40 protein-coding genes and 1 pseudogene (2 of these 41 only partly in view) are annotated in these 57671 nt (G+C 70.0%); 13 read left to right on the top strand and 28 right to left on the bottom strand.

Annotated features, from left to right (window positions below):
• Window positions 1–1888: the 3' portion of a TonB-dependent siderophore receptor gene (locus ACHWVH_RS00720; RefSeq protein WP_394686464.1), read on the top strand. The gene continues 290 nt to the left of window position 1, outside the view; 1888 of the gene's 2178 nt are visible here — the last part of the coding sequence; the start codon falls outside the window, past its left edge; its stop codon occupies window positions 1886–1888.
• 494 nt (window positions 1889–2382) lie between these two features.
• Here ACHWVH_RS00720 and recO read toward each other — a convergent pair.
• The 9 genes and pseudogenes from recO to rpoE all read right to left on the bottom strand — a co-directional run.
• Window positions 2383–3099: pseudogene (recO, locus tag ACHWVH_RS00725) on the bottom strand (DNA repair protein RecO); the annotation flags it as partial.
• 230 nt (window positions 3100–3329) lie between these two features.
• Window positions 3330–4235 carry a GTPase Era gene (era, locus tag ACHWVH_RS00730; protein WP_010340598.1) on the bottom strand — a complete coding sequence of 302 codons (906 nt, stop codon included), beginning with the start codon at window positions 4233–4235 and terminating at the stop codon, window positions 3330–3332.
• A complete protein-coding gene (rnc, locus tag ACHWVH_RS00735; protein ID WP_026143959.1) occupies window positions 4232–4912 on the bottom strand; it encodes a ribonuclease III in 681 nt (226 codons plus the stop codon). Before rnc ends, era begins: the two co-directional genes overlap by 4 nt.
• Window positions 4902–5279, bottom strand: a complete 378-nt coding sequence (locus ACHWVH_RS00740) for a DUF4845 domain-containing protein (protein WP_010340596.1) — start codon at window positions 5277–5279, stop codon at window positions 4902–4904. Before ACHWVH_RS00740 ends, rnc begins: the two co-directional genes overlap by 11 nt.
• 20 nt (window positions 5280–5299) lie before the next feature.
• Window positions 5300–6100: a signal peptidase I gene (gene lepB / locus ACHWVH_RS00745; RefSeq protein WP_010340595.1), complete on the bottom strand. Its 801-nt coding sequence runs from the start codon at window positions 6098–6100 to the stop codon at window positions 5300–5302.
• Between the two features lie 101 nt (window positions 6101–6201).
• Window positions 6202–7992: a translation elongation factor 4 gene (gene lepA / locus ACHWVH_RS00750; protein ID WP_295927273.1), complete on the bottom strand. Its 1791-nt coding sequence runs from the start codon at window positions 7990–7992 to the stop codon at window positions 6202–6204.
• 174 nt (window positions 7993–8166) lie between these two features.
• Window positions 8167–9711: a DegQ family serine endoprotease gene (locus tag ACHWVH_RS00755; RefSeq protein ID WP_267121188.1), complete on the bottom strand. Its 1545-nt coding sequence runs from the start codon at window positions 9709–9711 to the stop codon at window positions 8167–8169.
• 99 nt (window positions 9712–9810) lie between these two features.
• The gene (locus ACHWVH_RS00760) at window positions 9811–10776 is read right to left on the bottom strand and encodes a sigma-E factor negative regulatory protein (RefSeq protein ID WP_394686465.1); all 966 of its coding nucleotides are present in this window, start codon (window positions 10774–10776) and stop codon (window positions 9811–9813) included.
• A complete protein-coding gene (rpoE, locus tag ACHWVH_RS00765; protein WP_010340494.1) occupies window positions 10773–11393 on the bottom strand; it encodes an RNA polymerase sigma factor RpoE in 621 nt (206 codons plus the stop codon). The genes ACHWVH_RS00760 and rpoE overlap by 4 nt, the downstream gene beginning before the upstream one ends.
• A gap of 239 nt (window positions 11394–11632) precedes the next feature.
• On the opposite strand from rpoE, the gene ACHWVH_RS00770 reads away from it, so the two are divergent.
• Complete coding sequence (locus ACHWVH_RS00770; protein WP_295927022.1) at window positions 11633–13696, top strand: 3-hydroxyacyl-CoA dehydrogenase NAD-binding domain-containing protein; 2064 nt, start codon at window positions 11633–11635, stop codon at window positions 13694–13696.
• 398 nt (window positions 13697–14094) lie between these two features.
• On the opposite strand, the gene ACHWVH_RS00775 is transcribed toward ACHWVH_RS00770, so the two are convergent.
• The 3 genes from ACHWVH_RS00775 to ACHWVH_RS00785 form a co-directional block, all read right to left on the bottom strand.
• Window positions 14095–15102 (bottom strand): cation diffusion facilitator family transporter, encoded by a 1008-nt coding sequence (locus ACHWVH_RS00775; RefSeq protein WP_284467606.1) that lies wholly within the window; start codon window positions 15100–15102, stop codon window positions 14095–14097.
• A 283-nt stretch (window positions 15103–15385) separates the two neighbouring features.
• A complete protein-coding gene (locus tag ACHWVH_RS00780) occupies window positions 15386–15997 on the bottom strand; it encodes a DUF4142 domain-containing protein (RefSeq protein ID WP_394686525.1) in 612 nt (203 codons plus the stop codon).
• Between the two features lie 156 nt (window positions 15998–16153).
• Entirely contained in the window at window positions 16154–17161 is a 1008-nt protein-coding gene (locus tag ACHWVH_RS00785; RefSeq protein ID WP_267084548.1) for a YeiH family protein, read from the bottom strand.
• Window positions 17162–17263: 102 nt separating this feature from the next.
• On the opposite strand from ACHWVH_RS00785, the gene ACHWVH_RS00790 reads away from it, so the two are divergent.
• The 4 genes from ACHWVH_RS00790 to galA all read left to right on the top strand — a co-directional run bounded on the left by ACHWVH_RS00790 (window position 17264) and on the right by galA (window position 24932).
• Window positions 17264–18157 (top strand): LysR family transcriptional regulator, encoded by an 894-nt coding sequence (locus tag ACHWVH_RS00790; RefSeq protein ID WP_295927028.1) that lies wholly within the window; start codon window positions 17264–17266, stop codon window positions 18155–18157.
• 325 nt (window positions 18158–18482) lie between these two features.
• On the top strand, window positions 18483–21185 hold the full coding sequence (locus ACHWVH_RS00795) for a TonB-dependent receptor (RefSeq protein ID WP_295927033.1): 2703 nt from the start codon (window positions 18483–18485) through the stop codon (window positions 21183–21185).
• A gap of 16 nt (window positions 21186–21201) precedes the next feature.
• Entirely contained in the window at window positions 21202–22377 is a 1176-nt protein-coding gene (locus tag ACHWVH_RS00800; RefSeq protein ID WP_295927034.1) for an arabinogalactan endo-1,4-beta-galactosidase, read from the top strand.
• Window positions 22374–24932 (top strand): beta-galactosidase GalA, encoded by a 2559-nt coding sequence (gene galA / locus ACHWVH_RS00805; RefSeq protein WP_394686466.1) that lies wholly within the window; start codon window positions 22374–22376, stop codon window positions 24930–24932. Before ACHWVH_RS00800 ends, galA begins: the two co-directional genes overlap by 4 nt.
• Window positions 24933–25194: 262 nt before the next feature.
• Here the strand turns inward: galA and ACHWVH_RS00810 are convergent, their stop codons facing one another.
• Window positions 25195–27123: an alpha-L-fucosidase gene (locus ACHWVH_RS00810; RefSeq protein ID WP_394686467.1), complete on the bottom strand. Its 1929-nt coding sequence runs from the start codon at window positions 27121–27123 to the stop codon at window positions 25195–25197.
• A 445-nt stretch (window positions 27124–27568) separates the two neighbouring features.
• On the opposite strand from ACHWVH_RS00810, the gene mutS reads away from it, so the two are divergent.
• The gene (gene mutS / locus ACHWVH_RS00815; protein WP_394686468.1) at window positions 27569–30181 is read left to right on the top strand and encodes a DNA mismatch repair protein MutS; all 2613 of its coding nucleotides are present in this window, start codon (window positions 27569–27571) and stop codon (window positions 30179–30181) included.
• A 397-nt stretch (window positions 30182–30578) separates the two neighbouring features.
• Here the strand turns inward: mutS and ACHWVH_RS00820 are convergent, their stop codons facing one another.
• Together ACHWVH_RS00820 and ACHWVH_RS00825 are read right to left on the bottom strand one after the other, a co-directional pair.
• A complete protein-coding gene (locus ACHWVH_RS00820; RefSeq protein ID WP_295843015.1) occupies window positions 30579–31238 on the bottom strand; it encodes a glutathione S-transferase family protein in 660 nt (219 codons plus the stop codon).
• A gap of 57 nt (window positions 31239–31295) precedes the next feature.
• Complete coding sequence (locus ACHWVH_RS00825) at window positions 31296–31991, bottom strand: YafY family protein (RefSeq protein ID WP_267102839.1); 696 nt, start codon at window positions 31989–31991, stop codon at window positions 31296–31298.
• A gap of 350 nt (window positions 31992–32341) precedes the next feature.
• Between ACHWVH_RS00825 and ACHWVH_RS00830 the strand changes: the two genes are divergently transcribed.
• Together ACHWVH_RS00830 and katG are read left to right on the top strand one after the other, a co-directional pair.
• The gene (locus ACHWVH_RS00830; protein ID WP_394686469.1) at window positions 32342–35650 is read left to right on the top strand and encodes an AAA family ATPase; all 3309 of its coding nucleotides are present in this window, start codon (window positions 32342–32344) and stop codon (window positions 35648–35650) included.
• A gap of 242 nt (window positions 35651–35892) precedes the next feature.
• Entirely contained in the window at window positions 35893–38142 is a 2250-nt protein-coding gene (gene katG / locus ACHWVH_RS00835; RefSeq protein ID WP_394686470.1) for a catalase/peroxidase HPI, read from the top strand.
• 416 nt (window positions 38143–38558) lie between these two features.
• On the opposite strand, the gene ACHWVH_RS00840 is transcribed toward katG, so the two are convergent.
• Entirely contained in the window at window positions 38559–38966 is a 408-nt protein-coding gene (locus ACHWVH_RS00840; protein ID WP_043092749.1) for an RNA-binding S4 domain-containing protein, read from the bottom strand.
• A gap of 480 nt (window positions 38967–39446) precedes the next feature.
• Here ACHWVH_RS00840 and ACHWVH_RS00845 point away from each other — a divergent pair, with 480 nt between their 5' ends.
• A complete protein-coding gene (locus ACHWVH_RS00845) occupies window positions 39447–40907 on the top strand; it encodes an MATE family efflux transporter (RefSeq protein ID WP_267087026.1) in 1461 nt (486 codons plus the stop codon).
• A 300-nt stretch (window positions 40908–41207) separates the two neighbouring features.
• Here the strand turns inward: ACHWVH_RS00845 and rplS are convergent, their stop codons facing one another.
• From rplS to ffh, 8 genes are all read right to left on the bottom strand, one after another.
• Complete coding sequence (rplS, locus tag ACHWVH_RS00850; protein WP_010342237.1) at window positions 41208–41624, bottom strand: 50S ribosomal protein L19; 417 nt, start codon at window positions 41622–41624, stop codon at window positions 41208–41210.
• 131 nt (window positions 41625–41755) lie between these two features.
• Window positions 41756–42538 carry a tRNA (guanosine(37)-N1)-methyltransferase TrmD gene (gene trmD, locus ACHWVH_RS00855; protein WP_152180425.1) on the bottom strand — a complete coding sequence of 261 codons (783 nt, stop codon included), beginning with the start codon at window positions 42536–42538 and terminating at the stop codon, window positions 41756–41758.
• Window positions 42539–42618: 80 nt separating this feature from the next.
• Window positions 42619–43131: a ribosome maturation factor RimM gene (gene rimM / locus ACHWVH_RS00860; RefSeq protein ID WP_017907937.1), complete on the bottom strand. Its 513-nt coding sequence runs from the start codon at window positions 43129–43131 to the stop codon at window positions 42619–42621.
• A 44-nt stretch (window positions 43132–43175) separates the two neighbouring features.
• Window positions 43176–43436, bottom strand: coding sequence for a 30S ribosomal protein S16 (gene rpsP, locus ACHWVH_RS00865; RefSeq protein WP_010342240.1), 261 nt, complete (start codon window positions 43434–43436; stop codon window positions 43176–43178).
• Window positions 43437–43610: 174 nt separating this feature from the next.
• Window positions 43611–44411 (bottom strand): aminotransferase class IV, encoded by an 801-nt coding sequence (locus ACHWVH_RS00870; RefSeq protein WP_394686471.1) that lies wholly within the window; start codon window positions 44409–44411, stop codon window positions 43611–43613.
• Window positions 44408–45472, bottom strand: coding sequence for an NAD(P)H-dependent flavin oxidoreductase (locus ACHWVH_RS00875; RefSeq protein WP_394686526.1), 1065 nt, complete (start codon window positions 45470–45472; stop codon window positions 44408–44410). The genes ACHWVH_RS00870 and ACHWVH_RS00875 overlap by 4 nt, the downstream gene beginning before the upstream one ends.
• 79 nt (window positions 45473–45551) lie before the next feature.
• Window positions 45552–46826, bottom strand: a complete 1275-nt coding sequence (locus ACHWVH_RS00880) for a hypothetical protein (RefSeq protein ID WP_295927052.1) — start codon at window positions 46824–46826, stop codon at window positions 45552–45554.
• Between the two features lie 22 nt (window positions 46827–46848).
• A complete protein-coding gene (gene ffh, locus ACHWVH_RS00885; protein ID WP_043092756.1) occupies window positions 46849–48228 on the bottom strand; it encodes a signal recognition particle protein in 1380 nt (459 codons plus the stop codon).
• A gap of 105 nt (window positions 48229–48333) precedes the next feature.
• Between ffh and ACHWVH_RS00890 the strand changes: the two genes are divergently transcribed.
• The gene (locus ACHWVH_RS00890) at window positions 48334–49128 is read left to right on the top strand and encodes an inner membrane protein YpjD (protein WP_017913516.1); all 795 of its coding nucleotides are present in this window, start codon (window positions 48334–48336) and stop codon (window positions 49126–49128) included.
• A gap of 96 nt (window positions 49129–49224) precedes the next feature.
• Here ACHWVH_RS00890 and ACHWVH_RS00895 read toward each other — a convergent pair whose 3' ends face one another.
• Window positions 49225–50289, bottom strand: coding sequence for an aldose epimerase family protein (locus tag ACHWVH_RS00895; protein ID WP_295927056.1), 1065 nt, complete (start codon window positions 50287–50289; stop codon window positions 49225–49227).
• A gap of 381 nt (window positions 50290–50670) precedes the next feature.
• Here ACHWVH_RS00895 and ACHWVH_RS00900 point away from each other — a divergent pair, with 381 nt between their 5' ends.
• Entirely contained in the window at window positions 50671–52260 is a 1590-nt protein-coding gene (locus ACHWVH_RS00900; protein ID WP_394686472.1) for an alpha-N-arabinofuranosidase, read from the top strand.
• Window positions 52261–52400: 140 nt separating this feature from the next.
• Here the strand turns inward: ACHWVH_RS00900 and ACHWVH_RS00905 are convergent, their stop codons facing one another.
• The 3 genes from ACHWVH_RS00905 to ACHWVH_RS00915 form a co-directional block, all read right to left on the bottom strand.
• Window positions 52401–52871: a hypothetical protein gene (locus ACHWVH_RS00905; protein WP_152236242.1), complete on the bottom strand. Its 471-nt coding sequence runs from the start codon at window positions 52869–52871 to the stop codon at window positions 52401–52403.
• Window positions 52872–53000: 129 nt separating this feature from the next.
• Window positions 53001–55064 carry an elongation factor G gene (gene fusA / locus ACHWVH_RS00910; RefSeq protein WP_295919145.1) on the bottom strand — a complete coding sequence of 688 codons (2064 nt, stop codon included), beginning with the start codon at window positions 55062–55064 and terminating at the stop codon, window positions 53001–53003.
• A gap of 455 nt (window positions 55065–55519) precedes the next feature.
• Entirely contained in the window at window positions 55520–56650 is a 1131-nt protein-coding gene (locus tag ACHWVH_RS00915; protein ID WP_394686473.1) for a dipeptidase, read from the bottom strand.
• Window positions 56651–56826: 176 nt separating this feature from the next.
• On the opposite strand from ACHWVH_RS00915, the gene ACHWVH_RS00920 reads away from it, so the two are divergent.
• On the top strand, window positions 56827–57671 hold the 5' portion of the coding sequence (locus tag ACHWVH_RS00920; RefSeq protein WP_152236240.1) for a cation:proton antiporter. It continues 421 nt past the right edge of the window; 845 of the gene's 1266 nt are visible here — the first part of the coding sequence; the start codon lies at window positions 56827–56829; the stop codon falls past the right edge of the window.

Genomic DNA, 57671 nt, shown 5'->3' on the forward strand with positions numbered 1-57671 from the left:
CGCGCGGCGCCAGGCCACCACGCTGGGGCAGATCTTCATCAACGATCCATCGGTGTTCGCGGCCGAGCCGCCGGCCACCACCAATTGGTGGGGCACGCAGATCCGCGGCATCGGCGTGCGCAATTTCTACGTGGACGGCGTGCCCATGCTGATGGAATGGGGCGGCGAGTTCCCGCTGGAAGCGGTGCAATCGGTGCAGGCGCTGAAGGGCCTGGGCGGCTTCATGTACGGCTTCGGCGCACCGGGCGGCATCGTCAGCTACCAGACCAAGCGCCCCACCGACACGCCACTGCTGGCCACCACGGTTGGCTACCGCAACGACAGCGTGTTCTCGGCGCAGGTGGATGCGGGCGGCCGTGCCAACGGCGCCGACTCCTTCGGCTACCGCCTCAACGCCGGCATCGAACGCGGCGACGCGTACAACGGCGCGGGCATCGACCGCAAGACGATCGCTCTTGCGGTCAAGCAACCGATCGTCGAGGGCCTGACCTGGCATGCCGAACTGGTGCACGAGCGCAACACGCTCGAGCACGAGCCGCTGTACTTCTATTGGGATGCCTACCAGGGCAACCGCCTGCCCCGCCCCACCAGCGACTACGACAAGATCCGCGTCGACGGGGCCTACTACGAGACCGCCCTGCTGCACGCGACCACCGGCCTGAACTGGCGCATCGACGAGCGCTGGAGCGCGGCGCTGAGCCTGGGCGGCAGCCGCCGCCGGCACACGTCGCACAAGATGTTCGCCAATCTGCTGAACGAAGCGGGCGACTACGCCGGTTTTGCCTACGACTTCGGTGCGGTGCTGCGCAACAGCGTGGTGCAGATGCTGGTCAACGGCCGCGTCGACACCGGCCCGGTGACGCACGCGTTGGTGTTCGGTGCCTCGGTGCAGCGCAGTTGGGACCAGTGGAGCAAGGCGCTCTACTGGAGCAACGACTTCGACGGCAACCTGTATCGCCCGCAGTCCTTCCGCCCCACCCGCCGACCGGACTACAGCCTGGCGCCGGTCAGCGCGGACCTGCGCCAGAAGGCGGTGTTCGTCAGCGACACCCTGCAGTTCGGCGACCACTGGCGCGCCATCCTCGGCGCGCGCCACGTGGATTACCAGCAACGCGATCTGGATGGCGACGCGTCGGTGGACAGCGGCTACCGCACCTCGGTGACGACCCCGACCGTGGCGCTGATCTACAAGCCCGTCGACGACGTGTCGCTCTACGCCAGCTACGTGGAGGCGCTGGAGCCCGGCAGCCGCGTCGGCACCGATGCGCTGCCCGCCTATGCCAACGCCGGCAGCGTGCTGGCGCCGACGGTGAGCAAGCAGTACGAACTGGGCGCCAAGCTGCAGAGCGGGCGCTTCGCGCTGACCACCGCCGCGTTCCGCATCGAGCGCGGCGCGCAGATCGACGCCTACCGCGACGGCCTGCGCTACCTGACCCAGGACGGCCTGACCCTGTATCGCGGGCTGGAAGTGATCGGCAGCGTTGGCGTGACCGAGGATCTGGAAGTGGGCGTCGGCGGACTGTGGATGGACCCGCGGCTGCAGGATCTGTCGCCGGACAACGCGGCCCTGCGCGGCAATCGCCCGGCCGGCGCTGCACGCCGGCAGCTGCTGGCCAATGCCACCTGGCGCGTGCCGGGCGTGCGCGGCCTGAGCCTGCACGGCAACGTGCGCTACTCCGGCGATGCCTACTACGAGGATCAGAATCGCGTGCTCATCCCCGGGCATACCGTCGCCGCGGCCGGCTTCCAGTACGCCACCACGCTGGGCGGCTACGACGCGTTGCTGACCGGCAACATCAACAACCTGTTCGATCGCAGCTACTGGAACCAGCACACGCTGGGCGAGGCACGCAATGCGGCGCTGAGCCTGCGGATCGATTGGCGCTGATTGCGCCTGCCGCTGCCGCTGCCGCTGCCGTGGCGACGGCGGCGACGGGCGGCGGCGCTGCGCGGCGGCGTGGAGGTCTGTGGTCGTGACGGAAGCGACCGCAGACGCGGCTTGAGCTGCGAAGGCGTTACCGGGAAAACCCGTCGCCGCTGATCCCGCAAAAGCGGACAAGAACCGCTTCTACGGAGCAAGCCGCGTCCGGCTGGGTGTGTGACGAACGCAGGTCACTCGGACGCATGCGTGCCGACAGCGCTCGCGCCGTCGATCCGCCGCGCTCACGACGCCGCGGAAGGCGGCGACCGCGGCGGCGCTTCTGGCACGGACGTCGACGTCGCATCGCGCTGCGCATCCAGCTCGGCGTCCGGCTCCGATGTCGCCGCGGGCGCTGCCGACGCCGGCATTGCGGCGACGCCGGGTGCATCCGATGGCGGCGGATCGTCCTGCGGCGGTTCGGGATCGGCGACAGCCGGCGCGATGCCCGCGGCGCTGGCGCTGCGCTGCCGCGCCAGGTCCTCGACCATTTCCCAGGATTTCAGGCCGCGCCCGCCGAGGTGGTGCAGCAGCACCACGCGCATGCCGCGGCGCAGGCCGGGCAGATCCTCGGCAGCCGGTTCGGTATCGTCGGCCAGCGCCAGCAGGGCGCGCCCGGTGGCCATGCCGCTGCGCTGATCGTGGCCGCGGTCGCTCAGCAGCCGGCGTGGCCCGTGCTCGGCGTCGAGCACGTAGCGCGCGGCCGGGTCGATCGGGTCGCCGTCGCCGTCGTTGCGCAGGTCGAATCCCACTCCCAGCGCCTCCAGCAGGTCGCGCTCGAAGCAGCGCAGCGACCAGGCCAGCGGCGCTTCGGCGGCCAGCCGCGCGCGCACCCGCGCGTACGCCAGATACAGGTCCGGCGCCGGATCGTCGCGCGGCGCCAGACGCAGGGTCAGTTCGTTGATGTAGAAGCCGGCCAGCATCGCCTCGCCGCTCAGCCGCGGCGCCGCATCCATCGCCTCGGCCTCGCGCAGTTGCGCCAGTTCGCCGCGGCGCTGCGCGCTGAAGCGGATCGACTGCAGCGGCTGCAGTGCCGCGCGCAAGGCCTGCTTCTTCGGCCCGTGCACGCCGCGCGCCAGCACGCCGAGCCGGCCGTGATGCACGCTCAGCACCTCCACCAGCAGGCTGGTCTCGCGCCAGGGCCGGGCGTGCAGGACGAAACCGGGTTCGTGCTCGATCAAGGCTGCAGGGGCTGGGAATGGGGAGTGGGGAATAGGGAATGGAACAGCATGCCGTCCCTGGCCGCATCATCGTCCAACGAACGGAAGGAGCCAGCGTCGTGTAGAAGCGGCTTCAGCCGCGGCGGGCGTTACCGGGGGAGCGCACGTGGCTGAAGCCGCCCCTACGCACGCCATGATTGTCCGGGAGGCGCGGAAATCCGATTCCCGATTCCCGATTCACCATTCCCGGCTTATTCCCCGTACCCGAACGCCTTCAGCGCGGCTTCGTCGTCGGACCAGCCCTCGCGCACGCGTACCCAGGTCTCCAGGAACACCTTGGCGCCGAACAGGCGTTCCATCTGCTGGCGGGCCTTGGCGCCGATGTCCTTCAGGCGGGTACCGCCCTTGCCGATCACGATCGCCTTCTGGCCTTCGCGCTCGACCCAGATCACCGCGCCGATGCGCAGCAGCGCGCCGTCCTCGGCGAAGCGTTCGATCTCCACGGTGGTCGCGTACGGCAGTTCCTCGCCGAGCTGGCGCATCAACTGCTCGCGCACCAGTTCGCCGGCCAGGAAGCGTTGGCTGCGGTCGGTGATCTCGTCCTCGCCGAACATCGGCGGCGCTTCCGGCACCAATGCCAGCAGGTCGCGCACCAGCGCCTCCAGGCCCTTGCGCTTGAGCGCGGAGATCGGATGCACCGCGGCGAAGCTGCGGCCCTCGCTGACCTGCTGCAGGAACGGCAGCAGCGCGGTCTTGTCCTTGAGCCGGTCGACCTTGTTGACCACCAACACCACCGGGATGCCGGCGTCGCTGAGCACGTTGAACGCCAGCGTGTCCTCCTCGTCCCAGCGCCCGGCCTCGATGACCAGCAGGCCGGCGTCCACGCCTTCCAGGGAGCCGCGCGCTGCGCGGTTCATCACCCGGTTCATGGCGCGCTTCTGCTCGCGGTGCAGGCCGGGGGTATCGACCAGCAGCAACTGCCCGGCCGGGAAGCTGGCGATGCCCAGCAGCCGGTGCCGGGTGGTCTGCGGCCGATTGGAGACGATACTGACCTTGGCGCCCACCAGGGCGTTGGTCAGGGTGGACTTGCCCACGTTGGGGCGGCCGATCACGGCCACGCTGCCGCTGCGGTAAGGGGGAGTGGCTTGTTCGTTCACTTGCTCGAATCCAGTTGCTCGATGGCGGCGGCGGCGGCCTGCTGCTCGGCCAGGCGCCGCGAGGTGCCCTCGCCCTCGGTCACCAGGGCGGGCTCGGCGAGTACGCAGCGTACCCGGAATAGCTTGGCGTGGTCGTCGCCGGTCTCGCTGATCAGTTCGTAGGCCGGCAAGGTCCGCTGCCGGGCCTGCAGCCATTCCTGCAGGCGGGTCTTGGCGTCCTTCTCCACCTTGCCGACCGGCAACGCCGCCAGCGCGGCCTCGAACCAGGGCAGGATGGTGGCGCGGCAGGTCTCGAAGCCGGCGTCCAGGTAGATCGCCGCGACCACGGCCTCCACCGCATCGGCCAGGATCGAGTCGCGGCGATGGCCGCCGGACTTCATCTCGCCCGGCCCCAGGGTCAGGCGTTCGCCCAATTCCAGTTGCCGGCCGATCGCGGCCAGCGAGGCCTCGCGCACCAGTTCGGCGCGGGCACGGGTCAGCGCGCCTTCGTCGGCCTTGGGCCAGCGCTGGTACAGCGCCTCGGCGATCAGCAGGTTGACGATGCCGTCGCCGAGGAATTCCAGGCGTTCGTTGTGCGGTGCGCCGGCACTGCGATGGGTCAGCGCCTGTGCCAGCAACTGCGGCTCGGCGAAGCGGTGACCGATGCGGTCACCGCGCAGGATGGTCTTACTGGCCACCACGCGTCGTCAGGTCCTGGGTGGCGTCGAACTTGCCGACCACGTCCAGATTGGCGATCAGCGGGCGGCGCACTTCGTAGGCCACGTGCATCTTCACGCCGGTGTCGGTGCGCTCGAAGGTGACGTCGCCCGGCTTCACGTTGTCCGAGTTGTTGATGTCCAGGCGCCGGAACAGCGAGGCCTTGGCCTGCGACGGATCCATCTCGGCACTGCCGGCCTCGGTCGCCAGGCCCTTCATCGCCGAGCGGACGGCGTAGAACTCCATGTACATCGGGAACAGCTTCATGCCGATGTAGACGAAGAATCCGACCACCGCCAGCACGATCACGAACGAGGTCAAGGTCATGCCACTTTGCTTGTGCTTCATCGCGCTTCCCCTCACGCAAGTCACTGAATGGTCGTCCCGATCCGCGACGGATCGAAACTGCCGCTGCAAAACCAGCCTTCGCAATTGAGCCAGATCAGGAACGCCTTGCCGCGCAGGTTCTCCTCGGGCAGGAAATGGGTCTGGGTCCAGAACCGGCTGTCCTCGCTGTTGTCGCGATTATCGCCCATCACGAAGTACTTGCCCGGCGGCACCACCCAGTCGCCCTGGCCGGCCGGATTGTTGCGGTCGATCCACTCCAGCTCGGTGTGGGTGCGGCCCGGCAGGTACTCGGTGAGCAGCGTGGCACCGGTCATTTCCGCGCCCTTGCCCTTGCCGACGTACTCGCCCATGACCTTGTACTTCATCGGCGTGCCGTTGATGTACAGGGTGTCGCCGTGGAAGCCGATGCGGTCGCCCGGCAGGCCGATCACGCGCTTGATCCAGTTCTCGTCCGGCTTGTGCGGCGGCTTGAACACCACCACGTCGCCGCGCTTGGGCTCGCCGACCGGAATGATCTTCTGGTTGGTGATCGGCAGGCGGAAGCCATAGGAGAACTTGTTGACCAGGATGAAATCGCCGACCAGCAGGTTCGGCATCATCGAGCTGGACGGGATCTTGTACGGCTCGGCGATGAAGCTGCGCAGGATCAGCACCACCGCCAGCACCGGAAAAAACGCCCGCGAGTAGTCGACGATCACCGGCTCGCTGTCGAGCAACCCGGCCCGCGCGGCGCGGCGCTTGGCGAAGAACAGCTTGTCCAGCAGGGTGATGATGCCGGTGGCGAAGGTCAGGACCACCAGCGCGATTTCAAACCATTTCATTCTTATTCCTTCGGAATGGGAATCGGGAATGGAGAACGGGGAATCGGGAAGGCAAGAGCATGCGCTCTTTCGATTCCCCATTCCCTATTCACGACTCCCAGCTACTTGTCCATCTGCAGCACGGCCAGGAAGGCTTCCTGCGGGATTTCCACGCGGCCGACCTGCTTCATGCGCTTCTTGCCTTCCTTCTGCTTTTCCAACAGCTTCTTCTTGCGCGAGACGTCGCCACCATAGCACTTGGCCAGCACGTTCTTGCGCATCGCCTTGACCGTGGTGCGGGCGATGATCTGCGAGCCGATCGCGGCCTGGATCGCCACGTCGAACATCTGCCGCGGGATCAGGTCCTTCATCTTCTCGCACAGTTCGCGGCCGCGGCGGTCGGCGTGGCTGCGGTGCGCGATCAGCGACAGCGCATCGACCTTGTCGCCGTTGATCAGCACGTCCACGCGCACGAACGGGCCGGCGTCGAAGCGCACGAAGTGGTAGTCCAGCGAGGCGTAGCCGCGGCTGACCGACTTGAGCTTGTCGAAGAAGTCCAGCACCACCTCGGCCATCGGCAGCTCGTAGCTGATCTGCACCTGGCTGCCCAGGTAGTTGATGCCGATCTGGCTGCCGCGCTTTTCCTCGCACAGCTTGATGATGTTGCCGATGTATTCCTCGGGGGTGAGGATGTTGGCGCGGATGATCGGCTCGCGGATCTCCTCGACCATGTTCAACTGCGGCAGCTTGGCCGGGTTGTCCATGCTGATGATCGAGCCGTCGGTCTTCAGCACCTCGTAGACCACGGTCGGCGCGGTGCTGATCAGGTCGAGGTTGTACTCGCGCTCCAGGCGCTCCTGCACGATCTCCATGTGCAGCATGCCGAGGAAGCCGCAGCGGAAGCCGAAGCCCATCGCCTCGGAGCTCTCCGGCTCGAAACGCAGCGCCGCGTCGTTCAGGCGCAGCTTGTCCAGCGCCTCGCGCAGGTTGGTGTAGTCCTCGGCATCGACCGGGAACAGGCCGGCGAACACGCGCGGCTGCATCTCCTGGAAGCCCGGCAGCGGCTTGCTGGCCGGGTCGCCGGCCAGGGTCAGGGTGTCGCCGACCGGCGCGCCGTGCACGTCCTTGATGCTGGCGGTGACCCAGCCCACCTCGCCCGCGCGCAGCGCCGGCAGCACCTTGCGCTTGGGCGTGAACACGCCGACGTTGTCGACCTGGTGGGTGCGGCCGGTAGACATCACCAGCAGCTTGTCGCCGGCCTTGATCTCGCCCTGCATCACCCGCACCAGCGAGACCACGCCCAGGTAGTTGTCGAACCAGGAGTCGATGATCAGCGCCTGCAGCTTGTCGGTGTCGCGCGGCACCGGCGGCGGGATGCGGTGCACGATCGCCTCCAGCACGTCGCGCACGTTCAGCCCGGTCTTGGCGCTGACAGGCACCGCGTCTGTGGCGTCGATGCCGATCACCGCCTCGATCTCGGCCTTGGCGCGGTCGATGTCGGCGGTGGGCAGGTCGATCTTGTTCAGAACCGGCACCACTTCCAGGCCCTGCTCCACCGCGGTGTAGCAGTTGGCCACCGACTGCGCTTCCACGCCCTGCGCCGCGTCCACCACCAGCAGCGCGCCCTCGCAGGCGGCGAGCGAGCGGCTGACCTCGTAGGAGAAGTCGACGTGGCCGGGAGTGTCGATGAAGTTCAGGTGGTAGACCTGCCCGTCCTGCGCGGTGTACGGCAGCGACACGGACTGGGCCTTGATGGTGATGCCGCGCTCGCGCTCGATCGGGTTGGAGTCGAGCACCTGCGCTTCCATCTCGCGCGCCTGCAGGCCGCCGCAGAGCTGGATGATGCGATCGGCCAGGGTCGATTTGCCGTGGTCGACGTGGGCGATGATGGAGAAGTTGCGGATGTTCCGCATCGAATCAGAGGACATGAGGTGGGCGGCGGCCAGGACCGTCGTCAGGATAACGGGCCATTATCGCATGGCCGGCGGCCGCTGGTGACGGCCGCCGGATTCGCCCCCCGCCCCGGGGCGCCGACCGGTCTGGGTCGATGCCCGGGACGGCGCCCGGCCGCGGCCGGGCACGCGGGATCAGCCGCCGGCGCGCACCGCGACGAAGCTGGTGGTGTCGCGGACGCGGATCAACAGCATCACCACGTCGCCCTTCTTGTAGCCGCTCAACTGCTGGTTCAGCGCCGCCACGCTGCCGACCGGGGCGCGCCCGACCTGCAGGATCACCATGCCCGGCACCAGTTGCGCCTCGCGCGCGGCGCGGCCGGTGACCGCGGTGATGCGCACGCCCTTGCCCGGCTCCAGGCCCAACTGCTGGCGGGTGGCCGCGTCCAGGTCGGCCACGTCGATGCCGAGCAGCGCGTTGGCGCCGGTGGCCGGGGCGGCGTTGTCGCCGAGCGCCGGGCCGGCACTGGCCTGGGCGTCGTCGGCCAGCGCGGTCAGTTGCACGGTCAGCTCGCGCGGCTTGCCGTCGCGCAGGATGCCCAGGCGCACCTTGGCGCCCGGCTGCATCGCGCCGATCATCGGCGGCAGGTCGCTGGAGGCGCCGATCTCGGTGCCGTTGACCGTGCGGATCACGTCGCCCACTTCCAGCCCGGCCTTGGCCGCCGGGCTGCCCTGGACCAGCTGGTTGACCAGCGCGCCACGGGTGTCCGGCAGGCCCAGGCCCTGCGCCTTCAGCGAATCGATGGCGCCGACCATGACCCCGAGCTGGGCACGGGTGACCTTGCCGGTCTTCTTGATCTGCTCGACCGCGCTCATCGCCAGGTCGATCGGGATCGCGAAGCTGATGCCCATGTAGCCGCCGGAGGCGGAGAAGATCTGCGAGTTGATGCCGACCACCTCACCGCGGGTGTTGAGCAGCGGGCCGCCGGAATTGCCCTGGTTGATCGCCACGTCGGTCTGGATGAACGGCACGTAGCGCTGGTCGGCGTAGGGGTTGCTGCGGCCGGTGGCGCTGACGATGCCGGCGGTGACCGAGTGGTCCAGGCCGAACGGCGAACCGATCGCCACCACCCACTGGCCAGGCTTGAGCAGGTTGGAGTCGCCGATGCGCACCGTCGGCAGGTTCTTGCCGTCGATCTTCAGCAACGCCACGTCGTACTGCTGGTCGCTGCCGACCACCTTGGCGGTGAACTCGCGGCGGTCGGTGAGCTTGACCTTGACCTCGCTGGCGCCATCGACCACGTGGTGGTTGGTCAGCACGTAGCCGTCGGGCGAGATGATGAAGCCCGAGCCCATCGAACGGCCGGCGGGCGCGCCATCGTCGTCGTCCGGCGCGCCGCGGCCGCCGCGCGGCTGCCCGGGCATGCCCGGCATGCCGTCCGGACCGAAGAAGCGGCGGAAGAACTCGGGCATCTGGTCGTCGTCGGGCATGCCGCCGCCGGAGCGTGCGGCCGCGGCGCGGCGGCTGATGGTGGTCTCGACATTGACCACGCCCGGGCCGACCTGCTCGACCAGGCGGGTGAAGTCGGGAAGGTTGCCGACCAGCTGCGGCGCCGGCGCGGCCTGCGCGGCCGGCGGCGGGGCGCTGGCGGCGCTGGGACTGGGCTGCTGCGCGCAGGCGGCCAGCGGCACGGTCAGCGCCAGCAGGCCCAACAGATGGTGGCGGATACGGTGAGTCATCGGACGCAAGCCTCCGGTTCGGGAAGGGGAACAACGAGGGGACGAAGCAACGGGGACCACGCGCCGGAATGAGGCACGGACGCCTGCCGGCGCGCGGGGTCAGGGCTGCGGATGCAGCGGCGGGTTGGCCACGGCGTCGGCAGGCAATCGGGGTTCGAACGGATAGAACGCCGCCGGGTCCGCGCCGCTGTGCGGGAAGCTGGCGGTGAATTCGCTCCCGGCATCGGCGGATGGCAGCGTCGAGCGCGGCCACGGCCGGGCCTGCAGCGGCGTCGCCGGATGCCCGAACGGATCGCTGGCGCGTTGCGCGACCATCGTCGGCGGCGCGACCGGCGCAACGAACGGCGTCTGCGCCGGCGCCTTGGCCTGCGGTTTGGTAGGCGCCGCTGCGGCATAGGCGGGCTCGGCCGGGACGCTGCGGGTGCGCGCGGCCTGTGCGCTACGGGTGGCCTCGCGTCGCGCCGCCGCGGCCGCCTCCTGGCGACGATTGGCGGCGATCGCCATTGCCGGCGCGGCAGCGACGGCTGCGGCGAGATCGCCCTGCGGATCGGCCGGTGCCGGCGCGGGTGTCGGGACCTGCGGCGTGGTGGCGGCCGGTGCCGGGCTCGGCGCGGTGGCATCGGCGACCTGCGCCGGCGCCAACGCCTCGGGCGTCTGCGGCAGGCGCTGGGTCACGAACAGCGCGAGCAGCGCGACCGAAGCGGCCAGGGCGGCACTGCCGCCCCAGCGCCAGGTGCGACGCTTGCCGGCGGCGCTGGCTGCATCGGCACGCGCGGCCTGCTGCGCTTCGGCGGCCACCGCCTGGCGCACGCGCGCACTGAAATCGCTGGGCGCCGGCACGCTGACACGGCCGCGCAGGATGTCGCCGCACAGCTGCCAGCGCTCATGGCAGCCGGACAATTCCTCGTCGTGCTGCAGCCGGCGCAGCACGAAGCGTGCTTCGTCGGCCGGCAGTTCGCCGTCGATCAGGGCGGACAGTTGCTGCCGGTAGTGCAGCTCGAACTTGTCCGGCGCGGCGCTGTCGGGCGCCGGCACAGGCTTGGGAAAGGGCGTGCTATCGGTCATACGCGGTGTCGCTCACGGGTGGCGCTGTCGGTATCCAGCAGGGGACGGAGTTCGGCGTCGATGGCCTCGCGGGCGCGGAAGATCCGCGAACGCACGGTGCCGATCGGGCAGCCCATCTTCTGCGCGATGTCCTCGTAGCTCATGCCCTCCACCTCGCGCAGGGTGATGGCGGTGCGCAACTCTTCCGGCAAGGCGTCGACCGCCTTCATCACCGTGCGCTCCAGCTCCTGGCGCATCAACTCGCGTTCGGGCGTGTCGGTGTCGCGCAGGCGGGTGCCGCTGTCGAACTGCTCGGCATCGAGCACATCGACGTCGTCGGTGGGCGGCCTGCGGTTGTGCGCGACCAGGTAGTTCTTGGCGGTGTTCACGGCGATCCGGTGCAACCATGTGGAGAACTGGGCGTCGCCGCGGAAACTCCCGATCGCGCGGTAGGCGCGGATGAAAGTGTCCTGGGCCACGTCCTGACATTCGCTCCAGTCGGCGATGTAGCGCCCGATCAGGCCGACGATCCGATGCTGGTACTTGCGCACCAGCACATCGAACGCCGCGCTTTCGCCGCGCTGCACACGCCGGACCAGTTCAAGGTCCAGCTCCTGGGGTGTTTCGACATCGGCCATAGCGGGCCGCACTCCTGTCAGCCCAACCTACGTCGGACCCTCTGACCGCCAATTCGGAAAAAAGTTCAGCGCCCCTCAGCGGATCGCCGCCCCACGACGTTAACCGGCGTTCCGTTAGGCTGGCGCAAGGCCAGCGGTCGCGGGACGCGCCTCAATTCCCCTGGATTGGGATTTGACGCGACGGAAACAACCTCTGGATGATAACGATCTTCTCCATACACAAGCGGATGGTCCTCCCCATGCTTTCAGGCTTCGACGGGCTCCGATTCAGTCACTGGCAAGCGGACATCCGCGGCGACGGCATCGTCGTGCTCAGCCTCGACCGCCAGGACGCGCCCGTCAACGCGCTGTCGCAGGACGTGCTGCTGGAGCTGGGCAATCTGCTCGAGCGCATTGCCATCGATCCGCCCAAGGGCGTGGTGATCCGCTCGGCCAAGGACAACGGCTTCATCGCCGGCGCCGACCTCAAGGAATTCCAGGAATTCGACCGCCGCGGCACCGTCAACGACGCGATCCGCCGCGGCCAGGCCACCTTCCAGAAACTGGCCGAACTGCCCTGCCCCACGGTCGCGGCGATCCACGGCTTCTGCATGGGCGGCGGCACCGAGATCGCCCTGGCCTGCCGCTACCGCGTCGCCTCCAGCGATGCCTCCACCCGCATCGGCCTGCCCGAAACCAAGCTCGGCATCTTCCCCGGCTGGGGCGGCAGCGCGCGCCTGCCACGGCTGATCGGCGCGCCGGCGGCGATGGACCTCATGCTCACCGGGCGCACCGTGTCGGCCTCGGCGGCGCGGGCGATGGGCCTGGTCGACAAGGTCGCCGCGCCGGCCGTGCTCACCGATACCGCGGTGGCGCTGGCGCTGTCCGGCAGCGCCCGCCCCTTCAAGCAGCGCGCCACCGCCTGGGCCACCAACACCTGGCCGGCGCGCAAGCTGCTGGCGCCGCAGATGCGCAAGCAGGTGGCGCGCAAGGCGCGCAAGGAGCACTACCCGGCGCCGTACGCGCTGATCGGGGTGTGGGAACGCAGCGGCGGCAGCGGCATCCAGGCGCGCCTGGACGCCGAGCGCAAGGCGGTGGTCAAGCTGGCCAGCACCCCGACCGCGCGCAACCTGATCCGCATCTTCTTCCTCACCGAGCGGCTCAAGGCGCTGGGCGGCAAGGAGCACGGCATCCGCCACGTGCACGTGGTCGGTGCCGGGGTGATGGGCGGCGACATCGCCGCCTGGTCGGCCTACAAGGGCTTCGAGGTGACCCTGCAGGACCGCGAGCAGCGCTTCATCGACGGGGCGCTGAGCCGCGCCGGCGAGCTGTTCGCCAAGCGGGTCAAGGACGACAGCAAGCGCCCGGCGGTGGCGGCGCGCCTGAAGGGCGATTTGGCCGGCGAGGGCGTGCCGAGCGCCGACCTGGTGATCGAGGCGATCATCGAGAACCCGCAGGCCAAGCGCGAGCTGTACCAGGCGCTGGAGCCGCGCATGCAGCCGACTGCGCTGCTCAGCACCAACACCTCCTCGATCCCGCTGACCGAACTGCGCGAGCACATCCAGCGCCCGGCGCAGTTCGGCGGCCTGCACTACTTCAACCCGGTGGCGCAGATGCCGCTGGTGGAGATCGTCTGCCACGACGGCCTGGCGCCGGAAAACCAGAAGCGGCTGGCCGCCTTCTGCAAGGCGATCGACAAGCTGCCGGTGCCGGTCGCCGGCACCCCGGGCTTCCTGGTCAACCGCGTGCTGTTCCCGTACATGCTGGAAGCGGCCACCGCCTATGCCGAAGGCATTCCCGGCCCGGCGATCGACAAGACCGCGGTCAAGTTCGGCATGCCGATGGGCCCGATCGAACTGATCGACACCGTGGGCCTGGACGTGGCCGCCGGCGTGGGCGCGGAACTGGCGCCGTTCCTGGGCCTGCCGATTCCGGCGGCGCTGCAGACGGTGGAGCCGGGCAAGCGCGGCAAGAAGGACGGCCAGGGCCTGTACGCCTGGGAGAACGGCCGCGCCAAGAAGCCCGAACTGCCGAAGGACTACCGCACGCCGGACGACCTGGAAGACCGCCTGATCCTGCCGCTGCTCAACGAAGCGGTGGCCTGCCTGCACGAGGGCGTGGTCGCCGACGCCGACCTGCTCGATGCCGGCGTGATCTTCGGTACCGGCTTCGCCCCGTTCCGCGGCGGCCCGATCCAGCACATCCGCGCCGCCGGCGCCGACGTGCTGCTGGCGCGCCTGCGCGCCCTGCACACGCGCTACGGCGAGCGTTTCGCCCCGCGACCGGGTTGGGAGTCGCCGGCGTTGCGCGAACCGGTGGTGTGAGGCGCGCGCACGCCTTCTGTAAGCGTGCGTCAGGGCACCTCCCATAACGACGGGTCGCGCCCCTTTGGTAGCGGCTTCAGCCGCGGCGGGCGTTTCCCGGCAAGACCCGTCGCGGCTGAAGCCGCTCCCACGCGATCTTGCGGCGAATTCGCCGGGCGTACTGTGGGAGGGACTTCAGTCCCGACGCATTACGCCATCGGAAAGCATGGCCGCTTCGCCAGGCGCTGCTGCATGACAGGTGATCCCCACAAAGCAAGCTGCCCGTAGCTTGATTGTGGGGAAAGCAGGTCGCTGCAGGCGCCCTTCAGTCGCACTCGGCATTCCAGGTGCGCGCGGACGACAAATCCCAAACCAGAACAACGCCGCACCTGCACGAACGCCGTTACGCAGCCGTGCTGCTAGTGCGAATGCCCCTGCATGCGGCCGTGCCCATGTGCGGGATGGGCATGATCGTGATCGTGGTCCGCGTGACCATGCCCGTGATGATCGTGACCACCACCCTCGCCCGCCGCCGGCGTGCCGCACGGGGTAGCGCCGCAATGGCCGGCTTCCATCTGCAGGGTGATGTGATCGATGCCGAACTGCGCATGCAGGCCATCGCACAGCGCGGCGCGCACGGCATCGGCGTCATCGCCGTCGGCGACCACCACATGCGCGGTCAGCGCCGGCGTGCTGGAGGCCAGCGCCCACACGTGCAGGTCGTGCACGCTGGCCACGCCGGGCGCGGCCTGCAGATAGCCGCGCACCGCGCCCAGATCCACGCCCTTGGGCACGCCTTCCAGCAGCACGTTGATCGCCTCGCGCAGCAGCACCCAGGTCCGCGGCAACACCCATAGACCGATCAGCACCGCCAGGATCGGGTCGATCAGCTTCCACCCGGTGACGCGGATCGCCAGCGCGCCGACGATCACCGCGACCGAGCCGAGCATGTCGCTCCACACTTCCAGGTAGGCACCCTTCATGTTGAGGCTCTCGCCGCTGCCGGCCTTGAGCAGGCGCATCGAGATCAGGTTGATCAGCAGGCCGAATGCGGCGATGCCGAGCATGCCGACGGTGGCGATCTCCTGCGGCTGGCGGAAGCGCTGCACCGCCTCCCACAGGATGTAGCCGGCCACCACGAACAGCAGCGCGCCGTTGACCAGCGCGCCCAGCGCCTCCAGCCGCGCGTAGCCGTAGCTGCGCTTGGCATCGGGCGGGCGCCGGCTCAGCCGCACCGCGATCAGCGCGATCATCAGCGCCAGCGTGTCGGTGGCCATGTGCGCAGCGTCGGACAGCAGCGCCAGGCTGTTGGTGAGGAAAGCGCCGGCCACTTCCACCACCAGGAACAGCGCGGTGAGACCGAGCGCCCACCACAGGGGCTGCTCGTGGCGGATTTCGGTGGGGGCGTGGCTGTGATCGTGTCCCATGGGGCGACCGGGCGGCGATGCGAAGGAAGATGGCCGCTACCTTAGGCCGCCGCCTGCGCGGAGACTATTACACCGTTCGACAGCGGCACGCGCTCTTGTGCGCTCGCGCAACCGATTGACCGCAAGGGGATACGGCAACCAGGCACACCGGATGCCGGGGTCATGAAGTCTGGTCGCTACCTGCCCTGCCACACGCTCGCCAAGGAAAAGGCTTGAGAAGCTCCCTCGCACGCGACTCATGAAAGCGCGGATCTCGGCATGGCGGCCGAGACCCGCACGACGCTCAACGGGCCGGCGCCGCCGATGGCGCGCCAGCGCTCTGCAACTGCTGCGCCTTGGCCAGGTGCTCGGCCACATGGGTACGCGTGGTACGCAGATGCGCGGCCACGTCCGGGGTCTTCGCGGCGGGGATCAGGGTGCTGTCGAGCATCTGCAGGGCGGCCTGGTGATCCTTGACCATCGCCATGACGTAGGCCTGCTCGAAGCGATCGCCGTCCATGGCCTGCAGCTTGCCGGCCTCCGCCTTGGCCTTCTGTATCTGCTGCTGCGCCGACGCGGCCTTCGCATCAGGACCCCACGGCGCGATCTTGGCGTTGTTGTCCGAGTGCTCCTTGACCATCAGCATGGCGTAGTCGCGCACCGGGCCCTTGACCTGCTTCTGCAAGGCCAGGTTGCCGGCGTTGATCTCGCTGGTGTTGATCGCCGACAGCACGCCGAGCGCCTGCTTTTCGTTGAGCGCGGACGCGCGCGCGCCTTGCGCGCCCTGCATGCCGGTCGACGTCTGCGCGGCAGAGGTCGACGGCGTTTGCTGCTGCATGGCGGCGGGATCGGTACTGCCGGCCTGGCCGGACGTATCGGTCTGCGCATGCGCAAGGCCGACGCCGAGAACCGACATGAGCGCCAGAGAGAACGCGGAACGGGAATGACGCATGACAATCTCCTTTGCATGGCAGGTATCGCCATGCTCCGCGGCCTTTCGTGAGCGCTTGGTTGAACGTGGGTGCAGGCGATGCGAAATGCTGCAGATGCACGTGGACTGCGGCGCCCGCGCCTACGGCAAGCAGCGCAGCAGCAACACGCTGAGGCTGGCCAGTGCCAGCAACGACAGCGTGCCAGCCGCCAGTACGCGGCCGCCGGACGCGAGCACCGTGCGCAGATTCACCGACAGGCCCAACGCGGCCATCGCCACCAGGGTGAACAGCAGCGACAGCGACTGCGCCGCTTCGATCGCCGGCGCCGGCAACACACCCAGCGCGCGCAGCCCCATCATGCCGACGAAGCCGAACACGAACCACGGCACCAGCGCGTGCGCCGGGCGCCGCTGCGTCGGCGATCCACCACGGACCAGCCCCAGCAGCAACATCACTGGCCCGAGCATCAGCACCCGCATCAGCTTGACCAGCGCCCCCACCTGCGCGCTCAGCGCGCCCACTGGCACGGTCGCCGCCAGCACCTGCGGCACCGCGTACACGGTCAGGCCGGCGAGGATGCCGTAGTGGCGCTGGTCCAGGCCCAGCACGGGCACCGCCAGCGGCAACAGCAACACCACCAGCACGCCCAGCGCCGCGGTGAAGGCGATCGCTGCAGCGACATCCTCGGAGTCGGCGTCGATCACCGGCGCTGCCGCCACGATCGCCGAATTGCCGCAGATCGCATTGCCGCACGCGACCAGCGTGGCCAGCCGCGACGGCAGGCCCAGCGCGCGACCGATGCCGTAGCCGATGGCGATCGCCAGCAGCACCACCGCGGCGATGGCGCCCAGCAACAGACCGCCGGCCGCGCCGATGGCGCCGATGCCGACCGAGGCGCCGAGCAGCACGATGGCCAGTTCCAGCGGCAGCTTGGCGGCGAAGGCGATGCCGGCGTGCGTGGACGGCGGCAGGCGCCACGCCGTGCGCAGCAAGGTGCCGAGCACGATCGCGAACACCAGCGCGTCGATCCAGCGCCGGCCCAGCCACTGCAGTTGCGCGCGCTCGGCCAGCCAGGCCAGCGCCGCCACCGCGATGGCCAGGGCCAGGCCGGGCAGCAAGATGGAAGGTCTGTGCGGTTGGGTGCGCATGGCAGCGATCCGGATCAAGTGGCGGCAGATTGCGCCCGCAGACCGTTCCGATCCATCGCATAATTGTGCACACTTCATTCGCTCACTCCGAACGGTTGCCCCATGACCCTGGAACAACTCGCCCTGTTCGTGGCGGTGGCCGAGCGCCAGCACCTGACTCAGGGTGCGCAGGCCGCGCACCGCACGCCCTCGGCCGCCAGTGCCGCGATCAAGGCGTTGGAGCAGCAGTACGGGGTGGCCCTGTTCGACCGGGTCGGTCGCGGCTTGGTGCTGACCGCGGCCGGTGCGGCGTTCTGTGAGGACGCCAAGGCGATCCTGGCGCGCAGCCGTGCGGCCGAACTGGCGCTGAGCGAGTGGCGCGGCGTGCTGCGCGGCACGCTCGATCTGCACGCCAGCCAGACCGTGGCCAGCTACTGGTTGCCGACCCGGCTGATGGCGTTCCATGCGCGCTATCCGCAGATCGAGATCCGCCTGAGCGTGGGCAACACCGACAGCGTGGCGCGCGCGGTGCGCGAGGGACGCGCCGAACTGGGCTTCGTCGAGGGCCGCGTGCAGGCCCCCGAACTGCTGAGTTCGCCGCTGGGCCACGACCGGCTGCGCGTGGTCGCCGCGCCGGACCATCCGTTGGCGGGGCGTCGCCGCGTCGGGCTGGCACGACTGGTCGCCGACAGCACCTGGATCATGCGCGAACCCGGCTCGGGCACGCGCTCGGCGTTCGAGGCGGCGCTGCGCGATGCCGGCATCGGCCCGGAACGCCTGCGCGTGGCCCTGTCCCTGCCCTCCAACGAAGCGGTGCTGTCGGCGGTGCAGGCCGGGCGCAGCCTGGCGGCGATCTCGCAACTGGCCGCGGCGCCGTGGCTGGAGAGCGGCCGCCTGCAGCCCCTCGCCGTGGCCCTGGGCGAACGCACCTTCCATGCCCTGCGCCACCGCGAACGCAGCCTGGGTGCCGCGGCAGCCGCCCTGCTCGGCTTGCAGGCCCCAGCCACCGCGGCCTGAGCCTCGCGTGGGCGACGGTAGACGCGGCGCGCGATATCCATTCCAAAACGAGATAGCCCTCGGCAAATGCTTCATTGGAATGGAATGCCTGTCGCTTCTATCCTCGCTTCCGGTCTCTCGCGCGCCAAGGCAGCGGAAGGGGAATGTCCGCGGCGCCGCCAGCAGACATGCCACGCACGCCCCGCCACGTCGACAGACACGCCATCGAGGACAGCGACCGGGACAGCCTGCAGCCCTGCATGACGCCCTGCCGATGCCTCCAGGACCGGGTTTTCCGGTCCACGCCAATTTGATCGGTCACTTTTTGTCCTGGGAGGGAACAAAAATGCCTTTGGAACAGTCCCGTCGCCCGGTCGGCCGGCGCGCGCACCGCCCTGCCGCCCGCACCCTGCTGGGCGCGGCCATCGTCCTGGCCCTGTCCGGCAGCTTTGCCGCGCAGGCGCAGAGCACCAGCGCCGATCCGGCAGCCACGCCACCCGCCAAGCCCGATGCCACGACCGACGCCAAGACCGGCCAGCAACCGGTCACCCTGGACAACGTGATGGTGGTCGGCCAGCGCGCCAGCCTGGAACAGGCGGTGCAGGCCAAGCAGCTCGACGACCACGTGGTGGAAGTCATCTCCGCCGACAACATGGGGCAGATGCCCAACGTCACCGTGGCCGAGGCGCTGGTGCGCCTGCCCGGCGTCAACGGTACCCGCGACCGCGGCAACGAAAGCCTGGCCACCGTGCGCGGCCTCGGCCCGCGCATGACCATGGGCACGGTCAACGGCCGCGAGATCGCCTCCTCCGAACCCAACCGCGCGGTGCGCTGGGAGGTGTTCCCCACCGAGATCGTCTCCACCGTCAAGGTCTACAAGACTCCATCGGCGGACCTGATCGCCGGCGGCATCGCCGCCACCGTGGACATCTCCACGATCAACCCGCTCGATCACACCGGCCCGACCTTCGTCGCCACCGCCGGCCCGGTCTACTACGACGAGGCCAAGGACGCGCGCGACTACTCGCCGTGGGGCCAGCGCCTGGGCGCGAGCTGGATCCACCGCATCAACGACAACCTGGCGGTCGCGCTCGGCGCCACCTACCAGAAGCAGAAGAACGCCGGCGTCTCGATCGGCAGCTGGGGCTACACCGATGCCAGCAACGCGCGCGATGTGGATGGCGACGGCAAGGTCGACTACACGCCCTGGGGCGCGGCCGACCAACTCAAGCTGACCGAGCAGACCCGCACCGGCGCCATGGGCACCGTGCAGTGGCGCTCGGGCAACCTGGAACTCAAGCTCGACGGTCTGTACTCGCGCATCCGCATCGACGAGGACCAGCGCCAGAACTGGTTCAACAACCTCGGCTACAGCATCTACTCGGCCAGCAATCCGTACACGACCCCGGGCTCGTCCTACACCATCGTCGACGGCGACGTCGTGGCCGGCACCCTGGCCAATTCCAAGCTGCAGGTGGACCACGTCGTGGCCCGCTACGACGAGGTCAAGACGCTGGCGGCCGGCGGCCTCAACGCCAAGTGGCGCGGCGACGTGTGGACGCTGGGCAGCGACCTGTCGTTCTCGCAGGCCAAGCGCGACAACGACTGGCGCGCGGTGCGCTTCGGCAGCAACCCGGACACGGTGTCGTTCGATTTCCGCCACGGCGTCACCCCCACCATCAGCACCAGTTCCGACGCGCCAGAATGGGGCATCAGCGGCCAGACCGAGCCGCAGGCGCTGCGCGACCGCATCGCCGCGCTGGCGCTGAGCGCGAGCCGCGCGATCGAGGATTCGCCGGTCACCGCGCTGGAGTTCGGCGCGCGCGCCTCACGCCGCGAGAAGCAGAACCGCCACTTCACCAGCTTCCAGTCGGGCTACAGCCAGCCGATCTCGGCCTACCAGGACCTGATCTATCCGGCGACGATGCCGGACTTGAACGTGCCGACCCTGACCGGCGGCGACCTGGACGCGATCGCCAAGCTCGGCTTCGGCGGCTTCGATCCGAGCCTGGCCGCCGAACAGCGCCTGGACCACTGGAACGTCGAGGAGAACGTGCGCGAGGCCTTCGCCAAGGCGGTGTTCAGTACGCAGTGGTTCGGCGTCGACGTCACCGGCAACGCCGGCGTGCGCGTGGTCCACACCGACACCGACAGCCACGGCTACGACACCATCGGCGGCGTGGTGCAGCCGAGCAGCGCCGGCAAGACCTACACCGACGTGCTGCCCAGCGCCACGGTCAACTTCCTGATCGACCCCGAGCGCATCCTGCGTCTGTCGGTGGCCAAGGTGATGGCGCGGCCGCCGCTGGACGAACTGCGCACCGGGCGCGCGCTCGACGATCCCAACACCACCGTCGGCCAGCTCACCGGCAGCGGCGGCAACCCGCAGCTCAATCCGTTCCGCGCCACCCAGCTCGACCTGTCCTACGAGTGGTACTTCCACAAGGAAGCGCTGGCGGCGCTGGCGCTGTACCGCAAGTGGGTGGATTCGAGCATCGGCTACAAGACCCAGCACGAGACCATCGACGGCCGCGACTACCTGATCAGCGGCCCGTTCAACGGCGGCGGCGGCTACATCAACGGTGCCGAGCTGACCTTCCAGACCCCGTTCTTCTTCATCCCGCACATGGAGAACTTCGGCATCTACTCGAACTACTCGTACGTGGAATCCAACCTGCACGAGTTCTCGCCGGCGGACAATCCGCTGCCGCTCAGCGGCCTGGCGCGCAACACCGGCACGCTGGACCTCTGGTACAACAACAACAAGTTCGAAGCGCGGATCGGCTACAAGTACCACAGCCCCTACACCGTGGTGTACGGCTGGAACGCGGCGCGGCTGGCGCGACTGGAGAGCGAAGGCACGGTGGACCTGAGCCTGGCGTGGCGCTACAGCGAGCACCTGGGCTTCAAGTTCCAGGTCGGCAACCTGACCAACGAACCGCTGCGCGCCTACAGCGACAACAAGCGCAACCGGCTCGCCAACCAGGACGATGGCGGCTACCAGCTGTTCGGCCGCCGCTTCGCCCTGGAAGCGACCTACACGTTCTGAGCCGGTGGAGACCCGCATGCGATCCAGACGCACCTGGCTGCCGGCGCTCGCGCTGGCTCTCGCCACCGCCCTCGCCGCGCCCATGGCCGGCGCCGGCACGCTGTACCTCGGCGCCGACCTGTCCTACGTCAACGAGATGGAGGATTGCGGCGTGCAGTACCGCGACCACGGCGCGGTGCGCGACCCGTTCGAGCTGTTCCATGCGCACGGCGCCAACCTGGTGCGCGTGCGCCTGTGGAACGATGCGCGCTGGACGCGCTACAGCGATCTGAGCGACGTCAAGAAGACCATCCGCCGCGCGCGCGCGCAGGGCATGCAGGTGCTGCTGGACTTCCACTACTCCGACGACTGGGCCGACGGCGAGAAGCAACTGATCCCCAAGGCCTGGGCCAACATCACCGACCAGGACGAACTGGCGCGCACGCTGTACGGCTTCACCTACGACACGCTCAGCGCGCTGGACCGCGCCGGGCTGATGCCGGAACTGGTGCAGGTCGGCAACGAGAGCAATTCCGACCTGATGGACAGCCAGCCCTGGGACAAGCGCCGGCCGATCGACTGGACCCGCAACGCCAAGCTGTTCAACGCCGGCATCCAGGCAGTGCGCGACGCCGGCGCGCGCTCGACGATCAAGCCCAAGGTGATGCTGCACATCGCCCAACCGGAGAACGTGGAGCCGTGGTTCGCCGACGCCGCCAAGGCCGGCGTGCGCGACTTCGACTTCATCGGCATCAGCTACTACCGCAAGTGGTCGCGCGAGACCATGGACCAGCTCGGCGCCACCATCAAGCGCCTGCGCCAGCGCTATCCGGCCGAGGTGATGGTGGTGGAGACCGCCTATCCGTGGACGCTGGAAAGCGGCGACCCCTCGCCCAACCTGCTCGGCGCCGACTCGCTGATCAAGGGCTACCCGGCCACCCCGCAGGGCCAGCTGAACTACCTGGTCGACCTCACCCAACTGGTGGTCGACAACGGCGGCAGCGGCGTCGTGTACTGGGAGCCGGCCTGGACCAGCAACACCTGCAAGACCCGCTGGGGCGTCGGCTCCTCGTGGGAGAACGCCAGCTTCTTCGATTTCCGCCACGGCAACGAACTGCTGCCCGGCATCGGCTTCATGCAGCACGCCTACCGACCGGCGCCGGCCACGACGACCGGCAAGGGGGCCGCGCCGGCGCAGGACGCGCAGCCATGATCGAACTGAGCCGCCGCGACCTGCTGCGCTCGCTGGTCGCCGGCGGCGTGCAGGTGGCGGTGCCCGGTGCCGCCGCGGCGCTGGCGCCGGCCGCGCTGGCCGCCACGCCCGCCGGCAGCGATGCCATTGCGCCGATCTCGCTGGATCTGGACGACGATGCTCCGCGCCAGCGCCTGCTGTGCGACGGCGGCTGGCGCTTCCATCTCGGCCACGCCGACGACCCGGCGCGCGACTTCAATTTCGGCACCTTCCAGCGCACCTACGCCAAGGCCGGCAAGGACACCGCCGATGCGGCCCTGCTCGGCTTCGACGACAGCGCCTGGGAGCGCATCGACCTGCCGCACGACTGGGCGGTGGCGCTGCCGCCGCGCCAGGATCCGACCTCCACCCTGGTCAACGGCGAAGACCCGGCCGCCGCGCACGGCTACAAGCCGCTGGGCCGCACCGATCCGCAGACCAGCATCGGCTGGTACCGGCGCGTGCTGGAGATTCCGGCGGAAGACCTGGGCAAGCGGATCAGCCTGGAATTCGACGGCGTGTTCCGCGACTGCATCGTGTTCTGCAACGGCCACATCGTCGGCCGCAACGGCAGCGGTTACTGCGGCTTCGAAGTCGATCTCAGCGACGTGCTCGACTACGGCGCCAGGAACATCATCGCCGTGCGCGTGGATGCCACGCTCGGCGAAGGCTGGTTCTACGAGGGCGCCGGCATCTACCGCCACGTCTGGCTGCGCACCACCGACGCGCTGCACGTGCCGATGGACGGCGTGTACGTGCGCAGCGCCTGGGACGGCGGCGCCGCGCAGGCGCTGGTGGAGACCGAACTCGGCAACCACGGCGCGACGCCGCGGCAGTGCAGCGTGGTCTCGGTGATCCGCGCGCCGGACGGGCGCATCGTCGCCCAGGCCAGTTCCGCGCCGATCACGGTCGAGCCCGGCGTGGTGCAGCGCGTGCAGCAGACCCTGGACCTGGGCACGCCCGCGCCGTGGTCGCCGGAGAACCCGCAACGCTACACGCTGTCCACGCGCCTGCTCGGCGACGGCCGTACCTGCGACGCGACCACCACCCACTTCGGCGTGCGCCGCCTGCAGTTCGACCCGCAGCGCGGCCTGCTGCTCAATGGCGCGGCCTACAAGCTGCACGGCACCAACAACCACCAGGACCATGCCGGCGTCGGCACCGCCATTCCCGACCGCCTGCACGAATGGCGCCTGCGCCAGCTCAAGTCGATGGGCTGCAACGCCTACCGCAGCGCACACAACCCGGCCTCGCCGGCGGTGCTGGAGCTGTGCGACCGGCTGGGCCTGCTGCTGATCGACGAGACCCGGCGCATGTCCTCCGACGACGAGGCCATGGCCGAACTCACCTCGATGCTGCGGCGCGGCCGCAACCATCCCTGCGTGATGCTGTGGTCGCTGGGCAACGAGGAGCCGCAGATGGTCACCGCGCGCGGCGCGCGCATCGTCGCGCGCATGCAGCGCCTGGTGCGGCGCCTGGACCCGAGCCGCCCCACCACCTTCGCCATGGACAAGGGCTTCGACGACGGCGTCGGCCAGGTCGTGGACGTGGTCGGCTTCAACTACCGCACCACGCAGATGGACGCCTTCCATGCGCGCCATCCGCAGATCCCGGTCTACGGCAGCGAGACCGGCAGCACCGTCGGCGTGCGCGGCAACTACCGCACCGACGAGCGCGGCCATGCCCGCGCCTACGACCTCGACTACCCCTGGTGGGCCAGCAGCGCCGAAGCCTGGTGGAGCTATGTCGCGCAGCGCCCGTACATCGCCGGCGGCTTCGTCTGGACCGGCTTCGACTACCGCGGCGAGCCGACCCCGTACAACCGCTGGCCGAACGTGGCCTCGCAGTTCGGCATCCTCGACAGCTGCGGCTTCCCCAAGGACAACTACTGGTACTACCGCGCGCAATGGACCGCCGCGCCGGTGCTGCACCTGTTCCCGCACTGGAACTGGGACGGCCTGCTGGACGAGCGCGACAACGGCATGGTCGACGTGTGGTGCCACAGCAACCTGGACTCGGTGGAACTGCTGGTCAATGGCGTCAGCCAGGGCCTGCAGCAGGTGCCGGCCTACGGCCATGTCGAGTGGCGCGTGCGCTACGCACCCGGCCGCATCGAAGCGCGCGGCTACCGCGGCGGCAAACAGGTGCTGACGCAGCTCCGCGAGACCGTGGGCGCCCCGGCCGCGGTGCGCCTGCGCTGCGAACGGGCGAATCTGCTGGCCGACGCCGAGGACGTGGCCGTGGTCGCGGTGGAGATCGTCGACGCCAAGGGCCGCGTCGTGCCCACCGCCAGCGACGCCGTGCGCTTCGCCGTCCGCGGCCCCGGCCGCCTGATCGGCGTGGGCAACGGCGACCCGTCCAGCCACGAACCCGACAAGGCCGACCAGCGCCGCGCCTTCAACGGCCTGTGCATGGCCTTGCTGCAGACCACGCGCGATGCCGGCACGCTGACACTGGAAGCGACCGCGCCCGGATTGGCGCCTGCGCGGCTGGCGCTGAAGAGTGTGCGCACCAAGCCGCGGCCGTTCGTCGCCTGAGGCGGCCGCGCGCTTTCGAGGCGCTGCGCGGCGCCATCGTCATGCGCTCCCGACTCGGTGCTCCTACGCGGCGCTGGCGCGCCAGGTAAGTCCGCCCAAGCCGTGGTCGGCACACGCGCGACGCAGAATGAAGTGAAGCCGCTGACGCGTCATTCCGAAGCCGATCTACGACGCCTCGCCAGCGTCGCCGCAGCCACGACGCTGCATCGTCCCGGCGATGCACGCTCCCCCACCGCGCATCGCGGCGAGGGAGCGCCAGCCCTCACCGCAAGCGCGAGAAGGCACCGATCCCGGCGATCGCCAGCCGCTCGGCGGGCAGCGCCGTTTCGGCGAACGACAGCCGCAGGTAACGGATCTGCCGCACCTCGGGGAAATTCAGCCGCTGGGTCGAGAGCGCGTAGGCGATATTGGACAACTCGCCGCCACCGGCCGGCTGCCAGTGCTGGCCATCCTCGCTGCTTTCGGCGCGATAGCCCTTCGGCGGCGCCGCACCGTTCATCACCGTGCGCGAGGGGGTGAGGCTGAAGCCGGCGACCTGGCGCTGCGCACCGAGGTCGATGGTCACCTGCACGGGATGGTCCGGCGTGGGAGCGGGCACGACCCAGATCGTGCCGGCATCTTCGTCGAGCAACTTCTCCGCTCCCGGCGCACTGGCCGCAACGATGCGCCAACCCGCGGTGGACAGCACGTCCGGCGCGTTCGTCGTGGGCCGCGCGACCGCAACGGGCGCCACCGCGCGAAACAGCGCGAATTCGCTGATCGCCGGACAGACCGGCGCCTCGAGCACACGCAGGCGCACACGGCGCGCGGCAATCGGACGATCGAGCCGCAGGATCCGCTGCGCGCCGATGCATTGCGCTTCGGCCAAGCGCTGCCATTGCCCGTCCACCTCGGCGTCGATCGCGAAGCGGGTGACGCGCACGCCCAGCGGCAGGTATTCGCGCAGCCGGATCAGGTCGAAGCTATGCGCCGCCGACAGTTCCAGCGTCAGCGTCGGCGTGGTGACGTCGTCCGGCGTGGACCAGTAGCTGTCCGGCTGGCGGTCGAGCACACGCTCCGGCTCGAACCCCGGACCGCGCGCCGCGCTGGCGCTGGCCTTGGCGCCCTTGGCCAGATCGATGGCGAAGCTGGCGCGGATCGCGTCGCCGAAGCTCTTCAACACCGCAACGTCGTGGTCGGCGATGCGGCCGCGCCGGTCCGGCGGAAGATTGAGGTTCATGTTGGTGCCGCGCGCGACCGAGGTATCGAAGTAGCGCACCAGATTCTCCGGGCTGCGCACCTTGCCGTCTTCGTCGGCATGGTAGAACCAGCCCGGGCGGATCGAGGTGTTGGTCTCCGCAGGCCACCACAGCGCCCCGCCACGCACGCCAGCATTGCCGTTTTCCTGCGTGTAAGGCGCATTGGGCATGGTCGGCCAGCACGGATCGCCGGCCACGCCCTCCTCGTTGCCGACCCAACGGATATCTGCCCCCAGCGGGTCGAAGGTGCAGGCCATCGGCTGGTGTTGGTGGACCAGCTCGATCATCCGCGGCCAGTTGTAGTAGGCGGGCGCATCGATCTTGCGGGTTTCGCGTGCTCCGCCGTAGTAACCGTCGCCACCGTTGGCGCCGTCGAACCAGAACTCGAACAGGTCGCCATAACCCGTGCACAGCTCGACGATCTGCTTGCGGAAATAGTCGAGATAGCCGGGACGGCCATACTCGGCGTGGTTGCGATCCCAGGGCGAGAGATAGATGCCGAAGGCCAGGCCGGCACGCCGGCACGCCGCGGCCATTTCGCCGACGATGTCGCCCTTGCCGTTCTTGTAGGGCGAATTGCGGATGCAATGCTCGGTCAGGCGCGTCGGCCACAGGCAGAAGCCATCGTGGTGCTTGGCGGTGAAGATGATCCCTTTGAGGTTGCCGGCCTTGGCCGCGGCGACGATCTGATCAGCGGAGAAATCGCTGGGATCGAATCTGCGCGGATCTTCGTCGCCGTAACCCCATTCCTTGTCGGTGAAGGTGTTCATCGCAAAATGCACGAAGGCGTATTGCTCCCACCGGTGCCAGCGCAGCTGCCGCGCGCTTGGCACGGCGCCCCACGGTGCCGGCCCTTTCGGGCGCGGCGCGGCCACGATCCGGGCGGCGGATGCGCTGAAGCCCGCGGCGACGGCCACGACACCCGTGGCAAGAAAGGTACGACGATCGATCATGGACGCCTCCGGCTCTACACAAGCCCGGATCTTAGCTTTTCCAACGGCGAAACAGTCCTGCCCGAAACGACACACGGGCATTCAAAGGACACAACGTCACCGTGTGGCCGATCCTCCGCCGCATGCTCGGAAATTGCACTGCGCGCTGTCGCCAATCCGCTTTTTTACGGACAATGGCAGCTGGCGCCGAGACGACTCGCACGCAGTGGCTGCGGACTCGGCATTGCACATGCTGCGTGCGCACCGGACATTCGCTGTCTCGCGATTGACCTTCCTGCCTTTGTCCGTAGAAACGGTGCGCCCCCGACGTTGCACCGTGGATCGGCAGGTGGCGCATCGAACCACGCACCGGGCTGGCGCCGCGCCACGCTGTCATTTGCTGCCGGCACCCGTCCATACTTGTCCACGGACAGTCACCCCGAAATTCCTTAAGTCACTGAATCAGATGCAGAATCGAGAAAAAACCCAAGCTCCTGGAAGCGCAGCGGAGCACACCCCGCTGATGAAGCAGTTCTTCGCCGCCAAGTCCGAATACCCGGACCTGCTGCTGTTCTTCCGCATGGGCGATTTCTACGAACTGTTCTACGACGACGCGCGCAAGGCCGCGCGGCTGCTGGACATCACCCTGACCCAGCGCGGCAGTTCCGGCGGTGCGCCGATTCCGATGGCCGGGGTGCCGGTGCATGCCTACGAGGGCTATCTGGCACGGCTGGTGGCGCTGGGCGAGTCGGTGGCGATCTGCGAGCAGATCGGCGATCCGGCGCTGGCCAAGGGCCTGGTCGAGCGCAAGGTGGTGCGCATCGTCACTCCCGGCACGGTCACCGACGAGGCCTTGCTGGACGAGCGCCGCGACACCTTGCTGATGGCGATCGCGCGCACCAAACAGGGCTACGGCCTGGCCTGGGCCGACCTGGCCGGCGGCCGTTTCCTGGTCAACGAGGTGGACAACGAGGACGCGCTGGAGGCGGAACTGGCGCGACTGGAGCCGGCCGAACTGCTGGTGCCCGACGAGGACCAGTGGCCGGAGTTCCTGCGCGAGCGCCGCGGCGTGCGCCGCCGGCCGCCGTGGCTGTTCGACGCCGACAGCGGCCGCCGCCAGTTGCTGGCGTTCTTCCAGTTGCACGATCTGAGCGGCTTCGGCATCGACGACAAGCCGCGCGCCACCGCTGCCGCCGGCGCCCTGCTCGGCTACGTGGAGGAAACCCAGAAACAGCGCCTGCCGCACCTGACCGCGATCGCGATGGAGACCGCCGGCGAGGCGATCGCGATGAACGCGGCCACGCGACGTCACCTGGAACTGGACACGCGTGTGGACGGGGACACCCGCAACACCCTGCTCGGCGTGCTCGACAGCACGGTCACGCCGATGGGCGGGCGCCTGCTGCGGCGCTGGCTGCACCGCCCGCTGCGCCTGCGCGAGGTGCTGGTGCAGCGCCACCACGCGGTCGGTACGCTGATCGACCGCGGCGCCGACGCCGACCTGCGCGAGGCGTTCCGCGCACTCGGCGACGTCGAACGCATCCTCACCCGCGTCGCCCTGCGTTCGGCGCGCCCGCGCGACTTCTCCACGCTGCGCGACGGCCTGGGCCTGCTGCCGAAGGTGCGCGCGGTCCTGGCACCGCTGGATTCGCCGCGGCTGGCCGCGCTGGCGGCGGAGCTGGGCCAGCACGACGAGATCGCGCACCTGCTGGCGTCGGCGATCGCCGAGCAGCCGCCGCTCAAGCTCAGCGACGGCGGCGTCATCGCCGCCGACTACGACGCCGAACTGGACGAACTGCGCCGGCTCAGCACCAACGCCGACCAGTTCCTGATCGACCTGGAAGCGCGCGAACGCGCCAACAGCGGCATCGCCACGCTGAAGGTCGGCTACAACCGCGTGCATGGTTACTACATCGAGATCAGCAAGGGCCAGGCCGACAAGGCGCCGGTGCACTACAGCCGGCGCCAGACCCTGACCAACGCCGAACGCTACATCACCGAGGAACTGAAGAACTTCGAGGACAAGGTGCTGTCGGCGCGCGAGCGCGCGTTGTCGCGCGAGAAGCTGCTCTACGAAGGGTTGCTGGACACGCTGGGCGAGCGCCTGGAGCCGCTCAAGCGCGCCGCCGCCGCGCTCAGCGAACTGGACGTGCTGGCCGGCTTCGCCGAACGCGCGCAGGCGCTGGACTGGACCCAGCCGGAACTCGAGACCGGCGCCTGCCTGCGCATCGAACGCGGCCGCCACCCGGTGGTGGAAGCGGTGCGCGAGCAGCCGTTCGAGCCGAACGACCTGGACCTGCACCCCGACCGCCGCATGCTGGTGATCACCGGCCCGAACATGGGCGGTAAATCGACCTACATGCGCCAGAACGCGCTGATCGTGCTGCTCGCGCACATCGGCAGCTACGTGCCGGCGCGGCGCGCGGTGATCGGCCCGATCGACCGCATCCTCACCCGCATCGGCGCCGGCGACGACCTGGCGCGCGGCCAGTCCACCTTCATGGTCGAGATGGCCGAGACCAGCTACATCCTGCACCACGCCACTGCGCAGTCGCTGGTGCTGATGGACGAGATCGGCCGCGGCACCTCCACCTACGACGGCCTGGCCCTGGCCGACGCGGTGGCGCGCCATCTCGCGCACCACAACCGCTGCTACACGCTGTTCGCCACGCACTATTTCGAGCTGACCGCATTGGCCGACGAATCGGTCGAAGGCGGCGCCAGCGGCATCGCCAACGTGCACCTGGACGCGGTCGAGCACGGCGACCGCCTGGTGTTCATGCACGCGGTCAAGGACGGCCCGGCCAACCGCAGCTTCGGCCTGCAGGTGGCGGCGCTGGCCGGCCTGCCCAAGGCCACGGTGGCGCAGGCGCGGCGACGCCTGGCGGAACTGGAGCAACGCGGCGGCGAAAGCCATGCCTCGCAGATGGCGCCGCAGGCGCTGGACGCGCCGCAGCAGTTCGGCCTGTTCGCGGCCACGCCCTCCGCCGCGCAGGAAGCATTGGCTGCGCTGGATCCGGACGAACTCACGCCCAAGCAGGCGCTGGAAGCGCTGTACCGGCTCAAGTCGCTGCTGTAGGCGGCCTGCGATTCAGCCCCTCTCCCACCGGGAGAGGGGTTGGGGTGAGGGTCCGGCGCGAAGCGTCTCGCAGCGCCAGGACACACGAGGCTGCGCCCGCACCCTCATCCGCCCCTTCGGGGCACCTTCTCCCAAAAAGGGGGCCATGGTCCCGGAGGGAGAAGGGAAGCGCCAAAGCCCCTCTCCCATCGGGAGAGGGGTTGGGGTGAGGGTCCGGCGCGAAGCGTCTCGCAGCGCCAGGACGTACGAGGCTGCGCCCGCACCCTCATCCGCCCCTTCGGGGCACCTTCTCCCAAGGGGAGAAGGAAAGCGCTAGAGCCCCTCTCCCGTCGGGAGAGGGGTTGGGGTGAGGGTCCGCCCGCACGGCACACCCAACCGCCAGTCATCCCACATCCCGCTAGGCGCTCGCCGGCACGGCGCTCGGGCGCGGCATGAACGGGTTGGGATGCGCCGCCAGCAACGCATCGTCGATGGCCGCGGCACGCTGCGCCGCCGGGCGCGCCATGTGCCGCTGCACGAAGGCGACAAACGCCGGCCGCGCCTGCAGCACACCGATGCGCGTGTAGAAGCCGAGGAACGCCGCGGCATACAGGTCGGCTGCGCTGAAGCGATCGCCGGCCAGGTGCTCGCGACCGGCGACGCCCTGCTCCAGCATGTCCAGCAGATCCTCGCCATGGCCGTAGCCCGCGCTGTGCGCCGGGGCCAGCGTGCCGTGCTGCCTGGCGGTCAGGAACGCCTCGGCCGGGCCGGCCAGCAGGAACAGCCAGCGGTAGTAATCGCCACGCGCCGGCGATCCAAGCGGCGGCGCCAGTTGCCGCTCCGGCACCAGGTCGGCTAGGTAGGCGCAGATCGCCGCGTTCTCGGTGACGGTGGTGGTGCCGTGGACCAGCGCCGGCACCTTGCCCATCGGGTTGATCGCCAGATACGCCGGCGCCTTCATGCCGGTGCCGTAGTCGAGGATCTGCGCGCGGTACGGCAGGCCGGTTTCTTCGAGCATCCAGCGCGCGATGCGGCCGCGCGACATGGGGTGGGTGTAGAGCACAAGATCGTGGGACATGGTCGGACTCCGTGGTGGACGCCACGCAGTCTGCGCGTGCCCTGCTGACACCTGCTGTCAGGAGCCGACGCCGTGTCCGGTAGCGGCGCGCCAGCGCCGGATCAGCAGATGCCGCCGCGTCGGGTAGCGTTCGCTGTCGTCGCGCAGCGCCAACACCCGGTCGGCACGGAAATGGCGGAAATCGCCGCGCAGTTCGCACCACGCCGCGATCATGCCGAAACCGCCCAGGAAGGCCATCGCGAACGGCCAGATGCGCCGTTGCGAGGCGACGCCGCCGGCATCGGCATAGTCCATGTGCAGCACGTGTTCCAGGCGGATGCCGCGACGCAGCACCGGCAGCCACGGTGCCGCCGGCTGCGCGGGCGGCGCCGCGGGCACCAGCAACCCGCTGGTCTCCAGCGCCAGCCGCAACGGTGCCGGCAGCGACGCCCCGATCCGGGTGATGGCGCGCTGCGCGGCCTGCGCCAGTTCCGGATCGGCCTGGCTCGCCACCCAGCGCGCGCCCAGGGTCAGCGCTTCCAGCTCGTCCTCGCTGAAGTTCAACTCCGGCAGCAGGAAGCCCGGGCGCAGCACGTAGCCCACGCCCGGGTCGCCGAGGATGTCGGCGCCCTGCCCGCGCAGGCTGGCGATGTCGCGGTACAGCGTGCGCAGGCTCACTCCCAGATCGGCGGCGAGCTGTGCCCCGGCCACGGGCCGGCGGCGCCCGCGCAGGGCGTCGAGCAGGCGCAGCAGACGGGTGGCGCGCTGGGTCATCGCGACAGGATAGTGGGCAGGCGCCGCCAACGGGAGGCGCTGGTGCGTCAGGCAGCCCGCCTGGCGCTGCAGTCCGATCGGTGTCGCACTGCGCAGCGACGCTGTCGCCTGGAGGAAACACGGACTTCTATACTCGACGGCGAACGCGCCGCCCCGCTCCGTCGCAAACGGGGCCGCGCGCACCAGCACAGGCCGCACGCGTCCGCGACGGCTACATCCAACGAGGGAACGCATGCAGCCACGCTCGCGAACGTCGTCACGCCCCCCGGTCCGCTGCACCATCGCAGGTGCCATGCGGGCGCCACATCCGCGCAGCGGCCGTCGCGGCATCCGGGACTGAGGCGACGATGATGGAATTTGCCCTTTTCGCCATCGGCGTGGTCGTCGGTGCGGTGCTGTTGCATCTGGCGCGCCCTCTCGGGCGCAGCGCCTCCGCGCAGCGGCCTGCACCGGCGACCGACGCCGGCGACAACCACCACGCCGCGCCCGAGGCAACGCAGGAGACCCCGGCGCAGCATCTGCAGCGGCTGCGCCAGCAGGTGGAAGCACAGGACGAGCAGATCCACAGCCCTGCCGATCTGGCACAGATTCCGCAGTTCCAGCACGGCGTGGCGCTGCTGGCAGGCGCGGAGTTCTCCCATCAGGAACTGGTCGAGGCGCTGGGCAGCCCAGGCTATGTGCTGCCGTGCATGGCAGCGCAGGCCTTGGCGCAACGCCGCCCCCAGGATGCGGACGCGGTCCTGGACGTGCTCCCGCACCTGGGTTCGTATCCGCTGAGCTTCCTGTTCGACTACCTGCAGCGCCTGCCGGATGCCGACCATCTGCACGCGCTGCTGCGCCACGCACGCGACTGGTGGTGGAACGTCGTCCCGTTCCGGCAACGCCTGCGCGCCTATCTGCAGTGGGCCGCAAGCAAGGCCCCGGCGGACCGCCCGGTGGATTTCGACGAACTCGACGATGCAGCGCTGACCGCACTCGGCGACACCCTGGCGCAGTTCAAGGAACCCGTGCTGGAGCCGTTCCTGCAGCGCCTGCAAAACGCACGCAAGCAGCGTCGCGAGCAGCGCGTGCTCGGCGGCTTCGGCCGTGTCGTCGCCGCGGTGCCGGCGCGCCTGCGCCTGCACCACCCGGGGCTGGACGCGGCCTTGCAGCGCGCCTACGAGCACGTGGTGACCACGCCTCCGCAACCGGTCCTGCTGGTCGGCGAGCACGGCGTGGGCAAGAGCGTGCTGATCGACCTGCTCAGCGAACGCCTGCTCGGCGAAGGCTGGCGTGTGTTCGAGGCCTCCGCCGCGGAGATCCTGGCGGGGCAGAGCTACATCGGCGAACTGGAGGGACGCATCCGCGAGATGCTGGCGGTCCTGCACCGCGAGCGCGCCCTGTGGCGCGCGCCGGACTTCTACGACCTGCTGCACAAGGGCGCGCATTCGCGCGATCCGCGCGGCATCCTCGATCTGGTGCTGCCGGCGCTGGAGCGCGGTGAGCTGCGCCTGATCGGCGAGATCACGCCGCGGCAACTGGCGCAGTTGCAGGTGGCGCGGCCGACCACGCGTTCGCGCTTCGAAGTGGTGACGCTGGCACCGGCCGCGTCCACCGCGCTGGCGCAGATCGGCGCACAGTGGGCGCAGGCCCAGGCGCAGGCGCTGCAGACCGAGGTGATCGACGCGCGCGCCCTGGCCGAAGCCGAACGCCTGGCCGCGCAGTACTTCCCCGATCAGCACGAACCCGGCCGCCTGCTGCAGCTGCTCGACGAGACCCTGCAGGCCGCGAAGGACGGCGGCGACGCACGCCTGCCGCTGGACGACGATGCCCTGCTGCAGGCGGTGGCCAGGCGCAGCGGGCTGCCGCTGGAGGTGATCGACGATCGCCAACGGCTGGAACTGGAGACGCTGCGCCGTTTCTTCCGCAAGCGCGTGCTGGGCCAGGACGAGGCGGTGGAGACCCTGCTCGACCGCATCGCCATGCTCAAGGCCGGGCTGATCGACAGCCGCCGCCCGATCGGCGTGTTCCTGTTCGCCGGCCCGACCGGCACCGGCAAGACCGAATTGGCCAAGGCACTGGGCGAACTGCTGTTCGGCACTCCCGAGCGCCTGCTGCGCCTGGACATGAGCGAGTTCCAGGGCGAGGACGCGCTGTACCGGCTCACCGGCGACGACAGCGCCGGGCAGCGCACGCTGATCGCGCGCATCCGCGAGCAGCCGTTCTCGGTGGTGCTGCTGGACGAGTTCGAGAAGGCCCACCCCAAGGTCTGGGACCTGTTCCTGCAGGTGTTCGACGACGCCCGCCTGAGCGACCGCAACGGCAATACCGCCGACTTCCGCCACAGCATCATCATTCTCACCAGCAACGTCGGCGCCACGCTGGCCCGCGGCGCCGGCCCCGGCTTCGCCACCGTCGCCGGCGGCTACTCGCGCAACGCGGTGGAAAAGGCGGTGTACGAGACCTTCCGCCGCGAGTTCGTCAACCGGCTCGACAAAGTGGTGCTGTTCAACCCGCTGGATCGGGCGCTGATGCGCGAGATCCTGCACAAGGAACTGGATCGCACGCTGACCCGGCGCGGTCTGCGCAATCGCGCCTGGGCGGTGGAATGGGAGCCGTCGGCGATCGAGTTCCTGCTCGACCGCGGCTTCACTCCGGACCTGGGCGCGCGGCCGCTGCGCCGCGCGATCGAACAGCATCTGCTCGCGCCCCTGGCACGCAGCATCGTCGAGCAACGCGCCCCCGAAGGCGACCAGTTCCTGTTCGTGCGCGGCGCCGGCGACCGCCTCGACGTGCGCTTCATCGCAGCGGACGCGCCGCCGACGCCGGAGCCCCTGCCCGCGGCGGTCGACCCCGCCACGCCCACGGATCTGCGCGACCTGGTGTACGCGCCCAATGCAGACAGCGCGGTCCTGCCGCGCCTGGATGCGGCCTTGCATCGCCTGCAGGAATCGCACGCCGCGCCGGCCTGGCGGCAGGCGCGCGAGGCGGACTTCGCCGCCATGGGCGAGCGCGATTTCTGGTCGCAATCCGGCCGCTTCCAGGTGCTGGACCGGATCGAGCGCCGCGACCGCATCGAAAGCGCGCTGGCCACCGCCGTGCGCCTGCGCGCGCGGCTGGACGGCGGCGCCCAGCGCGACGGCGAGTTCGTGGCGCGCCTGACCCAGTTGCTGTGGCTGCTGCACCTGGCCAGCACCGCGCTGCAGGAGCAACGCCCGCAGGATGCGCTGCTGGACCTGCGCATCGGCGCCAGCGAGCTGCACCGGCATCCGGCCGAAGCACGGCAGTGGTGGCAACGTCTGCTGCAGATGTATCTGGCCTGGGCCGAGCAGCGCAACATGCGGGTGGACGTGCTGGCACAGGATCCGCAGCAAGGCCGCGCCTGGCTGGCCATCGCCGGTTTCGGGGCACTGGCGTTGCTGGACGCGGAAGCCGGCCTGCACGTGCAGGAGCAGGAGGTCGACGAACCGACCCTGCGCCGGCTCGCGGTGCAGGTGCGGGTCGCTCCCGACCTGCCCGGGCAGGCACGGCGCGCGCCCATCGGCGAGGACGAACTGCGGGTGTGCCGACGCTATCGGATCGCGCCTTCGCCGCTGGTGCGCGACAGCGTCCGCGGCTGGCGCAGCGGACGCCTGGAACGCGTGCTGGGCGGCGATTTCGACGTGATGCCGGTCGACTGAATCCTGTCACCGACGCACGCGGCATGCGGCCACTGCAGGAGCGCTGGGCAGGCGAGCGATGCGCGGCCACACCGCACACCGCCATCGATGCGATAGCTGCACGCTATCGATTGATTAGAAGAATTCGAATTCTCTAAATCGCGGCTTCCGCCTATCGTGTCTCCAGTTTCACCGTGTCGCCGCCGTATGATCGCGGCGCCGAGCCACCCCATCTCGTCCACCAAGAGCCAAGGCAGCCTCCCATGACCAGCGAATCGAAATGCCCGTTCCACCAGGCTGCCAGCGGCAGCGGCACCAGCAATCGCGACTGGTGGCCCAAGCAGTTGCGCGTGGACCTGCTCAACCAGCATTCGGCCCGTTCCAACCCGCTGGACCCGCAGTTCGATTACGCCACGGCGTTCAAGCAGCTCGATCTGGAAGCGCTCAAGCGCGACCTGCACGCACTGATGACCGATTCGCAGGACTGGTGGCCGGCCGACTTCGGCCACTACGGCCCGCTGTTCGTGCGCATGGCCTGGCATAGCGCCGGCACCTACCGCACCGGCGACGGCCGTGGCGGCGGTGGCCGCGGCCAGCAGCGTTTCGCTCCGCTCAACAGCTGGCCGGACAACGTCAGCCTGGACAAGGCGCGGCGCCTGCTGTGGCCGATCAAGCAGAAGTACGGCCAGGCCATCTCCTGGGCCGACCTGCTGATCCTCACCGGCAACGTCGCGCTGGAATCGATGGGCTTCAAGACCTTCGGCTTCGCCGGCGGCCGCGCCGACACCTGGGAGCCGGACCAGGACGTGTACTGGGGCCGCGAGACCAAGTGGCTGGGCGGCGACGAGCGCTACGCGCACGGCTCGCCGGGCGTGGACGAGGCGCACGGCGTGCTGGTGAAGGACGACGACAGCGAAGTGCGCCATACCCGCGACCTGGAGAACCCGCTGGCCGCGGTGCAGATGGGCCTGATCTACGTCAATCCGGAAGGCCCGGACGGCAATCCCGACCCGCTGCTGGCGGCCAAGGACATCCGCGACACCTTCGGCCGCATGGCCATGAACGACGAAGAGACCGTGGCGCTGATCGCCGGCGGCCACACCTTCGGCAAGACCCACGGCGCCGGCCCGGCCGACCACGTCGGCGCCGAGCCGGAAGCGTCCGACCTGGAGAGCCAAGGCCTGGGCTGGTCCAACAGCTTCGGCAGCGGCAAGGGCGGCGACACTATCACCAGCGGCCTGGAAGTCACCTGGACCACCAAGCCGGCGCAGTGGACCAACGAGTTCTTCGAGCACCTGTTCAAGTTCGACTGGGAACTGAGCAAGAGCCCGGCCGGCGCCCACCAGTGGGTGGCCAAGAACGCCGAGGCGGTGATTCCGGACGCGCACGATGCGTCGAAGAAGCACCTGCCGACCATGCTCACCACCGACCTGGCGCTGCGCTTCGACCCGGCCTACGAGAAGATCTCGCGCCGCTTCCTGGAGAATCCGCAACAGTTCGCCGATGCCTTCGCCCGCGCCTGGTTCAAGCTGACCCACCGCGACATGGGCCCGCGTGCGCGCTACCTCGGCCCGGACGTGCCGGCCGAAGAACTGCTGTGGCAGGACCCGATCCCGGCCGTGAACCACCCGCTGGTCGACGCGCAGGATATCGCCGCACTGAAGAAGACCCTGCTCGACTCCGGGCTGAGCGTGGCGCAACTGGTGTCCACCGCCTGGGCCGCGGCCTCCACCTTCCGTGGCTCGGACATGCGCGGCGGCGCCAACGGTGCGCGCATTCGCCTGGCCCCGCAGAAGGATTGGGAAGTCAACCAGCCGGCGCAGCTGGCACAGGTGCTGGCCACGCTGGAGGACATCCAGGCGCAGTTCAACGGCGCGCAGAGCGGCGGCAAGAAGATCTCGCTGGCCGACCTGATCGTGCTCGGCGGTGCCGCCGCGGTGGAACAGGCAGCCAAGCTGGCCGGACAGATCGTCGAGGTGCCGTTCGTGCCGGGCCGCATGGATGCCTCGCAGGAACAGACCGACGTTGAGTCGTTCGCGGTACTGGAACCGATCGCCGATGGTTTCCGCAACTACGCCAGGCGCCGTTACGCACTGTCGGCCGAAGCCCTGCTGATCGACAAGGCGCAGTTGCTGACCCTGACCGCCCCGGAGATGACTGTGCTGGTCGGCGGCCTGCGCGTACTCGGCGCCAACAGCGGCCAGTCCGCGCACGGCGTGTTCACCGATCGCCCGGGCGTGCTCAGCAACGACTTCTTCGCCAACCTGCTGGACATGGGCACCGAGTGGAAGGCGACCTCGGAGATGAAGGACGTCTACGAAGGCCGCGACCGCAAGAGCGGCGCGTTGAAGTGGACCGGCACCCGCGCCGACCTGGTGTTCGGCTCCAACTCGGTGCTGCGCGCGGTGGCCGAGGTCTACGCCAGCGCCGACGCGCAGGCGAAGTTCGTACGCGACTTCGTCGCCGCCTGGACCAAGGTGATGCAGCTGGATCGCTTCGACCTGGCCGCCTGACGACGGCAGACGGGGCGCCGCAACGGCGCCTCGCGTGTCCTGCTTGCATGACGACAACGCCCCGCTCGCCGGGGCGTTGTCGCGAGTGCAACGGCTCCACACGCTCTGTCGCAGAGGGCAACGCACGAATGGGGATGACGAGGAATGACCGCCCTGCGTCGCGGCTGAAGTCGCTCCCACGGTGTGTCAACCGCAATGAGCACGCCGACGCTCGCCAGAACGCAAGCCGGTCGTGGGAGGGCCTTCAGTCCCGACTGCATGCAGTCGAGGAAACATGGTGTTGCTTGCAGCGACTGGACATCGAGCGAAACACGCGACCAGCGCACCACCCACCTTCGGCAACGTCACGGCACCATTCGGTCGTCGCTGCAACTCGGTCAACCGCACCGATCCTCGGCCAGGCGCAGCGGACTCGGCTACAGCGCGTCCAGATCCCCCAGCGCGCGGATCAGCCGCCGCGCACGCTTGTCCGGTTTGCCCTCCGGCGCCTGGTAGCCGTTGCGCTCGGCGCTGCGCTGCGCGCGCAACTGCGCACGGCGCTCGCGCGAGGCCTCGCTCTCCAGGTACAGGGTCTGCGCCACGCTGGCCGGGCCGCGGGTATCGCTCAATCCCAGCACCTGGATCTCGAACACCTCGTCGCCGCGCTGCACGCGCACCTGCTCGCCCACGCGCACCGCGCGCGAGGATTTCGGCCGCTGCCCGGCCACGTCCACCTTGCCGGTCTCCACTGCCTGCTTGGCCAGGCTGCGGGTCTTGAAGAAGCGCGCGGCCCACAGCCAGACATCCAGGCGCACCGCGGCAGCTTGTACGACAGATTCATTCATTGCGTTGCTCGACATCCACTCGCGTTGGGGATTGCAGGCAGTCAAAAGGCGGCGCCGGAGCGGAGACCATCGCGCCGCTGAGGGCATGCGCGGCGCACACGTCTCTCCGCACAGATGGCGATGCGATCGCACCAATGCAAGCACCGCGCCGCAGGGGCTCACCTTTCCGGGATGAATGGGTTGGCAGAGAGCGAGCGACCTCGAGGCAGGTCCCATGCCGTTGCTGGCGTCGCCCCCTACCCGGCACCAAGCAATGACCCGAGCCGTGCCGAACGCAGTTCCACCCTCGCCGCAGCGCACCACCGCGACTCGGACAGGACCGGCCGCCGAGCGCGACGGCCCACGCCACCCGCCGTGGGGCGGCGCAGGCCCGTCCCCTGCCTGCCTGCGGCACGAACGCTGCAGACCCAGATCCGCCCATCGCCCCGCCGACATCCGTCGGTGCTAGTGTGGCCGGCTCACGCTCGCTCCCGACCCGCGATGACCAAGCCCGCTGCGCTCACCGAAGGCCCGATCGGCCGCCAGTTGCTGCTGTTCTCGCTGCCGATCCTGGCCGGCAACATCGCGCAGTCGCTCAACGGCTCGGTCAATGCCGTGTGGATCGGCCGCTATCTCGGCGAAGCGGCGCTCACCGCCGCGGCCAACGCCAACAGCATCATGTTCTTCCTGATCGGCTCGGTGTTCGGCATCGGCATGGCCGCCACCATCCTGATCGGCCAGGCGATGGGCCGCAGTGACGTGGCCCAGGCGCGGCGGGTGATGGGCACCAGCGCCACCTTCTTCATCGGCATCTCGGTATTGATCGCCGCCGGCGGCTGGTGGCTGGCGCGGCACCTGCTGGCGGCGATGGGCACGCCGGCGGCGTCGCTGCCGCTGGCCGAGGCCTATCTGCGGGTGATCTTCCTGGCGATGCCGCTGCTGTACACCTTCGCGTTCCTGTCGGCGGCGCTGCGCGGCACCGGCGATTCGCGCACGCCGTTCCGCTTCCTGCTGCTGTCGGTGGCGTTGGACATCGGCTTCAATCCGCTGCTGCTGTTCGGGCTGGGGCCGTTCCCCAAGCTGGGCATCGCCGGGGCGGCCTGGGCCACGCTGATCGCGCAGGCGGTGTCGCTGACCGGGTTGCTGCTGTACCTGCGGCACAAACGCCACGTGCTGTGGCTGGGCCGCCGCGACGCGCGGCTGTTCCGGCTCGACCTGCCGATCCTGCGCGCGCTGATCGTCAAGGGCGTGCCGATGGGCCTGCAGATGGTGCTGATCTCGCTGGCGATGATCGTGATGATCTCGCTGGTCAACGGCTATGGCACCGCCACCTCCGCGGCCTACGGCGCGGCGCTGCAGCTGTGGGCCTACCTGCAGATGCCGGCGATGGCGATCGGCGCGGCCTGCTCGTCGATGGCCGCGCAGAACGTCGGCGCGCAGCGCTGGGACCGGGTCGCGGCGACCGCGCGCAAGGGCGTGCTGTTCAACTTCCTGCTGACCGGCGCGCTGATCGCGCCGCTGATCCTGTTCGACCGCTGGACCCTGGCGCTGTTCCTGCCGCCGCACAGCGCGGCGCTGGAGATCGCGCGCCACCTCAACCACATCGCGGTGTGGTCGTTCCTGTTCTTCGGCGTCACCTTCGTCATCTCCGGCGTGGTCCGCGCCACCGGTGCGGTGGTGCCGCCACTGCTGATCCTGGCGCTGTCGCTCTGGGGCATCCGCGTGCCGTTCGCGCAGTTGCTGCAGCCGCAGCTGGGCGTGGATGCGGTGTGGTGGAGCTTCCCGACCAGCGCCACCTGCGCGATGCTGCTGTCGCTGGCGTATTACCGCTGGGGCAACTGGCGCACCGCGCGGATGCTGGCGCCGTCGCGGCCGGAGACCGTGGCGCATCCGGCGGAAGTGCCGGTGCAGCCGCCGGCACCGGTCGCCGACGTGGCGGTGGCGCAGGATCCGGCGCGCTGAGCGCTGCGCTCGCGTCGCGATCCACAGGCGCCATTGTCTGTGCGGGAGTCGACTGTCATGCAGCCGCAGCGAACTAAGCCCAAGCCGTCCGACACCGTCACGCGTCGGGACTGAAGTCCCTCCCACAAGGGCGCCAGCCCTGCCCTTGTGGGGAAGCGACTGACGCTATCCCTACAACGGCCAGACCCCACAACGCGGGCCTGATGGCGCCGCCTCCACGAGGTGCAACACACGCTGCCACAAACGCAAACGGCCGCCCGAAGGCGGCCGTTGCGGCAGCGACCGAGGGTCGCCGGATGATTACTCGGCCTTGGCGGCGGCAGCAGCGGCCTGGCGCGCGACCTTGGCCTGCGCAGCGGCGGCCAGATCTTCCTTGATGCGGGCGGCCTTGCCTTCCAGGCCACGCAGGTAGTACAGCTTGCCGGCGCGGACCTTGCCGCGGCGCTTCACTTCGACCGAGTCGATGGTGGCGCTGTGGGTCTGGAACACGCGCTCGACGCCGTAGCCGTGCGAGATCTTGCGCACGGTGAACGAGGAGTTCAGGCCGGCGTTCTTGGTGCCGATCACCACGCCTTCGTAGGCCTGCACGCGCTCGCGGTTGCCTTCCTTCACCTTGACGTTGACGACGACGGTGTCGCCCTGGTTGAACTCCGGCAGCTTGCGCTGGATCTGGGCGGCTTCGAAGTCGGCCAGGATGGTCTTGTTGAGCTTGCTCATGGTGGGCACCGCTTGTGTCTGGTGAGGTGGTCCGGCAGTCGCCGCACGGCGATTGCGCGATATCGGATGGGCCAAGCACGGAGCGCACTGGCCGGAAAGCCGGGCATTTTAACCCAGCCCGGCGGCAATGGCTAGGGCTTGGATGGATTTTCCTGTTCGGCGGCCTGCGCCGCCTCCCGCTCCTGGCGGAATTCCTGCAGCAGGCGCCGGTCGGCCGCGCTCAGCGCCGTCTCGTCCAGCAGTTCCGGACGCCGCAGCCAGGTCCGCCCCAGCGCCTGCATGCGCCGCCAGCGCGCGATCGCGGCGTGGTTGCCGGAACGCAGCACCGCCGGCACCTCGCCCAATGCGTGTTCGCGCGGATGGGTGTAGTGCGGGCAGTCGAGCAGGCCGTCCGGGCCCTCGAAACTGTCCTGGGCCGCGGATTCGGCGTCGTTCAGCGCCCCCTCCTGCAGCCGGGTGACCGCATCCACCAGCACCGCCGCGGCCAGTTCGCCGCCGGACAGCACGTAGTCGCCGATCGAGATTTCCTCGTCCACCGCGGCGGCGACGAAACGCTCGTCCACGCCCTCGTAGCGCCCGCACAGCAGCAGCAGCCGCGGCAGCGCGGCCAGTTCGCGGGCCTTGGCCTGGGTCAGCGGCCGGCCTTGCGGGCTCAGGTAGATCAGCGGCGCCGGCTGCGGATCGGCCGCGCGCACCGCCTGCAGGCAGGCCTGCAGCGGCTCGATCATCATCACCATGCCCGGGCCGCCGCCGAACGGCCGGTCGTCGACCTTGCGGTAGCCGCCGCTGGCGTAGTCGCGCGGGTTCCAACCGTGCAGGTCCAGCAGCGCGCGCTCCTGCGCCCGCCCGACCACGCCGAACCCGGCGCACTGGGCGACGAACTCGGGGAACAGGCTGATGACGTCGATGCGCATGAGGCTGGGAATGGGGAGCCGGGAATGGGGAATAGGGAATGGGAAAGGCAAAAGCCAAAGCGGCCGCATGGCCGCTTCGCTCAGAACTCGGGGTCCCAGTCGACCACGACCAGGTTGGCCTCGAAATCCACCGACTTGATGTAGTCCGGCTGCACGAACGGCACCAGCCGTTCGCGGTCGCCGCGCACCACCAGCACGTCGTTGGCGCCGGTGGAGAACAGGTGCGACACCTGCCCCAGCGCCACGCCGTCGACGGTGCGCACGTCCAGGCCTTCCAGGTCCACCCAGTAGTACTCGTCCGGGCGCGGCGGCGGCAGGCTGCTGCGCGCCACGTAGATCTCGGTGCCGCGCAGGGCCTCGACCGCGTCGCGGTCGGTGACCTCGGGCAGCGTGGCGATCAGGTACTTGCCGGACTCGCGGCCGCGCACGCCGCTGAGGCTGCTCTCGCTGCCGTCGGGCTTGCGCACGATCCAGGGCTGATAACGGAAAATGGCGAGGCGCGGCTCGGTCCAGGACTCGAGCTTGGCCTCGCCACGGATGCCGAACGCGCCGAGGACCCGACCGAGCAGGATGCGGCGCTGGCTGTCTTTCATTGGGGGCAAACGCGAGGGCCGCGCGCTGGGCGCGGCCCGCGGAATCAGGCCGCGGCGGCCTGGTTCTTGGTGGCTTCCTTGTACAGGTTGCGCACCTTGTCGGTCAGCTGCGCGCCATTGGACACCCAATGGTCGACGCGGGCCAGGTCCAGCACCACGCGCGGCTCGGCGCCCTGGGCGACCGGGTTGTAGTAACCGACGCGTTCGATGTTGCGGCCGTCGCGCGCGCTGCGCACGTCGGTGACGATGATGTGGTAGAAGGGGCGCTTCTTGGCGCCGCCACGGGTAAGGCGGATCTTGACCATGGTGAGTTTCCGGTGTTGCCCAGTCGCCAGGATGGCGCGGTGAACCGACGATTATAGCGGCCGGCCCCGGCTCTGCCAAGTCTGGGCCGTGGCCTGCGGCCGCGGGATTGGGGATTCGAGATTGGGGATTCGCCAGGAGCGGCAGCCATGCCACGATGGCCGTCCACGGAGTGCTCAGATCGCCTGCCAGGGCTGGGTGTGCAACGCCGCCTCCAGCATGGCCAATAGATCCGCGGCCGGGCGCAGCGCGCGCCCGTCCACCGCCGCCACCGCCTGCTGGCCGCGGGCGTTGCAGGTGAAGGCGGCCACGTCCGGCCCGAGTTCGTGGAGCGACAGCGGCCGCACCTCCTGCGCCACGCCCAGCGCGGCGAGCCCGGCCTGCAGCAACCGTTCCTGGGTGCCGCGCAGCGCTGGTGCCTGCGGCCAGTGCAGACAGGCGCCGTCCCACAGTCCCAGGTTCCAGGCCGGCCCTTCGGCCACCTGCCCCTGCGCGTCGACGAACAGCGCGTCGTCGCTGCCGGCCTGCAGCGCAAGGCGGCGCTGGTGGAAGGCGCCGAAGGTGCCGACGTGCTTGATGTGGGGCGTCTCCCGGGCAAATACGCCACTGCGCAGCCGCAGCGGCGCCGCCTCGGCCTGTGCCGGTAGCGCCAGTGACACCAGCAGCTCCACAGCGCAATCGGCATCGGCCCGGCGCAACGTGAATGCCGGCGAGAACACGGTGACGCGGAGCGAGGCGTCGCCAGTGCCGAAGGCGGCCAGCGCCGCGCGTAGCTCGGCGCGCACGCGCTCATGCGGCAAGACACTCCCGAACAGCCCCGCGTTGGCCTGCTGCAAGCGCTGCAGATGCAGGTCGAACCCGCGCACGGCACCGTCGCGGACCTGCATGGTGCTGAAATGCCCGTAATTCACCAGCGCGGCGGCGGCCAGCAGGTCGGCATCCGCCGGCTGCCCGTGGTGGAAGACCTGCGATGTCACAGCAGGGCCTGCGCCTGCGACCACCAGCGTTCAACCAACGTCGCGGCGGGCTCGGCCGGCGCCATCCAGGCCGACTGCCCGGCCCAGGCCTGCATCGCCGCCAGGCGGCCGGCGCGCTGTGCGGCCTGGCGCATCGACGCAGTCAGACCACGCTGCACCGGGTACGGCCGCGGCGGCGGCGCCTCCGCGGCAGCGGCGGCGCGCACGTAGTCGGTGGCCAGCGCGCGGCCCAGGCGGCCGGAAAAGGCGCGGGTCAACGTGGTCTGCTCGGGTTCGGCCTGGGCCAGCGCATCCGCCCAGGCCGGTGCCAGCGCCGCCTCCGGGGTGCGCAGCAGGGCGGTGCCGATCTGCACCGCGCTCGCGCCCAGGGTCAAAGCGGCGGCGGTGCCACGGCCGTCGCCGATGCCACCGGCGGCGATCACCGGGATCTGCAACTGGTCGGCCAGCCGCGGCAGCAGCGCGAACAGCCCGGTCAACTGCCGCTCGGCGCTGCCGGCCTCGAAGGCACCGCGATGGCCGCCGGCCTCCGCCCCCTGCGCGACCACCGCATCGGCACCGGCGGCCTGCGCGGCCAGCGCCTCGTCCAAGGTGGTGGCGCAGGCGAACCAGGCGATCCCGGCCTGCTGCAGGCGCTGCACCTGGTCCGGCCGGAACAGGCCCATGATCGACGAGGCCACTGCCGGCCGCGCCGCGAGCAGGGCCTCGAACTGGGCATCGAAATCGGCGGGCGCCGCATCGCCGGCGGCGGCGTCGACCGGCGGTCCCCAGGCCGCGAGAAAGGCGCGCACCTCGGCCTCGGCGGCGGCATCGCGCGCGGGGGGCGGATCCGGCACCCACAGGTTGACCTGTGCCGCCCCGCCGCCGGCGGCGCGGAACGCATCCATCCACGCCACGATGTCCTGCGGCGCCGACAGCACCGCGCCCATCGCCCCCATGCCGCCAGCCGCGGCGACCGCGGCCGACAGCGGCACCGGGCAGGCACCGGCCATCGGGCTGAGCAGGATCGGCAGGCGCAGGCCGAAGCGCTGCCGAAAGGCGTCCACGCGCGCCAAGCGCTGCATCATGCGTGCTCCGCGATTCCAGGAACGGCCATGGTAGCCGCGCCGCCTTCCGGCCGCCGTGCCAGAGATGCGAGGACGCTCACGGCAGCGGCACCGGCAAACATTGCCGGTCCCGATCGCCGACCCACACCTGCTGCAGGGAAAAAGCGCGCAACCGTGACGGGCACTGGACGAAGGCACCCCACAGCCGCAGATCGACGAACGTCTCGACAGCACGATCGCGCCACGCCGCCGGACCGGACAGCCGCAGCTCCAGGCAATACAGCCCATCGACCGGACACACCACCTCCACGCACGCCGGCATCGCCGCGGACGGACGCAAGGCCATCAGCTGCGGCCCGTGCAACAGCGCGAACAGCCCCAGTTCGCCGTCGGTCGGACGGCTGCCGCCGGGCACCGGCAGTGGCTGACCGAACAGGCCGGATGTCCACACCGCCTCCAGCACCAGGACGTCGCCCTGGCTCAGCTGCAGAAAGTGACGATGCACGACCACGTTATCCGTGGGATCCGCCACCGCGGTGTCCGGCGCTCCATGCACGTCCCAGGCCCGCTCGGCGCCGGCGAACAGCAACGCGGCCGCGGCCGGCACGCGCGCCACGCAACGCGGCGGCAACTGCGCCAGCGGCCACGCGTCACGCGCTTGCGCCTCGGTGACGGCGAGGCTGCCATCGGGGCGCTGCGCATACGCCAGCGGCGTGCCGCGCAGCGGCTGCACCGGCAGCGCCAGCCGCTCCGATTCCGGCACGCGCCGCCACAGCGCCACCGTGCCGGGCACCTGCAGCTCGGCCTGGCCGATACCGATCGAGTACACGCCGGTGCGCACGATCGGCACGACGCACTCGGCGTGCGCCGCCACATCCAGCCACTGCGCCTGAGTCGCGCCCGGCGCCAGCAGGTCGCAGCGCCACTGCGCGGGGCCGTCGGCGGCGGGATGGAAGGCGAGCACCAGCGCATCGCCGGCGGACAGCACCAGCTCGGAGGTGGTGCAGATGCCCTGGCGCGGGAAGCGCTCCTCCGGGAACGGGACGATGTCCTCGAGATGGCGGCGCCATTGGCGCGGACCGGACGGCCGCGCACGCATCGCCGCAGGTGGGATGACGGGCTGCGCTGGCGGCGGCAGCCGCGCCGGAGCGGGCGTGGCGCCGGCCTCGCCAATGGCGGGGCCCAGGGAAGCCGCCGCGGTACCGCCGGCCGTGCGTCGCGCCATCGCGCGATCGATCGCTGCGACGACCAGCACCACCAGCACCCAGTACACCAGCGTCGCCGGCAGCACCGCCCAGCCGGAGGCCGAGTGCAGCGCCAGGGCCAGCGCCAGGGCCAGGCGCAGCACGCGCGTGCCGACGGACACGCTCACCGCACGCGCCGTGGCCGCGGGCTCAGCGGAACGGCAGGCCGCCGCGGCCGCCCATGCCGCCGAGCATGCCCTTCATGCCGCGCATCAGGCCCTTCATGCCGCCGCCGGCCATCTTGCTCATCATCTTTTCCATCTGCTGATACTGCTTCATCAGCTTGTTGACGTCGGCCGGCTGGGTACCGGAACCGCGGGCGATGCGCGCGCGGCGCGAGCCGTTGAGCAGGCCCGGGTTGCGCCGCTCCTTCTTGGTCATCGAGCCGATGATGGCGATCATCCGCGGCACGTCCTTGTTGCCGGCGACCTGCTGCTTCAGATGGTCGGGGATCTGGCCCATGCCCGGCAGCTTGTCCATCAGCCCGGACAGGCCGCCCATGTTCTGCATCTGCTCAAGCTGGTCGCGCATGTCGTTGAGGTCGAACTTCTTGCCCTTGGCGACCTTCTCGGCCAGCTTCTGCGCCTTGTCCTTGTCGACCTGGTGCTCGACCTGCTCGACCAGCGACAGCACGTCGCCCATGTCGAGGATGCGGCTGGCCAGGCGGTCGGGATGGAACACGTCCAGGCCGTCCGGCTTCTCGCCGACGCCGATGAACTTGATCGGCTTGCCGGTGATGTAGCGCACGCTCAGCGCCGCGCCGCCGCGGGCGTCGCCATCGGTCTTGGTCAGCACCACGCCGGTCAGCGGCAGCGCCTCGCTGAACGCCTTGGCGGTGTTGGCCGCGTCCTGGCCGGTCATCGCGTCGACCACGAACAGGGTCTCGACCGGGGTGATCGCCGCGTGCAGCGCCTTGATCTCCTCCATCATCGCCGCGTCGATGGCCAGGCGGCCGGCGGTATCCACCAGCAGCACGTCGACGAAGGACTTGCGCGCGTCGGCGATGGCGGCGCGGACGATGTCCACGGGCTTCTGCGAGGCCTCGGACGGGAAGAACAGCACCCCGACCTGCTCGGCCAGGGTCTTGAGCTGCTCGATCGCGGCCGGGCGGTACACATCGGCCGACACCACCATCACCTTCTTCTTGCGCTTTTCCTTCAGGTGCTTGGCCAGCTTGCCGACCGTGGTGGTCTTGCCCGCGCCCTGCAGGCCGGCCATCAGCACGATCGCCGGCGCCGGCACGTTGAGGTTGAGGTCGCTGGCGGCCGAGCCCATCACCGCGGTCAGCTCGTCGCGCACGACCTTGATCAGCGCCTGGCCCGGGGTCAGGCTCTTGAGCACTTCCTGGCCGACCGCGCGCACCTTGATGCGCTCGATCAGCGCCTGCACCACCGGCAGGGCGACGTCGGCCTCGAGCAGCGCGATGCGCACTTCGCGGGTGGCTTCGCGGATGTTCTCCTCGGTCAGGCGACCGCGGCCGCGCAGGCGCTGCATGGTGCCGGAGAGGCGTTGGGTGAGGGATTCGAACATGCGGGCGGGTCGCGGACGGGAAACGGCCGTCGATTATAGCCGGGCGCGCCGGCGATCCCCGGCGGCGCCGTCACGGCGGCGGGCCCGATATGCGAAACTGGCGCGATGCTCATCACCGTCCTCGCCACCCTGCTGTACCTGGCCGCCACCGGCCTGCTGATCGCCGCGGTGGTGCGCGACCGGGTGGACCGCAGCCGCGCCTGGCTGTGGCCGGCGCTGCCGGCGGTGGCCCTGCATGCGGGCTATCACGTGCAGGTGGCCCTGCACACCGCCGGCGGCCCGGACATGCACTTCTTCGCCGCGCTGTCGCTGGTCAGCCTGGGCATGGCGCTGATGACCGCCCTGGTCGGCGCCAGCGGGCGCATGGCCGCGCTGGGCGTGGTGGTGTTCCCGCTGTCAGCGGCGCTGCTGCTGGCCTACCACGGCTACGGCCACGAGCCGGCGCCGGTGCTGGACTGGCGGCTGCAGTTGCACGCCTGGCTGGCGCTGCTGGCCTACGCCACGCTGGGTATCGCCGCGCTGCTGGCGGTGATGCTGTGGCTGCAGGAACGCGCGCTGCGACGCCGCGACTTCCATCCCTGGCTGCGCGCGTTGCCGCCGCTGACCGCGCTGGAAACGCTGCTGTTCCGCACCATCGTGGTCGGCTTCATCCTGCTGACCCTGACCCTGCTGACCGGGGTGCTGTTCGTGCAGGATTTCCTGGCGCAGCGGCTGGTGCACAAGACCGTGCTCAGCGTGCTGTCGTGGATCGTGTTCGGCGCGCTGCTGTTCGGCCGCTGGCGCTACGGCTGGCGCGGGGTCAAGGCGGTGCACTGGACCCTGGCGGCAATGGTGCTCCTGCTGCTGTCGTTCTTCGGCAGCAAGTTCGTGATCGAACTGGTGCTGGGGCACGCGCAGTAGCCGCCCCGTCTTCCCGTAGAAGCGGCTTCAGCCGCGACGGGTGACACCGGGAAAGGCCCGGTCGCGGCTTCAGACACGCCTGCGACGTCCCACGCCTCAACCGCCGCCCTGATCCGCCAACGCCGCCTCCACCGCCGCCCAGTCGGCGCCGCGGCCGACCTCGGCGAACTGGTACGTGATGCGGTGCCGATAGACCTGGCCGGGACGCAGGATGCAATCGGGAAAGCCCGGCTGGTTCGGCGCGTCCGGGTAGCCTTGCGGCTCCAGGCAGATACCGCGGCCCAGCGCCGGATGCTGCCGGTCCAGGCCCTGGCCTTCATAGAGTTGCACGGCCGGCATCGGGCTGACGATGCGCATGGCCACGCCGCTGTGCGGCGAATACAGCACGGCGGTGCAGTCGTGGCCGTCGGCCAGCACCAGGCAGTGGTCGTAGCCGGCGCTGAGCGAGAGCTGCGGATCGGCGGCGATGTCCTTGTCGGCGATGGCACGCACCTGGCGGAAATCGAACGGCGTAGCGGCCACCGTGGCGATCTCGCCGCGCGGCAGCAGCGCCGCGTCGCGCACCGGCAGGTAGCGATCGGCCGGCACCCGCAGCCACTGCGCCGCGGCCGGCACCGCGGCATCGCCGGCCAGGTTGAAATAGGGGTGATGGGTCAGATTGAGCGGCGTCGGCGCATCGGTCTGCGCGACGAACTCGACGCTCAGGCAGCGGCCTTCGACGCGGTAGCTCGCCTCCACCGACAGGTTGCCCGGGTAACCTTCCTCGCCGGCCGGCGAGTCGTAGCGCAACTGCAGCGTCCGCTCGGTCTGCGCCAGCACCGTCCACACCCGCCGGCCGAAGCCCAGTGCGCCGCCGTGCAGATGGTTGGCGCCCTCGTTGGCGGTGACCGCGTAGTGCCGGCCATCGACGGTGAAGGCCGACCCGGCGATGCGGTTGCCGAAGCGCCCGACCAGCACGCCCAGGTAGGCCGGGTCCTGCAGGTAGTCCTGCAGCGTCGGCAGCCCCAGCACCAGCTCGGTCTCGCCATGCGCGCCGTGCAGGCGCAGGCTGCGCAGCAGGCCGCCATAGGTCAGCACTTCGGCACGCAGGCCGTCGCCGCTGTCCAGGACCATGCGCTGGATGGCGGTACCGTCGGGAAGATGACCGAAAAGCGAGGACATGCAGGAGCCTTGGAAGTCGGTGCGCATGCGCGGGGTCCGCAGCATAACCAGCGAGGGCGCGACACGGCCATCGCCGCGCGAGCGCCGACAGCGCGCTGTGCGATACCGCGCACGTTCTGGGAACACACCGCATGCGGCGCCGTGCCGCGCATTGCAATTCCGATATGGCGGCGTCGCATTTGGGCATTGGTTCGCCCTCCACGTGTCTTCTATGCTCGGGAGCGGGGCACACCGGGGACAGGCGCGGAAGCGATCGTGCCGGGGGGGGGGGGCGCGCCCCGAATGCGGCAGCGCCTGGGCGTCATGGCCAAGGCCGCGCGCCGGCCGTCACTCCCACGCGACGCTGGCGACGGCGCCGCCCTACCCGACAAGGAGCTCCCGATGCGTTCGCCCCGTTTCCTGCAGCAGCGTGCGGCACACTGGCGACGGTTGCCGCTGATCGCCGCGACGCTCGGCCTGGCACTGGCCGCCACACTGGCGCAGGCCGCCGACGTCGAGGTGCGCGGCACGCTGCGTGCCGACCGCCCTGGCGCCGCGGTGTCGCGCCACCTGTTCGGACAGTTCGCCGAGCATCTGGGCAACGGCATCTACGGCGGCGTCTGGGTCGGCCCGGACTCGAAGATCCCCAACACCCGCGGCTACCGCAACGACGTGGTCGCCGCGCTGAAGGCGCTGGACGTGCCGGACATCCGCTGGCCCGGCGGCTGCTTCGCCGACGAATACCACTGGCGCGACGGCATCGGTCCGCGCAACCAGCGCCCGACCAGCGTCAACACCCACTGGGGCGGCGTGGAGGAACCCAACAGCTTCGGCACCCACGAGTTCATGGACCTCACCGAACTGCTCGGCACGCAGGCGTACGTGGCCGGCAACGTCGGCGACGCGGCGCCGGACGAGATGGCGCAGTGGGTGGAGTACATGACCGCGCCCACGCGCTCGACCCTGGCCGAACAGCGCCGCCGCAACGGCCGCCAGGCCCCGTGGAAGGTGCCGTTCTTCGGCGTCGGCAACGAGCTGTGGGGCTGCGGCGGCAACATGCGCGCCGAATACGCCGCCGACGTGTTCCGCCGCTACCAGACCTTCGTCAAGGCACCGGCCGACCAGAAGATCCTCAAGATCGCGCCCGGCCCGAACGAAGACGACTACCACTGGACCGAGGTGATGATGCGCGAGGCCGGCAAGTTCATGGACGGCCTGAGCCTGCACTACTACACCGTGCCCGGCGGCTGGCCGCCGCGCGCCTCCTCCACCAGCTTCGACGAGGCAGCGTGGATCGAAACGCTGTCGCGCACGCTGCGGATGGACGAGCTGATCAGCAAGCACAGCGCGATCATGGACAAGTACGACCCGGACAGGAAGGTCGCCCTCGTGGTCGACGAATGGGGCACCTGGTACAAGGGCCTGCCCGACGTGAACCCGGGCTTCCTGCACCAGCAGAACACCTTGCGCGATGCGCTGGTGGCGTCGCTCAACCTGGACATCTTCGTCCAGCATGCCGACCGCGTGCGCATGGCCAACATCGCGCAGATGGTCAACGTGCTGCAGGCGATGATCCTCACCGACGGCGACAGGATGCTGCTGACGCCGACCTACCACGTCTTCATGCTGTACAAGCCGTACCAGGACGCGACCGCGCTGCCGCTGCAGATCAGCACGCCCGACTACCGGCATGCCGGCTATACGGTGCCGGCGGTGCACGGCTCGGCGGTGCGGGCCAAGGACGGGCACGTGTACGTGGCGCTGACCAATCTGGACCCGAACCGCAGCGCCGACGTTACGGTGCAGGTTGATGGAGTGCAGGCGCGCGGCGTCGACGGGCAGATCCTGACCGCACCGACCATCGACGCGCTCAACACCTTCGCCCAGCCGCAGGCGGTGCGCCAGGCCGCCTTCGCCGGCGCGCGCGTGCAAGGCGACACGTTGCAGGTGGCGCTGCCGGCCAAGGCGATCGTGATGCTGAAGCTGCAGTAGCCCCAGGCCCTTGCCGCGCTCCTAGCCCCTCTCCCCCCCGGGAGAGGGGTTGGGGTGAGGGTCGGCCCGCGCAGCGCAGCCACTCCTCGCCAATTCCAAAAAGGGATTTGAACTCCTATGCGGCGCGCCGCGCTGCGCGCCTAGTCCTGCGCGTCGGTCAGCAGCGCGAACAGCGATTGCCCATCCGGCGCGATCAGGTCGCTGACCGCCCAGCAGCCGTTGCCGCGGCGCTGCAGTTCGATCTTGACCGAGCCGGCGCCGCCGAGCGTGCGCCGGTAATCCATCCGCACCTCCACCACCGTGGCCTGCGCGCCACCGGAGACCAGAGTGAATCTCGGCGCGCCCTGCAGTTGACCGTCCTGGGCATCGGTCCATGGGGCGAAGTCCAGCCGGCACCTGCCATCGCGCCTGGCGCAGCGCCGGTCGGCCTGGAGCGCCTGGGCGAAGGGCGGCGTCAGCAGCTTCTCCAGGTTCTGCGGCTGCCAATCGACATCGCGCGCCCGGAACAGACCCTCGGCCACCTGCAACGGCGTCTGGCATCCCGGCGGCTGCGCCGCGGCGAGTACCGGCGACAGGGCGAACAAGGTCAGCAGGGCAAGACGGCGATGCATGGGCGGCTCCGGCGATCGGGGCCGGCTATGAAGCCTGGATCGCGGCGTCGACGCAAGCACGGACAAAAAAAGAGGAGCCGGCGAACCGGCTCCCCGTTCTCCTGCCGCATTGCCAGATGGCAATGCGGCTCACGCGGCCTTGACCGGCGCATAGCCGTCGAAGGTCATGCTCGCCGATGCCCGTCCCTGGGTCAGCGAACGCAACGCCGTGGCATAGGCCTGCAGTTGCGCCAGTGGCGCCTGCGCGACCACCTCGGCACGGGAGCCGCGCTCCTCGATCGCCACGACGCGTCCCTCGCGCCGCTGCAGATCGCCGAGCACGTCGCCGACGCTGTGCGCAGGCGCATCGATCGCCACCGCCATCACCGGCTCCAGCAGCAGCGTGCCGGCCTGCGCCAGTGCCGCCTTCACCGCGTCCGAAGCCGCGCGCTGGAACGCCATGTCCGACGAATCCACCGCATGCGCCTGGCCATCGACCAGCACCACCTCCACGCCGACCACCGGATGACCGAGCGGGCCTTGCGCCAGCGCCGCACGCGCCCCCTTCTCGGTGGCGGCGACGAAGGCCTTCGGCACCACCCCGCCGCGGCTGCGGTCGACGAAGGTGACCGCACCGTCCGCGCGCGGCAGCACATCCAGCACCACCTGCGCGAACTGGCCCTGGCCGCCGTTCTGCTTGGACAGCCGTGCCGCCACGCCCAGCGCGGCCGCGCGCGGCGTTTCCTGGTAGGCCACGCGCGGCGCACCGGTGCGCACGTCCACGTGCCACTCGCTGCGCAAGCGCTCCACCATCACCTCCAGGTGCAGCTCGCCCATGCCCCAGATCACCGCTTCACCGGTCTCCGGATCGCTGTCGACGCGGAAGGACGGATCCTCCTGCGCCAACCGCGCCAGGCCCTGCCCCAGCCGCACCAAGTCGGTCGCGTTGGCCGCGCCGAGCCGCCACGCCAGCACCGGCGGTTGCGTGCGGATGCGTTCCAGCACCCACCGCGCCTGCACGCCGCTGAGCGTCTCGCCGCTGACCGCGTCCTTCCAGCCGAGCACGGCGACGATCTCGCCGGCCTGCGCCTGCGCCACGTCGTGGGTGCGCTGCGCCTGCACCACCGCCAACCGCCCGACCCGGCGCGGACGCCGTGCATGCGACGTCCACACCGTGTCGCCGACGCGCAAGGTGCCCGAATACACGCGCACGAAGGCCAGCGGCCCCTGCGCGGTATGCGCGAACTTGAACACCAGCGCCGCCAGCGGACCGGACGGATCCGGCGCCAGCAAGGTCTCGTGCCCGTCTTCGGCACCGGCATCGGTGTCCGCATCGGCGCGGGCGACGACCGGCGGGCGGTCCAGCGGCGACGGCAGCCAGTCGACGATCGCGTCCAGCAACGGCTCGATGCCCTTGCGCTTGAACGCCGAGCCGGCCAGCACCGGCACGCCGGCGCCGGCCAGGGTGGCCCGGCGCAAGGCGGCGCGCAGCAGCTCGGCGTCGATCGCGCGTTCCTCGAGATAGGCCTGCGCCAGCGCCTCGTCGTGCTCGGCCACCGCGGCGATCAACTGCTCGCGTGCGTCCGCGAACGCGGCCGCCTCCTCGGTGTTCCAGGCGCGCGTGTGCAGTTGCCCCGCGTCGTCCCAGCTCAGCAGGCGGCCGCCGACCAGGTCGCTCCAGCCGTCGAAGCCGGAGTCGCCCGGCACCGGCACGCCGACCGGCCACACCGTCGCGTCGAGCTTGCCGCGCAACTGCGCCAGCACGCCATCGAACGAGGCACCGGCACGGTCCATCTTGTTGACGAACGCGAGCATCGGCACGCCGTGGCGGCGTGCTTGCCGCCACACGGTTTCGGATTGCGGCTGCACGCCGTCGACCGCGGAAAACACCGCGACCGCGCCGTCGAGCACGCGCAGCGAGCGTTCCACCTCGATCGCGAAATCGATGTGCCCGGGGGTGTCGATCAGGGTCAGGCGATGCACCGGCTGCCCGGCCGGCGCCCACTGCACCTGCACCGCGGCCGCACCGATGCTGATGCCGCGCGCACGTTCGATGTCCGAGAAATCGGTGGTGGCGGCACCGTCGTGGACTTCGCCCAGACGATGGATCGCACCGGCAGCCCACAGCAGGCGTTCGGTGAGGGTGGTCTTGCCGGCGTCGATGTGGGCGATGATGCCGAGATTGCGCCAGCGGGAAAGGGTGTTCGTGTTCATGAGAAAGACTCCGCATTGCCAACACGGGGGACGCCGCATGCCCCGGTTGGCGAGGCGGGCATGCGGCTAGGTTTCGGGTTCGGCGGCGTAGTGCATGGCACGTTCTCCTTGGCGTGTCGGAACGGTGGAACAGCGAAAAACAGGCAATAAAAAAGCACCCATCGGGTGCTTGTCTGCGGCGGACCGGCGATGGCCGGCGTTAGCGCACGGCGTCGACCACTCCTTCAGGCAGGCGCACCCGGCCTGCGCTGACGCGCAGGGCGTTGGGCAATATCAGCAGCGGTGCGTGGGCCATGGCGGCGTGGACGTTCGGGTGGAAATGTGGCCGCAAGTCTGAACCTGTGCGAGGGCCCGGTCAATGCGGGCGGCGCGGTGCCGCTGGAACGGTGAAAGACGCTGCGTGCAACGCACCACCTACCGGGGCGTCACGCAGGTCCTTTGCGCACTGCACAGCGTCACACACTCCAGATCTCGCCGAACACCCGTTCGAAATTCGCTCCCAGCACCTTCTCGGCGACCCGGGCACTGTAGCCCTGGCGCAGCAGCGCGTCGGCGACGCGTTCGAGCTTGCGCGGGGTGTTGGCGTCGGGCAGGTAGGGCAGACGGTTCTCGCCCGGGGCGCCGATGCCGTCGCGACGGCGCTGCACCAGGTCTTCCTCGAAGGCGCGCCGGTCCTGCTCGGTGGCCGGGAAGAACAGCGAATCGGTACCGATGCCGACATGGTCCTCGCCACACACGTCCAGTGCGTGCAGCAGGTGGCGCATGTAGTCGGCCAGCTGCGGTTGGCGGCTGTCCTCGGTCAGGAACGGCAGCATGTACACGCCCATCACCCCGCCCTTGTCGGCCAGCGCGCGCAGTTCGGCGTCCTGCTTGTTGCGCGGATGCACGAACACCGCGGCGCAGCCGGCATGGGTGATGACCGGCGGGCGCTGCGACAGGGCGATGCCGTCGCGGGTGGTCTGCAGGTTGCAATGGCTGAGATCCAGTGCCACGCCGAGACGGTTCATGCGCGCGATGGCGTCGCGGCCGAGCGCGGTGACGCCGCCCGTGTCGCCGTCCAGGCAGCCCACGCCGAACGGCGTGGTGCGGTTATAGGTCAGTTGCATGACCCGCACCCCGAGCTGGCGGAACAGGTCGATGCGCGCGGGCTTGTCCTCCAGCATCGCTGCCGATTCGAAGGAGAAGATCAGCGCGAGGCGCCCCTCGCGCTTGGCGCGGCGCAGGTCGGCCGGCTGCAGCACCTTGAGGAAATGCTGCGGATAGCGCTCGACCAGCGCCTGCGCAGCGGCGATGTCCTGCACGGCGGTCTCGAAGTCGCCGGCCGCACCGCCCAACGTGGTCTTCAGCGCCGACACGCCGGAGTCGCGCAATTGCTGCAACAGCTGCGGTGCATCCGGGCCATCGAATACCTGCCCGATCGAGGCCAGGGCGTTGGCGTCGAGCACCAACGCACGCCGGTACAGCGCGTCGGCATCGTGCGCACCGGCAGCGGCGGCGCCCGCGATGGCGGCCCCGGGCAGCACGCCGGCCACTGCGCCCGCGGCAGCGGCGCCCAGGCATTGCCGCCGCGTCCATCCCTTGCTCATCGCTTCGCTCCCCGGTGCGTCCTGCGGTGTCGGCCCGCATGCGTGTACGGCCTGCGCCATGCGCGCGCCAGGCACCATACCGCAAACGCGCCCCGCCCCACCATGTGAGGCGCGGCCGCATGGATTTCATCGCCACGGCCTCCTATCATCCGCCGACACTTCCAGGACGGCCGCCCATGACCACCCCGCAGATGTCGGTGTATTTCTTTCTGCAGGCGGCGGTGATCCTGCTGGTGTGCCGCCTGGTCGGCCTGCTGGCCAGGCGCCTGGGCCAGCCGCAGGTGGTCGGCGAGATGATCGCCGGCGTGGCGCTGGGGCCGTCGCTGTTCGGCGCGCTGCTGCCGGACCTGCAGCAGGCGCTGTTCCCCAAGCCGACCCTGGACATGCTGTACGTGGCCGCGCAGTTCGGCGTGGGCCTGTACATGTTCCTGGTCGGCACCGATTTTCGCGGCGAGCACTTCCGCACGCGCTACCGCAGCGCGATGGGCGTGTCGCTGGCCGGCATCGCCGTGCCGTTCGTGCTCGCCTTCGTGCTGGCGCCGTGGCTGCTGCACATGCCCGGGCTGTTCTCGGCCAAGGCCAAGCTGCTGGAGGCGTCGCTGTTCCTGGGCGCGGCCATCGCCATCACCGCGTTCCCGATGCTGGCGCGGATCATCCACGAGCGCGGCCTCACCGGCAGCCCGCTGGGCACGCTGGCGTTGACCGCCGGCGCGGTCGACGACGCCGCGGCCTGGTGCATCCTCGCGCTGGTGCTGGCCAGCTTCGGCGGCAGCTGGGGCAGCGCCTATCTGGCGATCGGCGGCGGCGTGGGCTACGCGCTGTTCATGCTGCTGGTCGGCCGCCACTGGCTGCGCCGCCTGGCCGACCACGTGCGCCCCGAGCAGCCGCTGAGCGCCGGGGTGCTGGCGGTGGTGCTGATGCTGTTCTGCGTCAGCGCCTGGGCGATGGACGCGATCGGCATCCACGCGGTGTTCGGCGGTTTCCTGCTCGGCGCCTGCCTGCCCAAGGGCGCACTGACCGA

It is taken from the genome of uncultured Xanthomonas sp. (assembly GCF_964278005.1).
Taxonomy (GTDB): Bacteria; Pseudomonadota; Gammaproteobacteria; order Xanthomonadales; family Xanthomonadaceae; genus Xanthomonas_A; species Xanthomonas_A sontii.

Coding starts and splice junctions, on each gene's coding strand:
- ACHWVH_RS00740 (WP_010340596.1), bottom strand. CDS start 5,279: ATGAAGCACAAGCAAAGTGGCATGACCTTGACCTCGTTCGTGATCGTG.
- lepB (WP_010340595.1), bottom strand. CDS start 6,100: ATGAAATGGTTTGAAATCGCGCTGGTGGTCCTGACCTTCGCCACCGGC.
- lepA (WP_295927273.1), bottom strand. CDS start 7,992: ATGCGGAACATCCGCAACTTCTCCATCATCGCCCACGTCGACCACGGC.
- ACHWVH_RS00755 (WP_267121188.1), bottom strand. CDS start 9,711: ATGACTCACCGTATCCGCCACCATCTGTTGGGCCTGCTGGCGCTGACC.
- ACHWVH_RS00760 (WP_394686465.1), bottom strand. CDS start 10,776: ATGACCGATAGCACGCCCTTTCCCAAGCCTGTGCCGGCGCCCGACAGC.
- rpoE (WP_010340494.1), bottom strand. CDS start 11,393: ATGGCCGATGTCGAAACACCCCAGGAGCTGGACCTTGAACTGGTCCGG.
- ACHWVH_RS00770 (WP_295927022.1), top strand. CDS start 11,633: ATGCTTTCAGGCTTCGACGGGCTCCGATTCAGTCACTGGCAAGCGGAC.
- ACHWVH_RS00775 (WP_284467606.1), bottom strand. CDS start 15,102: ATGGGACACGATCACAGCCACGCCCCCACCGAAATCCGCCACGAGCAG.
- ACHWVH_RS00780 (WP_394686525.1), bottom strand. CDS start 15,997: ATGTCGGTTCTCGGCGTCGGCCTTGCGCATGCGCAGACCGATACGTCC.
- ACHWVH_RS00785 (WP_267084548.1), bottom strand. CDS start 17,161: ATGCGCACCCAACCGCACAGACCTTCCATCTTGCTGCCCGGCCTGGCC.
- ACHWVH_RS00790 (WP_295927028.1), top strand. CDS start 17,264: ATGACCCTGGAACAACTCGCCCTGTTCGTGGCGGTGGCCGAGCGCCAG.
- ACHWVH_RS00795 (WP_295927033.1), top strand. CDS start 18,483: ATGCCTTTGGAACAGTCCCGTCGCCCGGTCGGCCGGCGCGCGCACCGC.
- ACHWVH_RS00800 (WP_295927034.1), top strand. CDS start 21,202: ATGCGATCCAGACGCACCTGGCTGCCGGCGCTCGCGCTGGCTCTCGCC.
- galA (WP_394686466.1), top strand. CDS start 22,374: ATGATCGAACTGAGCCGCCGCGACCTGCTGCGCTCGCTGGTCGCCGGC.
- ACHWVH_RS00810 (WP_394686467.1), bottom strand. CDS start 27,123: ATGATCGATCGTCGTACCTTTCTTGCCACGGGTGTCGTGGCCGTCGCC.
- mutS (WP_394686468.1), top strand. CDS start 27,569: ATGCAGAATCGAGAAAAAACCCAAGCTCCTGGAAGCGCAGCGGAGCAC.
- ACHWVH_RS00820 (WP_295843015.1), bottom strand. CDS start 31,238: ATGTCCCACGATCTTGTGCTCTACACCCACCCCATGTCGCGCGGCCGC.
- ACHWVH_RS00825 (WP_267102839.1), bottom strand. CDS start 31,991: ATGACCCAGCGCGCCACCCGTCTGCTGCGCCTGCTCGACGCCCTGCGC.
- ACHWVH_RS00830 (WP_394686469.1), top strand. CDS start 32,342: ATGGAATTTGCCCTTTTCGCCATCGGCGTGGTCGTCGGTGCGGTGCTG.
- katG (WP_394686470.1), top strand. CDS start 35,893: ATGACCAGCGAATCGAAATGCCCGTTCCACCAGGCTGCCAGCGGCAGC.
- ACHWVH_RS00840 (WP_043092749.1), bottom strand. CDS start 38,966: ATGAATGAATCTGTCGTACAAGCTGCCGCGGTGCGCCTGGATGTCTGG.
- ACHWVH_RS00845 (WP_267087026.1), top strand. CDS start 39,447: ATGACCAAGCCCGCTGCGCTCACCGAAGGCCCGATCGGCCGCCAGTTG.
- rplS (WP_010342237.1), bottom strand. CDS start 41,624: ATGAGCAAGCTCAACAAGACCATCCTGGCCGACTTCGAAGCCGCCCAG.
- trmD (WP_152180425.1), bottom strand. CDS start 42,538: ATGCGCATCGACGTCATCAGCCTGTTCCCCGAGTTCGTCGCCCAGTGC.
- rimM (WP_017907937.1), bottom strand. CDS start 43,131: ATGAAAGACAGCCAGCGCCGCATCCTGCTCGGTCGGGTCCTCGGCGCG.
- rpsP (WP_010342240.1), bottom strand. CDS start 43,436: ATGGTCAAGATCCGCCTTACCCGTGGCGGCGCCAAGAAGCGCCCCTTC.
- ACHWVH_RS00875 (WP_394686526.1), bottom strand. CDS start 45,472: ATGCAGCGCTTGGCGCGCGTGGACGCCTTTCGGCAGCGCTTCGGCCTG.
- ffh (WP_043092756.1), bottom strand. CDS start 48,228: ATGTTCGAATCCCTCACCCAACGCCTCTCCGGCACCATGCAGCGCCTG.
- ACHWVH_RS00890 (WP_017913516.1), top strand. CDS start 48,334: ATGCTCATCACCGTCCTCGCCACCCTGCTGTACCTGGCCGCCACCGGC.
- ACHWVH_RS00895 (WP_295927056.1), bottom strand. CDS start 50,289: ATGTCCTCGCTTTTCGGTCATCTTCCCGACGGTACCGCCATCCAGCGC.
- ACHWVH_RS00900 (WP_394686472.1), top strand. CDS start 50,671: ATGCGTTCGCCCCGTTTCCTGCAGCAGCGTGCGGCACACTGGCGACGG.
- ACHWVH_RS00905 (WP_152236242.1), bottom strand. CDS start 52,871: ATGCATCGCCGTCTTGCCCTGCTGACCTTGTTCGCCCTGTCGCCGGTA.
- fusA (WP_295919145.1), bottom strand. CDS start 55,064: ATGAACACGAACACCCTTTCCCGCTGGCGCAATCTCGGCATCATCGCC.
- ACHWVH_RS00915 (WP_394686473.1), bottom strand. CDS start 56,650: ATGAGCAAGGGATGGACGCGGCGGCAATGCCTGGGCGCCGCTGCCGCG.